This window comes from Sodalis praecaptivus, assembly GCF_000517425.1.
Lineage (GTDB): Bacteria > Pseudomonadota > Gammaproteobacteria > Enterobacterales > Enterobacteriaceae > Sodalis_A > Sodalis_A praecaptivus.
Genome location: NZ_CP006569.1, coordinates 3,164,622 through 3,222,292 on the forward strand (window position 1 = coordinate 3,164,622; position 57,671 = coordinate 3,222,292).

Here is a 57,671-nt window from a genome sequence, read left to right on the forward strand (position 1 = left end):
CCTTGCCGTTGAGATTACGCGCCGCGCGGCCGATGGTCTGGATGAGCGAACGTTCCGAGCGCAAAAAGCCCTCCTTGTCGGCGTCCAGAATCGCCACCAGCGACACCTCAGGCATATCCAGCCCTTCGCGCAGCAGGTTGATACCCACCAGAACGTCGAATTCGCCGAGACGCAAATCGCGGATGATCTCCACCCGCTCTACGGTTTCGATGTCTGAATGCAGATAGCGCACCCGTTCGCCGTGTTCTTCGAGATATTCGGTCAAATCCTCGGCCATCCGCTTGGTCAGCGTGGTCACCAGCACCCGCTCGTTTACCTGTACCCGCCGGCGGATTTCCGACAACAGATCGTCCACCTGGGTAGTGACCGGCCGCACCTCAATTTGCGGATCCAATAGACCGGTCGGCCGCACCAGTTGGTCTATTACCTCGTTGCCGCACATTTCCAGCTCATAAGGGCCGGGCGTGGCGGAAACATAAATGGTCTGTGGCGCCAGCGCGGCGAACTCTTCAAACTTCATCGGCCGGTTGTCCAGCGCCGAGGGCAGGCGGAAGCCGTATTCCACCAGGGTCTCTTTACGCGCCCGGTCGCCGCGGTACATCCCGCCGATTTGCGGAATGGTGACGTGGGACTCGTCCACCACCAGCAGGCCGTCGGCGGGCAGATAGTCGAACAGCGTCGGCGGCGGCTCACCCGGTCCGCGGCCCGATAGATAGCGGGAGTAGTTCTCGATCCCCGAGCAATAGCCCAGCTCGTTCATCATTTCCAGATCAAAGGCGGTACGCTGTGACAGGCGCTGCTCTTCCAGCAGTTTGCCGTTGGCCAGCAACATCTGGCGCCGTTCCGCCAGTTCCACTTTAATGTCTTCCATCGCCTGCACCAAACGCTCGCGCGGGGTGACGTAATGAGTTTTCGGGTAGATGGTGTAACGCGGTACTTCCTGGTCGACGTGGCCCGTGAGCGGGTCGAACAGCGACAGGCGCTCCACTTCATCGTCAAACAGCTCAACCCGCAGCGCCACTTCGTCGGACTCGGCGGGAAAAATATCGATGACCTCGCCGCGCACCCGGAAGGTACCGCGCTGGAAGGCCTGATCATTGCGGGTATATTGCAGCTCGGAAAGCCGGTTAACGATGCTGCGCTGGGAGACAATCATGCCGCGCGTCAGGTGCAGCATCATTTTCAGATAAGCGTCAGGATCCCCCAGACCATAGATAGCGGAAACCGAGGCTACCACGATGACATCGCGCCGCTCAAGCAGCGCCTTGGTGGCGGATAAGCGCATTTGCTCGATATGCTCGTTAACCGACGCATCCTTTTCGATGAAGGTATCGGAGCTGGGCACATAGGCTTCCGGCTGATAATAGTCATAGTAGGAAACGAAATACTCCACCGCATTGTCGGGGAAAAAGGCCTTCATTTCGCCATACAGCTGCGCCGCCAGCGTTTTATTGGGCGCCAGCACCATGGTGGGACGGTTCAGATCGGCTATCACATTCGCCACGGTAAAGGTTTTCCCTGAGCCGGTCACGCCCAGCAGGGTCTGATGGGCCAAACCATCTTCCAACCCCTCCTCCAGGCGACGTATGGCCTCAGGCTGGTCGCCGGACGGTTTAAACGATGAAACCAGTTTAAATGCTTTACTCATCTGCTATGGCTACCTGCTGGGAAAGTGGGTGGCGGGATACTCTATGAGTATGGGAACTGTCGCGCTATTTTACCAGTGGATAACTACTGGATACAATACCAGTAATCAGACATTATCGTGACCCGATAGTGCATTTACAGTGAAGGGAAAAAGTGTTGACTTTAGGCGGAAAAAGGTGATTAACCCACAGGGCCTGGGGCGGCGCGAGGCAGCCCCGGCGGCGAAATGCGAGCGCCGCCGAGCGCGTTTACAAATTTACTTGATTTTACATAAATAGTTGTAAACACGTAAATAATTAAAAGCGTGGAGAATACAGGCAAAATGCAGCCAAGCCGCGCCCGCTCTCGCCCCGGCGCGTTTTTCTAAACCTAATGCACACGGTTATCCACAGGAATGGTGGATAACTCCCACCGCCCCGCTTATAGCTTGCGTTCCACAAAATTGAATAACTTGAAAGAAAGATGACAAAAGGGTTTTTTTTTAGCTATTTTTTGTCTTTATTATGGGCTGTGTTATGCCAAAAATAACTAACCCTACGGCAAGCTGCCGTCGTCGCTCCGGCGGCGGGCGCGGCAGCGCCGCACTCTGATAGTGCTGTCCGGACACCTTGCACCACAAAAAACACGCTCGGCACCGACAAAGTGCATTATTCCGCACTTTGTCCGGCAAAAGCGCCGCGATAAACCCTTTTTATCCTGCCAATGGCGCGCCCGCTCAGTGCATCCTGTCGAGCATGCCGTCCGCGGCCACTGTTGGCCTGATAGTTGCTACACCCTTAAGCCTACATTCCGACGTCGCCCGCGCCGGTATACAGGGATCCGACGACGGCTATTTCACAAGGGGAGGCAGCTATCCTATGCTACGCATGCACGCGGTAAATCAATTTTACGGCCCCAGGCAAATTCTGCGGGATATTCATCTGGAGTTGCCCCACGGTCAGTGTACATGCCTCTTGGGGCGCAACGGGGTCGGTAAAACCACCTTGATCAATTGCATCATGGGCCATGTGCCGGTAAGCAGCGGCAGCGTCACGTGGCAATTGCGGGGGGAAGAGGCGCAGGATCTGTTGGCGCATCCCGCCGAGGCGCGCGCGTCGCTCGGCATTGGTTATGTCCCCCAGGGGAGGCAGGTCTTTTCCCAATTGAGCGTGGAGGAGAATCTCCACGTCGCTTTGCTGGCCGGCCGCAATCATACCCGGCAGGTGCCGGAAATGGTGCACGATTTGTTTCCCTTTCTCTACGCCATGCGACAGCAGCGCGCCGGCGAACTTACCGCCGGCCAGCAGCAACAGCTCGCCATCGCCCGGGCGCTGATGCCGAAACCCGAGTTATTGATTCTTGACGAGCCCACCGGCGGCCTGCTGCCGGCGGCGGCGCAGGCGTTCGGCGACATTTTGCGGCGCATGCAGCACGACTTCGGGCTGACCTTATTGCTGGTGGAGCAGCAATTACCCTTTGGCGTGCATACGGGCGATCGTTATTGCCTGCTGGAGGGCGGCCGCAATGTCGCCCAGGGTTCGCTCGACGAGCAGGACAATGCGCTGATTCAAAGTTATTTGGCGAGTTGACCAGGCCCCGAGGCGCGCCTTTACTGCCTTAACTGCCGTCTCCCACAGACGCTAGCCGACGGCCATGACGATGGCGAGCGGGGCCGGGTGTCACCGACCGCCCCTCCTTACCCTCCGCTAAAGTCAGAGCGAACGGGGTGCTTCCAGCAGCGACAGATCGAGATAATCCGCAAGCGCCGCAGTGCCCGCCGCGCTGAGCCAGGGAATTTCGCCCAATAGCGGGGCCGCCAGCCGCTCTTGCAGCGCCGTCAGGTAATCCTGCGGCCGATGGGTCGTTGGCGCGGGATGGTTGGCAATCCACCCCACCAGACGCAGCCCCGCCTGGCGCACCGCCAGCGCGGTCAGAAGCGCATGGTTGATGCAACCGAGCTTCATCCCGACCACCAGAATCACAGGCAGACCCTCAGCGGCCACCCAATCGGCGTAAGAGAGCGTTTCCCCCAGCGGAGTAAACCAGCCTCCCGCCCCTTCAATAACCAGCCAGTCCGCGGCGGTTTCCAGCGCGCGAAGCCCCGCCGATAGCTCGGCGGCAGCGATAGGCCGGCCCTCATCGCGGCTGGCAATATGGGGCGAGGTCGGCTCGATAAACGCCAGCGGGTTGACCTGATGATACGCCAGCGCCACGTTGCCGTTGGCCATCAGCGCCAGCGCATCGCCGTTGCGTGGCCCTGCGGGGGTCGGTTCACACCCCGAGGCCACCGGTTTGTACCCCGCGGCGCGGTAACCCGCACGGGCGGCGGCCTGCAATAGCGCGCAGGCGGCCAAAGTTTTACCGATATCGGTGTCGGTTCCGGTAATAAAAAAACGTTTAGTCACGATAAAGCACTCCATACACTACGCGATAACTGAGCGGCAGCCCCGCCGGATGGTGCGGCCAACTGGCTTCCAGCGCCCGCAGACGGCCGCGGCTGGTTAAGCCGGGGGCCCGTCCGCCGTGTAAATACCCGGCCCCCACCCCTTTTATCTCCCGCAGCAGCTCGCTTAGGCTCGGGTAATGCAGCTGTTGCGGCTCGGCCAGCAGGCGATGCCGGTAGGGAGCAAACGCTTCGGCGATCGCGGTCTCAGAAAGGAAACCATTGATGTGCACGCCGCCGTCCACCCGTCCCCACGCCTGTTCCAGCTCGGCCAATGACCCCGACGCCAGCGTGGATAAAGCCAATGTGCCGCCGGGCCGCAGCACGCGGTACAGCTCCGCCAGCGCCCGCGGCAGAGAGTCGCACCACTGCACCGCCAGGTTGCTGAAAACACCATCCATCGATCCCGTCGCCAGCGGCAGCCGTTCAATATCGCCCAATAGGTACGCGCCCGCGGACCGCTGCTGGCGGGCACAGGCAAGCATGGCGGCGGAGAGATCCAGGGCGATAACCCGATGGCCCTGCGCCTGCCAGCGTCGGCTAAACCAGCCGGTACCGCAGCCCGCATCCAGCAGCCGTTGCCCTTTGATCTGCCCGATCAGGTCGCAGAGGCGATCGCCGCAGGCGCGCTGAAACGCCGCATAGCGGTCGTAATGCGGGGCGGCGCGGCTGAAACTGCGGGCGATGCCCTGCTTGTGGTCGGCAGAGGGTTCAAGCGTTGTGTGGTGAATCGGATTGTGCATCGGATAACGCCTTCAGCAGTGCATCGATATCCTGGGCCTGATGGGCGGCGGTGAGCGTGATACGCAGCCGCGCGCCGCCGGGCGGGACGGTGGGGGGACGGATCGCCGTCAGCCACACGCCGCGCTCGCGCAAGCGCTCCGCCAGGCGCAGCGTGCGCAAATTATCCCCCACCACCAGCGGCTGAATCGCGGTATCCGACGGCGCCAGCGTAAACCCGAGCGACGCGGCGCCGCGGCGGAAACGGGCGATATTGTCCCCAAGCCGCTGGCGCAGTGCGTCCCCGCGGCGCACGATCGTCAACGCGGCATCGATAGCCGCTATCTGCGCGGGCGGCGGCGCGGTGCTATAAATCAAGTGGCGTGCGAATTGCAGCAGGTACTCCGCGACCGGCGCCGCGCAAAGCACCGCCGCACCGCTGACCCCCACCGCCTTGCCAAAGGTGACCACCAGCAACGCCGGCCGGTCTTCCAGCGCCCAGGCGCAGCCACGCCCTTCTTCGCCAACCACGCCGATACCGTGGGCGTCATCCACCATCAGCCAGCCGCCGGCCGCCCGCGTCGCCTGCGCCAACGCCGCCAGCGGCGCCCGATCGCCGTCCATACTGAAAACCCCTTCGGTGATCACCAGGCGATTACCGGCGCAGTCGCGCCGCATTAGACGTTGCAGAGCGAGGGGATCGTTGTGGGCAAAACGCCGTAATTCCGCCGGCGACTGCATGGCCGCCTCCAGCAGGGAGGCATGGCTCAGGCGATCCGCCAAAATATGATCCCCTGAGGCCGTTAACGCGCCCACCACCGCCTGATTGGCGGCAAACCCCGAGGTAAACAGCAGCGCGCGCGGGTAACCCAGCCAGTCGGCCAGCCGCTGCTCCAACCGCTGATGATGAAGGCTGTAACCGGTGACATGTCCCGATCCCCCCGACCCCACCCCCGCCTGCGCCGCGCCCCGCTGCCACGCCGCAATCACCTCGGGGTGTCGCGCCAGTCCGAGATAATCGTTACTGGAAAAATTCAGGTACGGTTTATCGCCGTCGTGAAGGAAGCGATCGTTGCCGCCGCTTACCGCCCGGCGTTCGCGGTAGGTTTGCTCCCGGCGCCGCTGCGCCAGCGCATCGTCGATGCGCGTCATCCATCCGTCGGCCATTAGCGCGCCGCGTTGTAGTATTGCGGCGTATCCGCCGCCAGCAGTTGCCCGGTCAGTTGCGCCTGCTGCTCCACGTCGCCCTCGGACGCGGCGCGGCGCTCGATATTAATACCCAATTTGCGAAACAGCGCCATGTCGCGATCTTCTTCCGGGTTAGGCGTGGTGAGTAATTTGCACCCGTAAAAGACGGAGTTGGCGCCGGCCATGAAACACAGCGCCTGGGTTTGTTCGTTCATCTGCTCCCGTCCCGCCGACAAACGTACGTGGGAACGCGGCATCATGATGCGCGCCACGGCAATGGTGCGGATGAAATCAAAGGCGTCCACGTCGTCGTTATCGGCCAGCGGCGTCCCTTTCACTTTCACCAGCATATTGATCGGCACGCTTTCCGGCGGCGTCGGCAAATTGGCCAGCTGCACCAGCAATCCGGCGCGATCGCGGATATCTTCACCGAGCCCGACAATGCCGCCAGAGCAGACTTTGATGCCCGCCTGACGAACTTTGCTCAAGGTATCGAGCCTGTCCTGATAACTGCGGGTCGTCACGATGCTGCCGTAGAATTCCGGCGAGGTATCCAGGTTATGGTTATAGAAATCCAGTCCCGCCTCCGCCAGCCGCTGTGCCTGCCGGTCGTTGAGCATGCCGAGCGTCATACAGGTCTCAAGCCCCATCGCTTTCACGCCCTGCACCATTTGCTCCAGCAGCGACATATCGCGGTCGTGCGGGTTTTTCCAGGCGGCCCCCATACAAAAGCGCGTGGAACCGGCGTCACGCGCTTTACGGGCGGCGTCAAGCACCTGCTGCACCTGCATCAGACGCTCGCTTTCAAGCCCGGTGTGATAACGCGCGCTCTGCGGACAATATTTGCAATCTTCGGGACAGGCGCCGGTTTTAATCGACAGCAGCGTGCTGACCTGTACTTCACCGGGCGTGAAGTGCTGGCGATGCACCTGCTGGGCCTCAAACAGTAGATCAAGAAACGGCTTATCAAACAGCGCCTTGGCCTGCGCCAGCGTCCAGCGTTGAGAAGTTGACATAACGGTTACCCACAGCATCGTGAAGGAAATAGATGGCGTCAGTGTAGAGTTTGCCGCTACACTGTCAACCATATATTTAAATTTTAGTTTACAGGATATTCCGATGCAGGCCGATGACCTCGCCTTCGACAGCCGCCATATCTGGCATCCTTACACCTCCATGACGCATCCGCTGCCCACCTATCCCGTTGTTTCTGCCGCCGGCTGCGAGCTGACCTTAAGCGACGGCCGCCGGCTGGTGGACGGCATGTCTTCCTGGTGGGCGGCCATCCACGGCTACAATCACCCGGTGATAAACCAGGCGATGAACGACCAAATCAGCCGCATGTCCCATGTGATGTTCGGCGGCATTACCCATCCGAGCGCGGTGGCATTGTGTCGGCGTCTGGTGGCGCTGACGCCGGAGGGCCTGGAGTGCGTCTTTCTGGCGGATTCCGGCTCAGTGGCCGTGGAAGTGGCGATAAAAATGGCGCTGCAATACTGGCAGGCGCGCGGCGAACCGCGCCGAGAGTTGCTGGCCCTGCGCCAGGGCTACCACGGCGATACCTTCGGCGCGATGTCGGTCTGCGATCCCGATAACTCGATGCACAGCCTGTACCAGGGCTACCTGCCGCCGCACCGGTTTGTCGACGCGCCCCAGCGCCGTTTTGGCGAGACCTGGCGCGAAGGCGACGACGCACCGCTGGCCGCGCTGTTTGCCGCCCACCACCGTACGCTGGCGGCGGTGATTCTGGAGCCCATTGTCCAGGGCGCAGGCGGAATGCGCTTTTATCACCCCGAATATCTGCGGCGAGCGCGGGCGCTGTGCGATCGCTATGGCGTACTGCTGATTGCCGATGAAATCGCGACCGGTTTTGGCCGCACCGGCGAATGGTTCGCCTGCAATCACGCCGGCATCACGCCGGATATTTTGTGCCTGGGGAAAGCCTTGACCGGCGGCGCCCTGACCCTTTCCGCCGCGCTAACCCGCCGCCACGTGGCGGAAACGATCAGCGACGGCGATGCCGGCTGTTTCATGCACGGCCCGACGTTTATGGGCAATCCCCTGGCCTGCGCCGCCGCCAACGCCAGCCTGTCGCTGCTCGAGGACGAAAGCTGGCGCCCGCGCGTGGCGGCGATCGCCGCCCAACTCAGCGCCGGACTGACGCCCCTGGCCGACCATCCACGGGTGCGCGATGTGCGGGTACTCGGCGCCATTGGCGTGGTGGAAACGACACAACCGGTGAATATGGCGGCGCTACAGCGCTGGTTCGTCGACCGCGGCGTATGGATCCGTCCTTTCGGTAAGCTGATTTACCTCATGCCGCCTTACATTATTTCACCGCCGGCGCTGGCGCGACTTATCGACGCCATCGCCGGCGCCCTGGACCGGCCGGCGCATTTCCTCACCTGACGCGCCGGCACGGGGTGCCATGCGCGCGTGGCCACATACGCTATGCTTAACCACTGAACGTAGCCGCCCCGAGCGGCGATAGCGGTAGCGGAGACGAATCCGACGCGCCGTATCCCGCGGGCCGCAATCGATGGAGAACGCTGATGAAAGTCGCCATGATCTTGACATCCCATGACCGGTTGGGCGATACCGGTAAGCAGACCGGTTTCTGGCTGGAAGAGCTGGTCGCACCGTATTATACCCTGCACGACGCCGGGGTAGAGATAACCTTGGCCTCGCCTCAAGGCGGTCAACCGCCGCTGGATCCGAAAAGCGACGAACCGGACGCCCAGACCCAGGACACCGAACGTTTTCGCACCGACCGTGCCGCGCAGCAGGCGCTGGCGGCGACCGTCAGAGTGGATACGCTGCGGGCCGAGGATTTTGATGCGGTGTTTTATCCCGGCGGCCATGGCCCGCTGTGGGACCTGGCGGAAGATCCCCACTCCATCGCGCTTATCGAGCAAACGTTCGCCGATGGCAAACCGGTGGCGGCCGTCTGCCATGCCCCCGGCGTATTGCGCCATGCGAAAAAGCCTGACGGCACACCGCTGGTGGCGGGTAAGCGTGTAACCGGTTTTACCAATAGCGAAGAACAGGGCGTTCAGTTGACCAAGGTGGTCCCGTTCCTGGTGGAAGATGAACTCCGGCGGCTGGGCGGACAATTTGAGCGCACCGACGATTGGCAATCCTACTCGGTAACGGATGGTCATTTGGTCACCGGTCAGAATCCCGCCTCATCGACGGCGACCGCACAGAATTTATTAAAAATCCTCAACCGCTAATGCCCGACAGGAGAATGCCCGCGTGTTTACCTTAATCAGCAACGATCTGCAGCCCGGCGCGACGTTACCCGAGCGCCATGTGTTCAACGGTATGGGATATCAGGGGGATAATATTTCGCCGCATCTGGCGTGGGACGATGTCCCTGATGGCAGCAAAAGCTTCGTGATCACCGTTTTTGACCCAGACGCGCCGACCGGCTCCGGCTGGTGGCACTGGCTGGTGGCCAATATTCCGGCGGACGTACGCATGCTGCCCCAGGGCGCGGGCTCCGGCCAGGACCATCTGCCGCCGGGTGCGGTTCAGGGACGCACCGATTTCGGCAGCGCGGGTTATGGCGGCGCGGCGCCGCCGCCGGGGGAAACGCACCGCTACCAGTTCACCGTCCATGCGCTGGATGTCGAGCATCTGGAGGTGGATGAAAACGCCAGCGGCGCGATGATTGGCTTTAACGTGCATTTTCACACGCTGGGCAGCGCGTCGCTGACCGTCACCTACCGCTGAGGGCGCTGACCACCCTGCGCCATAAAACGGCCCCTGTCGCCCGAGAACGAATAACGCGGGTGACGGGGCGCACGCACGCGGCGTTTTACCGCGCCAGTATAGACACCCACATCGGCCCCTGCCCCACCGCATAGCGCGCCAGCGGCGCCAGTTCGCCCGATTGCCCCTCAATGGCGTACACCGCGATATGGTGCGATTTCTGCCCGGCGGCCACCAAAAACCGCCCCTGGCTATCGATATTAAATCCGCGCGGCTGGGTTTCCGTTGCCTGATGCCCCAACAGACGCAATACACCGCCGTCTTCCGTCACCGCAAACCGGCTGATGACGCTGGCGGTACGATCGCAACAGTAAAGCCAGCGGCCGTCGGGGGTAATATGAATATCCGCCGCCCAGCGGGTGTCGCTGAAACCGGCCGGCATAATGTCCAGCGTCTGCACAATGCGCGGACCGGCGCCGGCGGCGTCAATGGCAATCACGTTGACCGTGCCGCTGAGTTCGTTGATGGCGTAGGCGTAATCCCCGCCGTGGTGGAACGCCATGTGGCGCGGCCCGGCCCTGGCCACGCTGTCCAGCGCCGCAGGGGTAAGGGGCGTTAACCGGCCGGCGGCGCCAATCCCATAGCGCCGGATGCGATCTTCTTGCAGGCAGGGCACCCACAGCACCTGATTGGTGGTATCGACATTGGCCGAATGGCAATGGGTCAACCCTTCTAACGTTTGCTGCGGCGCGCCGACGATACCCTGTTCGTCGATGGGGCTGACGCTCAGACAGCTGCCGCTATAGGAAACGCTGTACAGCGTCGTGCCCTGCAAATCGGTGGTCAGCTGCGTCGGGCCGCCCGGCAGCGGCGCCATTCCGGCCTCGGTCAGCAATCCTCGTTCATCGATGCGGTAGCTGACCACGCCGAAGGCCGGTCGGACGCCGATATAGAGATGGGTGTTCGCCGGGTGGATTGCCATCGGCTGCCCCTGCCCGGGGGTATCCACGACTTGCAGCAAGGTTAGCGCGCCCTGGTCGTCCATTTGCCAGACGTGTATTTGCTGACTTTCCGGGCTGGCAACGTAGACAATGTGCTTCATGTGTTCTCCTCATTTCGCTTCTGTGGCGGGCATGGCGTTTGTCGTTTGGCAAGGTTTCATCACCTTAACGGCACGCCTCGAATAAGCATGTCACCGTTAAGGCGCGTTAGCCACCGAGATTATCACGGTTTTCGCCGCCGCGCCGAGGGTGTAACATCGCACATGATTGAATACTGAATTAATAGGAAAACTATGGATTATCGCCTTATTGCCCTGGATCTGGACGGCACGCTGCTGACCCGACAAAAACGTATACTGCCGGAATCCCTTACCGCGCTGCGCCAGGCGCGCGACGCCGGCCTACAGGTGATGGTGGTCACCGGCCGGCATCATGTCGCCATCCACCCGTTCTATCAGGCACTGGAGATAGACACGCCGGCGATTTGCTGCAACGGCACCTATCTCTACGATTATCCGGCGCGGCGGGTGGTGACCGCCAATCCCCTCGATAAGGCGCAGACGCTAACGGTGCTGGATCTTTTGGACCATTACGCCATACACGCCCTGCTGTATGTGGATGACGCCATGTTGTATCAACACCCGAGCGATCATGTCCTGCGTTCCCTGGCCTGGTCGGAGACCCTACCGCCGGCGCAGCGGCCGACGCTTGTGCAGGTGGACAGCCTGGCGGCAGCGGCGCAAGAGGCGACGGCGATTTGGAAGTTCGCCACCTCCGACGCGGACATCGCCAAGCTGCAAACCTTCGCCGAAGCGGTAGAGCTGGAATTGGGGCTGGCCTGCGAATGGTCCTGGCACGACCAGGTGGATATCGCCCAAAGGGGCAACAGTAAGGGCCGCCAGTTGGCACACTGGGTCACCGCCCAAGGGCTCAGCATGCGTCAGGTGGTGGCTTTCGGCGATAATTACAATGATCTTAGTATGTTGGAGAGCGCCGGCCTCGGCGTGGCGATGGGGCAAAGCGACGATGCCATCAAAGCGCGCGCCGATGTGGTCATCGGCGATAACGAAGCGCCGTCCATCGCCGATTTTATCCGCCAGCGCCTGCTGGCCTGACGCCCTCGCCAGGGCGATGCGCCACGGCTGGCCGCACCGCCCTGCCGGAACCGAAGCCGTTCGCTGGCCTGGCGCCTTCATCCCGAAGCCCGCGGCAGCTCGGGCGCCCGTCCGGGGGACAAACGGGCCAGCATGCGGTTTGGGCGAGATTCGCCCAACAGCGCACAGGGCTCAGCGTTCGGTTTGGCCGCGGTTCGCCCAACAGCGAACAGGGCTCAGCGTTCGGTTTGGCTGAGGCCCGTCGCGCGGGCGCGCGCCAGCGCCAGCGTGATAAGACGTTCCACCAGCGCGGGATAATCCAAACCGCTGGCTTCCCACAGCTTGGGGTACATACTGATGGAGGTAAAGCCCGGCAGGGTATTGACCTCATTAAGCAGGATCTCGCCTTGCTCGGTCAAAAAGAAATCCACCCGCGCCATCACGCTACAGCCCAGCGCCAGATACGCCTGCCGAGCCGTCTGGCGGATAGCGTCGGCGACGGGCGCCGCCAGCGGCGCCGGAATAACCAGTCCCGCCTGGGCGCCCTTCAAATATTTAGTGTCATAGGCGTAAAATTCGTCGTTGGCGAGGATCTCGCCGCAGACGCTCACTTCCGGAGAGTCGTTGCCCAGGACGGCGGTTTCGATTTCCCGTCCGGTTATCGCCTGTTCAACCAGGACTTTAGCATCATAACGGAAAGCCAGCGCCAACGCCGCGTCGAAGGTGGCCCGGTCGGTCACTTTGCTGACCCCCACCGACGATCCCTGGCTGGCAGGTTTAATGAACAGCGGCAGGCCCAGTTGGCTGACGATGGCGTCGAAATCCGGCGCCGCGTCGTCCGTGCGCAGCAGCGTCACCGAGGGCGTAACCGGTACCCCGGCGTCGCGCAGCACGCGCTTGGTCATGTCCTTGTCCATACAGACCGCCGACCCCAGCACGTCCGGCCCGGCATAGGGAATATTAAGAACCCTAAGCAATCCCTGCACCGATCCGTCCTCACCGCTGGCGCCGTGCAACACCGAGAAAGCAACATCAATCGATGGCAACGGCTGGCCGTTGGCGGCATCAATCAGCTGTGCCCGCTGCTGACCGGGCACGACGGCCAGATAACGCCGCGCCGGCGCCAGGCGGATGGCGGCAGGATCGTCAGGATTAAGCAAATAGTCCTGCTCGTCGCACAACGTCCAACGCCCGTGTTTATCTACCCCGATGAGGGTCAAATCGTATCGTTGCCGGTCGATGGCGCGAATGACATTCAACGATGAGCGCAACGACACTTCATGCTCGGTTGACTGGCCGCCGAACAGCACCGCGACCCGTAGTTTGCCGCTTTCCCGTGGTTCCATTACATCCTCATTGATTACCGAAACACTTATTAAACGCCCACAGAGTATGCGCCGGGGCCGGGTGTGTAAAGCCCCGGCGACGGCGCATGTCCGAAGACGGTGATTATAGCGGCGAAACGGACGAAAAAGAGCAGGATCGGACAGGGGGAACGCGCTTCGGGTCATACGGCGCCGGATAAGGCGCGAAATAAGAGCACCGCCTGGCACAGCCGGCGCGGGCAGCCGTCCGGAGGAACGTTGCAACGCGGTGACAGACTTTATGACGTGGATACCGCCTGGGCACTGGACGGCGGCGACCCCACTAAAGGTTTAAAAACGGTGGCGCTTTTTTACGCACGGAGGCGTGCCGCGCGGCAGCCGCCCGCGGAGCACGCCCGACGGGCCGTTATTGACGGGAAGCCGGCTTTACGTCGTCGCTCGACTGGCGACGCTGTTTGGGCTGCCCAAACTTGGAGATGATATTGAACAATTCTCCCAGCAGGTAAATCAGTCCCAGGATAATCGCCATGACGACAGGCACCATTAAAATGACAATGGCCAGGCTCTCTAATAGTTCAAGCATCGTTACCTCATAGCTGCTAGTTGGCGCATAATGGTTATTTTCATTATCTTTATACCAGTTTCTGGCTGCGGCGATTAGGCCTTTTATGTTATCGCGACCGGCGTTATTTGCCGCTGGCCGTCGGATAAGCGACAATTTCCATTTTGAGCCACGAGGTTTGCGCATGCAGGCAGAAATTCTGTTAACCCTGAAACTCCGTCAGCAACTGTTCGCCGACCCGCGCCGCATTGCGCTACTCAAACAGATCCGCGCCACCGGATCCATCAGTCAGGGCGCGAAACTGGCGGGCGTCAGCTACAAAAGCGCCTGGGATGCCATCAACGCCATGAACGCGCTGGCGGAACAGGCGCTGGTGGCGCGCGCGACCGGCGGCAAAGGCGGCGGCGGCACCACGTTGACCCGCTACGCCGAGCGGTTGCTGCAGCTCTACGACCTGCTGGGCCAAATTCAGCAAAAGGCCTTCGATGTCCTGCAGGACGATAGCTTACCGTTAGACAGCCTGTTGGCGGCGATAGCGCGTTTCTCGCTGCAAACCAGCGCGCGCAATCAATTTTTCGGTACCATCGTCAATCGTCATCTCCAACCGGTGCAGCAGCAGGTGACGGTCGCGCTGGCCGATGGCAACACACAATTGAACGTTGCCCTGACCGAAAAGAGCGCCGAGCGGCTACAGTTGGAGCGAGGCAAAGAGGTGCTGGTGCTGATAAAGGCGCCCTGGATTTCCCTTGCCTTACCCGCCGCGGGCGCGCCGCAGGCGGACAATGTGTTGCACGGCACGCTGACTCATTTGGAACGCGGCGGGGAAAACGATGAAGCGCTTATCCTTCTGCCCGGCGGCCAGCAGCTGTGCGCCACGGTACCGACCGCGGTAACCGATAAGCTAAAGTTATCGCCGCCGCAGCCGATAGCAGCATATTTTAATGCCGACCAGGCCATCCTCGCCACGCTGTGCTAAAGGCGGCCCGCCGCCATTGACATCGCCGCGCAAATTTCCCATGCTGCTCCTTCCGTTGCGTTCAAAGGAACAATCGATGTCTTCATTGCAAATTTCGCAAGGTTCATTCCGCCTTAACGATACCCGCGTGCTTACCCTGAATGACGTCAGCATTGCTACCGGCCAGAGCTGGGCTTTCGTCGGTGCCAACGGCAGCGGCAAATCCGCCCTGGCGCGCGCGCTGGCCGGGGAACTCACCCTTTTGGCCGGCGAACGCCGCACCGACTATCGGCGCATTGCCCGTCTTTCGCTGGAACAAGTGCAGCGGCTGGTGGAGGAGGAGTGGCAGCGGGCCAATACCGACCTGCTGAGCCCCGGCGAAGATGACACCGGCAGCACCGCGGCGGAGATTATTCAGCAGCAGCACCACGACAATGCGCGCTGCCAAATATTGGCGGATCAATTCGGTATCAGCCAGTTGCTGACGCGCCGGTTCAAATACCTTTCCACCGGCGAGTCCCGTAAAGTGCTGCTGTGCCAGGCGCTGATGGCGCGGCCGGATTTGCTGATTCTCGATGAGCCGTTCGACGGTCTGGACGTAGCCTCACGTAAGCAATTAAGCGAACGCTTAGCCGGTCTGGCGGACAACGCCTGTACGCTGGTATTGATCCTCAACCGATTCGAGGATATTCCTGACTATATCGACCGGGTCGGTATCCTGGTGGATTGTGCGCTGACCTGCACCGGCTCGCGTCAAAGCCTGCTGGCGGAAGCGCTGGTGGCGCAGCTGGCCCATCTGGAATCTCTGCAGGATCTGGCCCTCCCGGAAACCGACTCGCCGCAGCAGCAGGCCGCGCTACCGGCGGACCAGCCGCTGATTACCTTGCGCGACGGCGTGGTGTCTTACCAGGACCGGCCGATTTTACACCATCTGGATTGGCAGGTGGCGCCGGGCCAGCACTGGCAGATTGTCGGCCCGAACGGCGCCGGTAAATCCACGCTGCTCAGTCTGGTAACCGGCGACCATCCGCAAGGATACAGTAACGATCTCACGTTGTTCGGCCGTCGGCGCGGCAGCGGCGAAACCATTTGGGATATCAAACGCCATATCGGCTACGTCAGCAGCAGCCTGCATTTGGATTATCGCGTCAGCGCCAGCCCGCGTAGCGTCATCTTGTCCGGTTTTTTTGATTCCATCGGCGTTTACCAGTCGCCCTCGGAACGGCAGCAGCAGTTGACGCGGCAGTGGCTGCGTTTACTCGGGCTGGAGAGTCAGGCCGACGCCGCGTTTCACGGACTCTCCTGGGGTCAGCAGCGTCTGACCTTGATTGCGCGCGCGTTGGTTAAACATCCGGCGCTGCTGATTCTCGACGAACCGCTGCAGGGGTTAGATCCGCTTAACCGCCAGCTGGTGCGCCGCTGGATAGACGTGTTGATTGGCCAAGGTAGCACCCAACTGCTGTTCGTTTCCCATCATGCCGAAGATGCGCCGGAGTGTATTACCCACCGGTTAACCTTCGTGCCTGACGGAGAACGCTATCGTTATCAGCTAGAAACGCTCGACGCCTGACGTGGCGCAATCCCGGCCGGCGCACGGGAACGTCATCAGTGGTTGCGCCGGCCCCTCCACGACACCACGCTGAAGGCTGCACGCTTTCCCCTGCGGCGCGCCCTCCCGCCCAACAACTACGCGCCTGTCCCCCTTGCCGTCACGGGTCATCCACTCCCCTACGTGTAAGATTTACTCCCTTCAGCATGTAATCGCTACCACACTTTATTGACGTTAACGCCCAGTGAGGCGGTGGTTGGATAAAGGAAGAGAGCGCGAGGCTGGCGCTGAGGGGTATCCTTGCGCTAGTATAAATGTAATCGATTTCATTAATCGCGGCAGGATCACCTTTTCCTTGAGCGGATCATGCTAGGGTATTCTCGTTAATACGAAGGGAGTTGAACTATGTCAGTCCTGGTTACAGGTGGAAGCGGTTACATCGGCAGCCACACCTGTTTGCAGCTTATCGCTGCCGGCATCACGCCCGTGATTGTCGACAACCTATGTAACAGCAAAAGTGCCGTCGTGGCGACCCTTGGCCGATTAAGCGGCCACACGCCGGCGTTTTATCAAGGCGACATACGCGACCGGCAACTACTGGCGAAGATTTTCGCCGAGCACGAGATTGAGGCGGTAATTCACTTCGCCGGTCTGAAGGCGGTAGGCGAATCGGTCAATCTTCCTATCGACTATTATGATAATAACGTTTACGGCACTCTTGCCCTGGTAGCAGCTATGCGGGAGGCCGGCGTTGTCAACCTGATTTTCAGCTCCTCGGCCACCGTTTACGGCGTTCAGCCCGTCACCCCTTACGACGAAAGCTTGCCCACCGGGCATCCCGCCAGCCCCTACGGCCGCAGCAAATTGATGGTCGAGCAGATACTTCAAGATCTGCAGCATGCCGATCCCCGCTGGAGCATCAGCCTATTGCGCTATTTCAATCCGGTCGGCGCCCATCCTTCGGGCGAGATGGGAGAAGATCCGCAGGGGATGCCGAACAATCTGATGCCCTTTATTGCCCAGGTCGCGGTGGGACGTCGCCCCTCTCTGGCGATTTACGGCAATGATTTTCCGACGCCGGACGGTACCGGCGTTCGTGACTATATTCATGTTTTAGATTTGGCCGACGGCCATCTTGCTGCGCTGACCACGCTGCGCGACCGGCCCGGCGTGCATATCTATAATCTGGGCTCGGGCAAAGGGCATAGCGTGCTGGAAGTGGTGGAAGCCTTCAGCCAGGCGTGCGGTAAGCCACTGCCTTACCATTTCGCCCCCCGACGCGACGGCGATCTGGCCGCCTACTGGGCAGCGCCGGAAAAGGCCGCGCGGGAATTGAACTGGCGTGTCACCCGAACGCTGGAAGATATGGTCCGCGACACCTGGCGTTGGCAGTCCCGGCACCCGAACGGCTACCCGGACTAAGGAGATCTTATGCAACCGTTTAATCCCGTCGATCATCCCCATCGACGTTATAATCCCTTGACCGGTCAATGGATCCTGGTTTCACCTCACCGGGCCAAGCGCCCCTGGCAAGGCCAGCAGGAAACGCCTTCAGCGCAAACCCTGCCGGCGCACGATCCGGACTGCTACCTTTGTCCGGGCAACACCCGCATTACCGGCGATCGTAATCCCGATTACCGCACCACGCACGTGTTTACCAACGATTTTGCCGCGCTTATGCCGGATACCCCCGACGCGCCGCCCAGCGATGATCCGCTGTTTCGTAGCCAAAGCGCCCGCGGTACCAGCCGGGTAATCTGCTTCTCTCCGGACCACAGTAAAACGCTTCCCGAGCTGTCGCTGCCGGCGCTTGAGGCGGTGATCGCCACCTGGCGCGAGCAAAGCGCGGAACTGGGTAACACCTATCCCTGGGTACAGGTGTTTGAGAACAAAGGCGCCGCCATGGGCTGCTCCAATCCCCATCCCCACGGGCAGATTTGGGCCAACAGTTTCCTGCCCAACGAAGCCGAACGCGAAGACCGTTTACAGCGAGAGTATTACCGGCAGCAGGGGTCCTCCCTGCTCTTGGACTATGCCGCCCGTGAGCTGGCCGACGGGGCGCGCACCGTAGTAGAGACGCGCCACTGGCTGGCGGTCGTGCCTTACTGGGCCGCGTGGCCGTTTGAAACGCTGCTGCTGCCCAAACGCCCTATTCAGCGCCTGCCCGATCTTGACGGCGAGTCAAGCGCCGACCTGGCGCTGGCCCTGAAAAAGCTCACCAGCCGCTACGACAACCTGTTCCAATGTTCTTTCCCTTACTCCATGGGCTGGCACGGCGCGCCCTTTACCGACGGCGACCATGCACATTGGCAATTACATGCGCATTTTTATCCGCCGCTGCTGCGCTCCGCCACGGTACGTAAATTTATGGTCGGCTATGAAATGCTGGCGGAAACCCAGCGCGATCTGACCGCGGAACAAGCCGCCGAACGCCTGCGCGCGGTCAGCGAAAATCATTTTCGGCAATCTGGAGCCTCAATATGAGTTTACAAAACACCACTGAAACCGTTTTTCGCGACGCCTTTGGCTATGATGCCACCCTGACGGTGAAAGCCCCCGGCCGGGTTAATCTCATCGGCGAGCATACCGATTATAACGACGGCTTCGTGCTCCCCTGCGCGATCGATTACGAGACGGTGATTAGCTGCGCCCGCCGTGACGATCGCAAAATTCGGGTTATTGCCGTGGACTATGACCGCCAGCACGATATTTTTTCTCTGGATGAGCCAATTTTATCCCATGCCGATCAGCAATGGTCCAATTATGTTCGCGGGGTGGTAAAACATTTACAGCGGCGGGATGGGCGTTTTGGCGGCGCCGACCTGGTGATAAGCGGCAATGTCCCCCAGGGCGCCGGCCTGAGTTCGTCGGCGGCGCTGGAGGTTGCCGTGGGCAAAGCGCTGCAATCGCTTTATCACCTATCGGTGGATAACGTGGCGCTGGCGCTTAACGGACAAGAAGCGGAAAATCAGTTCGTCGGCTGTAACTGCGGCATTATGGATCAGCTGATTTCTGCGCTGGGCAAAGACAACCACGCTTTGTTAATCGACTGCCGTACCCTGGGTACGCGCGCGGTGCCGATGCCGGACAATGTCGCGGTGGTGATCGTCAATTCCAACGTCAAACGCGGCCTGGTGGACAGTGAATACAACGCCCGCCGCGAGCAGTGTGAAACCGGCGCGCGCTTCTTCGCGGTGGAAAAACTGCGCGATGTCGCGCTGGAACAATTTGAGGCGGTGGCCCATGAACTCGATGACACGGTCGCCAAGCGGGTGCGCCACGTGTTAAGCGAAAATGCGCGCACGCTGGCCGCGGCCGATGCGCTGGCGGCAGGCGATCTTAGGCTGATGGGCCGTTTGATGGCTGAATCTCACGCCTCAATGCGCGACGATTTTGAAATTACCGTGCCGGCCATCGACACCCTGGTCACGATCATCAAAGGGGAGATTGGCGAGGCGGGCGGCGTACGTATGACCGGCGGCGGTTTCGGTGGTTGCGTCGTGGCGCTGGTGCCCGCCGACCGCGTAGAGGGCGTACGGGCGGCCGTGGCAAAACACTACCAGCCACAAACCGGTTTGCAAGCAACGTTTTATGTCTGTCACGCCAGTGAAGGAGCAGGGGTATGCTGAAAGAGTATGAATCGGGCCAGGCGCCCGACGGCCAGCCGTTTCGGCTGGTCACCCTCGGCAACGACCAGGGGTTTCAGGTCATCCTGATGGACTGGGGCGCGACCTGGCTCTCCTGCCAGGTGCCGCTACTGGCGGGGGGGACGCGCGAAGTTCTGCTGGGTTGTCCCACCCCGATGGACTATTTGCGCCAAAACGCCTACCTCGGCGCCACCGTCGGCCGTTATGCCAACCGCATTCGCGGGGCCACATTGAGCCACGACGGTAAGCGTTTTACGCTGGCCGCCAATCAGGGCGAACATCAGTTGCACGGCGGGCCGGAGGGGTTCCATAACCGCCGCTGGCAGCAGGTGGAGCAGGATCAGACCTCGGTGCTGTACCGGCTGCATTCCGCCGACGGCGATCAGGGCTATCCGGGCAATCTGGTAGCGGACGTACGCTATACCGTCACCGAGGATAACGCGTTACAAATCGATTACCACGCTACGGTGGATAAGCCCTGCCCGGTCAATCTCACCAATCACGGTTATTTCCACCTTGACGGCGCCAACAGCGATATTCGCCAGCAGCGCCTGCAAATCATGGCCAACCAATATCTGCCGGTGGATAGTGAGGGCATTCCCTGCGCCGATCCGACCGATGTTGACAACACCGGCATGGATTTCCGCCAGCCAAAAACGATCGCCGCCGACTTCCTGCGCGATCGCGATCAGCAGCGCATGAAGGGTTACGACCACGGTTATCTGCTGTATCCGGGCCTGAGCAGCGCCGAGGAACCCGCGGCCCGTCTTTGGTCGGCCGACGGCGAAGTCCAAATGGAGGTGTTTACCACAGCGCCGGCCCTTCAGCTCTATACCGGCAATTTTCTCGCCGGCACGCCGGCTCGCCAAGGCGGCGAATATCTCAACTACAGCGGCGTCGCGCTGGAAAGCGAATTTTTACCCGACAGTCCCCATCATCCAGAATGGCCGCAGCCCGCATGCTGGCTAAAGCCGACGGAAGCCTACGCTTCGCAAACCCGTTACCGGTTCCTGGCGCTGTAAACGGTTTGCTTGTGAGATTTATTCCTGCTGTCGGCCCCCTGGCGGTTGCCGCCTGATATAAGCAGGCCATATAATGCGTGGAGTTATCATGAAAATCTTAGGACTTTGAGGAGTCGCGTAATGGCTGTAACTAAACTGGTTCTGATACGTCACGGCGAAAGCCAGTGGAACAATGAAAACCGTTTCACCGGTTGGACCGATGTTGACCTGTCTGACAAGGGCCGCACCGAAGCGAAGCAAGCGGGCCAGGTACTGAAAGCGGAAGGCTATGTGTTTGATTTCGCCTATACCTCTGTACTGAAGCGCGCCATTCACACCCTGTGGGGCGTCCTGGACGAACTGGATCAGGCCTGGCTGCCGGTGGAAAAATCCTGGCGTCTAAACGAGCGCCATTACGGTGCGCTGCAGGGACTTAATAAAGCCGAAACCGCGGAAAAATACGGCGATGAACAGGTAAAACAGTGGCGTCGCGGTTTTGCGATCACCCCGCCGGAACTGACCCGCGAGGACGAGCGTTTCCCGGGACACGATGCGCGTTATGCCAACTTGACCGCCGCCGAACTGCCCACCACCGAAAGCCTGGCGTTAACCATCGATCGCGTGATTCCTTACTGGAACGAAACGATTCTGCCTCGTATGAAGAGCGGTGAACGGATCATTATCGCCGCCCACGGCAACTCCATTCGAGCCATGGTGAAATTCCTGGACAATCTGAGCGAAGAAGAGATTCTGGAACTGAACATTCCGACCGGCGTACCGCTGGTGTACGAATTCGACGACAATATGAAGCCGATTAAGCACTACTACCTCGGCAACGCTGACGAGATCGCCGCCAAGGCCGCCGCGGTCGCTAATCAGGGTAAAGCGAAATAACCGACGCGCCCCGCTGAGGGCGCCAAGACGACGCCGCGCCGGCGCCGCCCTTATCGGGGAGGTCCGGCGCGGTTTTTTTTTAGTTCTGCCGGCGCGCGCGCACCGCCTGCGCAAGCTGCTTCAGCATGTTTTCGGTATCGTCCCAACCGATGCAGGCGTCCGTCACGCTCTGGCCATACACCAGCGCACCCGGCTCGGCGCCCTGGTTCCCTTCCACCAGATGACTTTCCACCATCACCCCGATAATACCGGTTTCACCCGCAGCTAACTGTTCACAGACATCTTCCGCCACGGTCATTTGCTTTTTAAACTGTTTGCTGCTGTTGGCGTGACTGCAATCGATCATCACCAGCGCCGGCAGCCCGGCCTTGGTGAGCCCTTCCTTCACGGCCTGCACGTGATGGGTGCTGTAGTTGGGCTCGCGGCCGCCGCGCAAAATGATATGACAGTCGGCGTTGCCGCTGGTGTTGACGATAGCGGAATGCCCCCATTTGGTGACCGACAAAAAGCAGTGCGGCGCGCCGGCGGCGTTGATGGCGTCAATGGCAACTTTAATGGTGCCGTCGGTGCCGTTTTTGAAACCCACCGGGCAGGAAAGCCCGGAAGCCAGCTCACGGTGCACCTGAGATTCGGTGGTGCGGGCGCCGATGGCGCCCCAGCTCATCAAATCAGCCAGATATTGCGGGGTGATCATATCGAGGAACTCGCCCGCCGCGGGCAGGCCGCTGTCGTTAATCGCCAACAATAAACGGCGCGCGATACGCAGACCCTCGTTGATTTGGAAACTGCCGTCCATGTGGGGATCGTTGATTAGCCCTTTCCAGCCGACCGTGGTGCGCGGTTTCTCAAAGTACACCCGCATGACCACCTCCAGCTCGCCGCTCAGGCTTTCGCGCAGTTTAAGCAGGCGTCCGGCATATTCAAGAGCGGCTTGCGGATCGTGAATCGAACAGGGGCCAACCACTACCAGTAGACGATCATCATTACCTTTGAGGATCTTGTGAACAGCCGAACGCGCGGCGGAAACGGTGCTCGCAGCGCGGTCCGTCGCCGGATATTTTTCCAATAATGCTACCGGCGGCAGCAACTCGTTGATCTCGGTAATGCGTAAATCATCATTTTGGTAATTCATGTTAAATCTGCTTAGCTCCAGGCACGACGACAAGATTAAAAAAGGCGATCCAATCTATCCCTTGTGGTGCAGGCTGTAAATCCACAAAGCGTTATTAAAAGCCAATAAATTTGATATTGGCTAATTCTTTACTATGCTTAATTTATGATAAGCCAAAGATAACCGGCACTTAACTCCGGTCAGCGCCGGCTTTCATTTTTTTTCGCAGCGGGATGCTCTGTGTCTCGACATTCTCTCTCCAACAGGTTTTTACCTGCGGGGCTTTACCAAAACGGGTTAAGAGGAAAAACTATGCAGACGAACATCAGCAAAAAAATGGCAATGCTTTTTCTTACCACGGCTATGACGCTCGGGAGTGGCGCAGTACTGGCGGCACCCGGCACGGGATCTAACGCGGGCGGCAGCGACGGCGGCGTGCCTGAACTGCAAAATAACGCCCCCAATAGCGTTGATAATAAAGATATCAATAATAGCAGCACTAACACTAATACCACCGGCACCACCACCGGTACCGATGCTTCCGGCCTGAATAAAACCGAGCAGCATAAAAACACCATGTGTAAAGACGGCCGTTGCCCGGACGTCAATAAGAAAGTAGAAACCGGTACCACCGGTACCGGATCGCCCGACGGTACCAAAACTGACGGTACAACGCAGTAAGCCGCGACGGAAGCCGCGACGGGACTGTCAGCCGGCTTCGTTGCCCGCCCTCCGGTCGGTTCGTTGCACGCCCTCCGGTCGGGCAGATAAAATCAGGCGCTGCCTGATTTTTTTTTACTCGCGTGGCTTCGTCGCCAGCAGCTGGACAAGCCGGGCCAACGATTTTGCCAAGCGCGTTCTGGGATTGACTAGCCCTCTACGGGTCTCTCGCTCCCGCTCCGAGGCAAGCGGAGATGGCCCGCAGATGCCAGTACCCAGCCGATGCCTGTACTCAGTAGTCGCCTGTATCCAGCGGATGCCTTTAGCCAGCAGATGATTATGCCTGTACTCAGCAAATGCTTGTGCCTGTACTCAGCAGATGCTTGCGCTTGTGTCTGTACTCAGCAGTCGCCTGTGCCTGAACCCAGCAAATGATTGTGCCTGTACCCAGCAGATGCTTGTGCCTGTACCCATGGGGGAGCGGCGCACGCGCAGGCGTGAAACCTCTACGCGTATACCCGGAAGGCGGAGCCTTGGCCGCGATAGCGGGCGACAATGCGTAGGTGAAAACGCGAGGACTAAGCCTAAACTGATAGGGTAATGCGGCCAATAACCGATATACTCTGTAGGCTACCCGGGCCGAGAACGAACACAGGCGAAGCGGCCAGCGGCCGTTTAGCGCCAGACAGACAGGAAAATTTATGCCGGCAGATCCTCTCCATTCCCACGCACCTGTAGCCGCAACGCAGGCGCACCACGGCGGTCACCGCGGGCACCGACATGACCACCCGTCCCCTGATGCGCAAACGGGCGCGCATAAACGCCTGCTGGCGGCTTTTGTCGTTACGGCGCTGTTCATGCTTGTCGAGGCGGTCGGCGGCTGGCTATCGGGATCGCTGGCGTTGCTGGCGGACGCCGGGCATATGCTGACCGATACCGCCGCGCTGCTGATGGCATTGCTGGCGGTACGTTTTGCCGCCCGCCGACCCAATAGCCGCCACACCTTCGGTTATCTGCGTTTGACCACGCTGGCGGCGTTTCTCAATGCGCTGGCGCTGCTGTTTATCACGGTGATGATCGTCTGGGAAGCCGCGCATCGCTTTCTCGCCCCCCAACCCATCGCGGGCTGGACCATGATGTCCATCGCCGTCGCCGGGCTGGTGGCGAACATAGTCTCGTTCTGGCTGCTGCACGGCGGCAGCGGCGAAAAGAATATTAATCTGCGCGCGGCGGCGCTGCATGTTTTGGGGGATTTGCTTGGTTCGGTCGGCGCCATTATCGCCGCACTGGTGATCCTCTATACCGGTTGGCTACCCATCGACCCGCTGCTGTCGATTCTGGTTTCTTGTCTGGTGCTGCGCAGCGGCTGGCGGTTGCTGCGTGAAAGCCTGCACGAGCTGTTGGAAGGCACTCCACAGCAGTTTGATATTGAGAAACTCAAGCGCGAAATGACGCGCAATATCCCCGAAGTGCGCAATATTCATCATGTCCATCTCTGGCAGGTCGGCGAGCGGCCGTTAATGACGCTGCATGTGCAGGTCATTCCCCCCCGCGACCATGACGGGCTCTTGCACCGCATTCAGGATTATCTGCTGGAGCACTATCACATCGGGCACGCGACCATCCAAATGGAGTATCAGCGCTGCGAAGAGGATCATTGCGTTATCCATCAGAGCGCGGTGAACCTGCACGCCCATCACCCTCATTAACCTCGCTGGATCCTCGGCCGGGCCGTAACCCGGCCAAAGGGTTGACGTTGCCGCCGACTCTTTCCCTTTTGCTAGGCAACCGCTAATCGCGCGCCGAAGGGGGTGGCCCGCAGCCAAAACCGAGGGCTGTTCGCCGCTAGCCGGTAGCCCAGCTGAAAATTGTCTGCTGATTCTCGATAGCCGATAGCCAAAAACACCCGGTGTTGGCCGATTGTCGATTAGCGATAGCCGATAGCCAAAAACACCCGGTGTTGGCCGATTGTCGATTACCGATTGCCGATTGCCGATTGCCGATTGCCGATTGCCGATTGCCGATTGCCGATTGCCGATTGCCGAACAAGGTTAAACCGAACGTGGCGGCGGAATCAAACGACAATAAAGTGACTCGCCAGGGAGCCGTTTGCCAGGCGGTGGATCATCAGCGCGGGGGGATCGGCCACGGGGGGGATTGTCGCCGACCCCAACCACAACGGGTTGGCGGGGCAAATCGAGCCAGAGAGGTAGGCGGGTATGCCCGCCAGCGTCCCTGCCGCGGGGCGATGCGCATGGCCTGTCGCCAGCGCAAGCGGTCGACGCGGATGATCGCGCAGTAGCGTGCCCAACGCCGCCGATCCTCCGCACATGATGCGATCCATGGGCGCGATACCGCACTCAAACACGTGATGATGTAAAAACAGCAATGACGCCGCGGGCCCTTTTGCCGACAACGCATCGCGCAGCCACGGCAGATGTTCCGCCACCTGACCCGCCGCGGTTCCCTCCACGGTAGTATCCAGGCCGATAAGACGCAATTCTTTAAAATCCACCGCAAAATGTAGCGGCCCCTTTCCCCCGTCGGTCCAGTAGCGCGCGTTCAAGACGGTGCGCATAGCGGCCCTGTCATCGGAATTCCCCGGTAGTATAAAAGCGGGATAGGGTCGGGTAGCCAGTCGAGCCGCTATCGCCGAATAGCCCTCGATCTCGCCATTATCTATCAGGTCGCCGGTGAGGACGAGAACGTCCGGCGCGATCCTATCAAGCCATGCCAGGGCACGATCCAGCCGGGACAGGTTATCGTTATCGGCTGCCGCATGAATGTCTGAGATTTGAGCGATAAGCACGTCTGGCTCCTGTCATCGCGCCCGCTACGGCCACGTGGCGCCGGTTTGCGGCCTGCTAAGCCGAGCTCGCCCGCTCAGGCGCAACCCGCGCACCACTCTGCGCGGCTGTCAGCTCAGGCATCAATATTTACCAGGCAGCCTGTTTAGCTCAGCCAGGGCCCCCGTCTGCACGGCGGCCCGCCCCCCGCAATAATCTTAGCGGCGCTTAAGGTCGGCCGCGAAAGCCAGCATCCGATTCAACGGTACCAGCGCCCGCTGACGTACGGCTTCCTCGACACGTATCTCATGCTCCACGCCGCCCCGTTCAAGCCCCGCCGCGATAGCCTTGAGCCCGTTCATCGCCATCCACGGGCAATGCGCGCAGCTACGGCAGGTGGCACCCTCCCCGGCGGTCGGGGCCGCCAATAAGGTCTTCTCCGGGCACGCCTGCTGCATTTTGAAAAAAATGCCGCGATCGGTGGCCACAATCATCTGCTGCTGCGGCAATGTCTTGGCCGCCTGAATCAGCTGGCTGGTGGAACCGACCGCATCGGCCAAATCGACCACCGCCTGCGGTGATTCGGGATGGACCAGCACGGCCGCGTCGGGATAAAGTCGTTTCATACGGCGCAGCGCCTGGGTCTTAAACTCATCATGCACGATACAGGCGCTTTGCCAGCACAGCATATCCGCGCCGGTCTGTTTTTGCACATAGCGGCCAAGATGGCGGTCCGGCGCCCAGATAATCTTCTCTCCCAGGCTGTCGAGATGATCGATAAGCTCAACCGCGATACTGGACGTCACTACCCAGTCGGCGCGCGCTTTGACCGCGGCGGAGGTGTTGGCATACACCACCACCGTTCGATTCGGGTGAGCATCGCAAAACGCGCTGAACGCCGCCTCCGGGCAGCCGAGATCGAGCGAGCATTCCGCGTGCAGCGTCGGCATCAGCACGGTTTTTTCCGGGCTTAAGATCTTGGCGGTTTCACCCATGAAGCGCACGCCGGCCACCAGTAGCGTGGTGGCCGGGTGGCTGCTGCCAAAACGCGCCATCTCCAGCGAATCCGCCACGCAGCCGCCGGTTGCTTCCGCCAGCGCCTGGATTTCCGGATCGGTATAGTAGTGGGCCACGATAACCGCGTTGCGCGCCTTTAGCAGACGTGCAATGCGCTCCCGCAAGCCGGCCTTTTCCTCCTCCTTCAACGCCGCGGGTTTGGGCGGGAAAGGATAAAGGGTGGCAAAGTCGTCGATTAGTTCACTCATCGCTGCTCTCTGGCGCTATGCGGTCGCCGCACCGGGCCCTTTAAGAGACAAGTGACCGGCTGGCGAAGGTCTGGGTTTTGTATGCTAAACAAAATACGAGATTTATGGCCGGTTGTCGCGCCTATTTTGTGCGTTATGGCGAAAAATTGTTTAGTGGGTAACACAGACACGTCTTCAAATCGTGCGTCAGGGGCTCATTCGCGCGGACGGCGACGGCTAACATAGAGAGTGAGTGAGAAATAAGGTAATCAAAAGAGTGGTGGGTCGTGCAGGATTCGAACCTGCGACCAATTGATTAAAAGTCAACTGCTCTACCAACTGAGCTAACGACCCGCCGAGTAAGGCGTGTGCCGAGGCACAAGGGCTATAAGGGGTTCATCTCTGGCAACGCTCGGCGCGCCTGGAGGAAATATCGTGGTGGGTCGTGCAGGATTCGAACCTGCGACCAATTGATTAAAAGTCAACTGCTCTACCAACTGAGCTAACGACCCCGATACCCGATGACAACCGCGGCCAGAGGAAATCAGCTTTCCCCGGGCAACGGCGGCATATATTACTTATTATAAATTTTGACGCAACCATTAATTAGTTCAAGCGCGGCCAACTGTCTGATCTTCGAGCATTCTGAGCCGTTTTACGCCGCCCTGCCCCGTTTGAACCCGTCATGGTTACAGACCCGCCAGCCGTTTTTGCGCCTGTTTGGCCGCCTCGGCGCTGGGATACAGTTTTCCGACCTGCTGATAAACCGCCCGGGCTTTATCTTTCTGGCCTTTCTCCTGCATGATGACGCCCACCTTCAACAGTGCGTCGGGCGCTTTGGGGGATTTGGGGTAGGTCTTCGCCACCAGGGCGAAATAATAGAGCGCGTCGTCTTTTTTACCCTGATTATAATTGAGCTGCCCAAGCCAGTAATTGGCGTTGGGTTGATAGGTGGAATCAGGGTAACGTTTAACAAAGTTGCGGAACGCGCTTATGGCCTGGTCGTACTGTTTTTTCTCCAGCACCAGCGCCACCGCCTCATTGTAGTCGGTGTTGGCGTCGCCGCTGCCGGCGGTGGCCGTGCTGGCGGCCGGCGCCGCGCCTTGGCTGCCGTCGTCGGTGGACGTGGAGGCCTGGGGCTGACCGTCTTGCGAAGCGGCCGGCGCTTGGCTAGAGAGGCTGTCCATCTGCTGGTAGATCTGTTTTTGCCGCTCGACGACCTGCGACAGCTGGTATTGGTTTTCCTGAATCTGGCCGCGCAGCGAGTCGATATCGCGCTGATTATCGGCGAGCTGCTGCTGAAGTTGGGTTAGCAGTTGACTGTGCGCATTGGAAATACGCTCAAGTTGAGTGACCCGGTCATCTACCGAGCCGGAGCCGACATTACTGATTGGCGCTTGGGCGGTAGCGGCCCAGGGGACCGCTACGCCAACCAATAACGACAGACTCAACAGATAAGGTCTGAAGTTATTGCTCATGCAAGACTCTTAGTAAACCAGGACGGCACGACGGTTTTTGGCGTAAGCCGCTTCGTCGTGACCCAGTACGGCCGGTTTCTCTTTACCGTAAGATACGATAGCGATCTGATCGGCGGAAACGCCTTTACCCTGAAGATACATCTTCACGGCATTGGCGCGGCGTTCGCCCAGGGCGATGTTGTATTCCGGCGTACCGCGTTCGTCCGCGTGGCCTTCAACGGTCACTTTGTAGGACGGATTGCTGCGCAGGAAATTGGCGTGAGCGTCAAGCATCTGAGCGAATTCAGAGCGGATATCGTATTTATCCAAATCGAAGTAGACGATATTGTTGCGCTGAAGCTCTTGCATCTGCAGACGCGCCTGCTCGTCGGACGACGCGTTGTTGCCGTTCATGTCCATGCCAGTGCCAGCACCGGCGCCCATGGCAGATTCGTCGCCATTGTTGGCGCTTTTGTGAGAACTACATGCGGCAATCGCCAAGACCGGCACCGCCAACATCAGCCCTTTCAGCACTTTGTTCAGTTGCATCTCATATTCCTTTTATAGTTTGCCATACATATTTACACATGCATCACAGATACGGCGACCAGGCAGGAAATTTGACCTGTCCATCGGTTGCCGGAAGACGCGCTTTGAAACGCCCATCAGTCGAGACCAGCTGTAACACGGAACCCAGCCCTTGCGAAGCGCTGTAGATAACCATTGTGCCATTGGGAGCGACGCTAGGCGTCTCATCCAGGAACGTGTCCGTCAATACTTGTACGGCTCCCGTTGCCAGATCCAGTTTAGCGATATGCTGCGCGCCATTGTTGCTGCTGACCATAGCCAGGAACTTGCCGTCCGAGCTCACGTCGGCATCCTGATTCTGGGAGCCTTCCCAGGACAGGCGCTGCGGCGTACCGCCATTAATATTGATTTTATACACCTGCGGACGGCCGCCCTGGTCGGAGGTATACGCCAGCGTCTGGCTGTCCGGGAACCAGGTCGGCTCCGTATTGTTGCTGCGGCCGTCGGTCACCTGACGAATCTGACCCGATCCTAAATCCATCACATACAAATTCAGGCTGCCGGTCTTCGACAGCGCAAAAGCCAGCTTGCTGCCGTCCGGCGAGAAAGCCGGCGCGCCGTTATGCTGCGGAAAACTCGCCACCTGACGAACAGCGCCGCTATCCAGCGTCTGGATAACCAACGCCGAGCGGCCGCTTTCAAAGGTGACATAGGCCAGCTTGCTGCCGTCGGGGGACCAGGCCGGCGACATCAGCGGCTGCGGCGAACGGTGCACCGGCGTCTGGTTATAACCGTCGTAATCCGCTACCCGCAATTCATAGGGGAACTGGCCGCCGTTGGTTTGCACCACGTAGGCGATGCGCGTGCGGAACGCGCCCTTAATGCCGGTCAACTTTTCAAACGTTTCATCGCTAACGGTGTGCGCTGACCAACGCAGCCATTTGCGCGGCGCTTTAAATTGGTTTTGCGCTAAAATCGCGCCAGGATTACCCGAAGTATCCACCAATTGATAAGACACCATATAGCTGCCGTCCGCGCTCGGCTGCACCTGCCCCACCACCACGGCGTCGATACCCAACGCCGTCCAGGCCGCCGGGGTAACTTCCGCCGCGGTGGCCGGCTGCTGCGGCAGGCGGGAAGTGTCTAGCGGGTTGAATTTACCGCTGTTGCGCAGGTCGGCGGCGACAATGCCACCGATATCTTCGGGCGCCGCACCGGGCCCCGCCCACTTAAACGGCACCACCCCGATGGGTCTGGCGGAATCCACCCCTTGGGTGATCAAAATACGCACTTCCGCATGCAACACGGAAGCCCATAAAACCAACAAACCTAACGCTACTCGAAATGCCTGCTTCATTTCATCTCCCAAACCGACGCCAGGGCGGCGGTCGCAATTGCAGAATTGTAAACTTGTCGGGTTAAACAACACTACATCTTCCCGTTAGACAACATAGTATAAATCTTAAACCTAAACAGGACTATTTGATAACCTTCGCGCTCCGCCACAGGGTTTTAGTCAGGCTTAAACATAAACACCCCATCCTTAGCCGCTTCATAGACCTGTTTGCTGGGCGGCCGGGGAATATTGGCTAATTTCGCCGCGGAGATCGCCGCTTGGCATAGCGCCGGGTCGCCGCCGACGGCATTCACCGAAATCAGCAAGCCGTCCGGCGCCAGTTTGAAACGGATATCACAGGTTTTGCCGCTATAGTTGTTATAGTCATACAGTTTATTTTTGATAGCCGCCTGTATTTGAGCTAGGTAGGCATCTACTTCCGCCCCGCTAGCGCCACTTTGTTTAGCCTTACCGGCCCCCGCCGGCGCGCCGCCGGCTTTAGGCGCGTTTTTGGCGTCGGTCAGGCCGCCCAGCAACGCATCCACATCGCTGGACTGCTTGGCGGCCTGTGCGGCGGCCTTCTTCGCGGCGGCGGCTTTATCTTTCGCCGCCTGATCGGCTTTAGCTTTGGCATCGGCAGCGGCGGCTTTTTTCGCTTCCGCCTCCGCCTGCTTCTTGGCTTCGGCCGCGGCCTGCTTCGCTTGTGCCTCCGCCTGTTTCTTGGCTTCAGCCGCGGCCTGCTTCGCTTGAGCCTCCGCCTGTTTCTTGGCTTCAGCCGCGGCCTGCTTCGCTTGTGCCTCCGCCTGTTTCTTGGCTTCAGCCGCGGCCTGCTTCGCTTGAGCCTCCGCCTGTTTCTTGGCTTCAGCCGCGGCCTGCGTGGCTTGTGCCTCCGCCTGCTGTTTCGCCGCGGCCGCGGCTTTAGCCTGTGCCGCCGCTTCCGCTTTGGCCTGCGCCGCGGCGGCCTCGGCCTGCTTCTGCTGCGCCTGGGCCTGTTTCGCCGCCTCTTCCGCCTGTTTTTGTTGTTCAGCCTGCTCGCGCTGTTGCGCTTCGGCCGCTTCCTGCGCGGCCAGACGCTGTTTTTCCAGCGCTTTTAAGCGCTGCTGCTCCGCCGCCTGCTGTTGCTGAAGCTCTTCTGCCTGCTGCTGAGCCTGCTTGTCGCGCTGCTGCTGTGCCCGCTGCGCATCGGTTTGCTGCTGCTGCTGACGGTTATATTGCTGCACCACGGCGCCGGGATCGACCATCACGGCGTCAATAGACGACCCGCCGCCGCCCGCGCTGGATTCTTGCGGCTGATGGATCGAGCTCCAGATCAATACGGCGATCAGGACGCAATGCAGCGCAATCGACAGAATAATGGCACGTTTGAGCTTGTCGTTCTGTTCGGTAGCCTTCAACACAATCTATTCCCAAAAAGGGGTTGGCCGGTAATAACGCACGTCACCAGCCGACCGTCAGATAGGCTGCGTCATCAGACCGACCGACTTCACGCCGGCCTGATGCAGTAAGTTCAGCGCCTTAATGATCTCATCATAAGGCACGTCCTTGGCGCCGCCTATCAGAAACACCGTCTTGGGATTGGCGGTGATACGGGCGCGCGCCTCGGAAACCACCTGTTCGGAGGGCAGTTGCTCCTGGCGCTGGTGATCGACCACCAGACTGTATTGGCCGATACCCGCCACTTCGACGATCACCGGCGGATTATCATCGTTGCCGACGGTTTTGGAGTCGGTCGCATCGGGCAAATCCACCTCAACGCTCTGGGTTATAATCGGCGCCGTCGCCATAAAAATTAACACCAGCACCAGTAGCACATCGAGCAAGGGGACGATGTTAATCTCGGACTTGATTTCTCTGCGCGAGCGTCTTCTGGCCATCCTCTACCCTCCTGCTTACTTAGCGCTATCGCTGGCGAAAGCCTGCCGATGCAGGATGGCGATGAACTCTTCGGTAAAGTTGTCGTAGTTCTGCTCAAGCTTGTTGACGCGCAGGCTCAGGCGGTTGAACGCCATGACCGCGGGAATGGCGGCGAAAAGACCGATGGCGGTGGCGATGAGCGCTTCGGCTATCCCCGGCGCGACCATCTGTAGCGTGGCCTGTTTGACCGCGCCAAGCCCGATGAAAGCATGCATGATGCCCCATACCGTGCCGAACAGACCGATATACGGACTGATGGAGCCGACGGTGCCGAGAAACGGAATATGGGTTTCCAGCGCTTCCAGCTCGCGGTTCATCGAAATACGCATGGCGCGCGAGGCGCCCTCCACCACCGCCTCGGGGGCGTGGCTGTTGGCGCGATGCAGGCGCGCGAACTCTTTGAAGCCGGCATAGAAAATCTGCTCGGAGCCGCTCAGGCTGTCGCGCCGCGTCAGGCTTTCCTGATACAGGCGGGACAATTCGATACCGGACCAGAATTTGTCCTCAAAGGCTTCCGCTTCACGTGCGGCGGAGGTCAAAATACGGGAACGCTGAATAATGATCGCCCAGGAGGCGATGGAAAAGCATATCAAAATCAGCATGATCAGTTTTACCAGAAAGCCCGCTTTCAGGAACAGATCAAAGATGTTCATGTCAGTCACTGCTTGAACTCCGCGACAAAAGACGTAGGAAGCGCAATCGGCTTCAATTGCTGTAGATCGACACATGCGATCACGACATCCGCCTGGCTGAGCAATTGCCCGTCGGCATTCAGGATGCGTTGTGCAAAGGTCAGAGAGGCGCGCTTGAGGGAGACGATTTCGCTTTCCACTTGCAATAAATCGTCCAGGCGCGCAGGGGCAAAATACTCCACCGCCATGCGCCGCACCACGAACGCCACGTTCGCGCGCATGAGCGCGTGCTGATGGAAATTATGCTCGCGTAGCATTTCGGTGCGCGCGCGTTCATAGAAGGCGACATAACGTGCATGGTAGACCACGCCGCCAGCGTCGGTATCCTCGTAATAGACGCGAACCGGCCATTGGAAATACGAAATACTCACTCCACCGTCCAACAACGCAAAAACAACGGTGCTTACTATACGCAAGACGGATCACATTGGGAATGGGTAAGCCGGGGGGAAAGAAAATATTTTAGATCCCTTACATTGCGGGCTTAAAGGACCGTAAAGTTATTATGAGAAACTGTAAATCAGGGCGCCGATCATGACCAACATCGCCGGCAGCGGCAGAAAAACCAGACGCCAGCGCAGCCGGCGCGGTCGAAAGCCGGTACCGTGCACGACACCGGCACAAACCGCCCAAACGATGACCATTCCCTGCCACCAGGACAGCGGACTGGTCTGCGCGGCGAAACGCGAAGGCGTCCAGAAAACACAGCCCGCAAGGGTGAGCGCCATGACCAGGGAAAGCGCCCGCAGAGGGCGCTTATCCGTCAGATCATACAGGGCCGCAAGGGTCTGCCCTGTCATTTCAATGCATCTTTGCCGCGGGTATCTTCCAGATGCTCAAGCGCCAGCGCGGTAATGATGCCGAAGGCGCAGGCCAACAGCGTTCCTAAAATCCAGGCGAAATACCACATGGTTAAGCTCCTTAACTCAATACAGCGAATGCGTGTTTTGTTCAATATGTTCTTTAGTGATGCGACCGAACATCTTGTAGTAGCACCAGATGGTATAGAGCAGCACAATCGGCACGAAAATGATCGCCACCACCGTCATGACTTTCAACGTCCTCAGACTCGACGTCGCGTCCCACAGGGTCAGGCTGGCGTTGGGCATCGTGCTCGACGGCATGATGAACGGAAACAGCGTGATCCCCGCGGTCAGGATGATGCAGGCCACGGTCAACGAAGAGAAGATAAACGCCCAGGCGCTGCGCCCCGCGCGGCTAAAGACGATGGTCAGCAACGGCAGCAGCACGCCCAGCGCCGGCACGATCCATAATCCCGGATAGGCGTGGTAATTCGCCATCCATGCGCCGGCCTGATGCGCCACTTCTTTATGCAGCGGGTTGGACTGCGCGGCCCTGTCGATAACCGAGGTCACGGTATAACCGTCAATGCCGTTGACGACCCAAATACCGGCCAATAGGAACGTCAGCAGGGTGACCAGCGCGGTAAGCTGGGTGATGCCGCGCATCCGCACCTGCAAATCGCCGCCGGTACGCATTTGCAGATAGGTGCCGCCCTGGGTCAGGAACATCGCCAGGCTGACGATGCCCGCCAGCAGGCCGAACGGGTTAAGCAGCTGGAAGAAGTTACCGGTGTAATACAAACGCAAATACTCGTCGACGTGGAACGGCACACCCTGGAGCAGATTGCCGAACGCCACCCCGATCACCACCGGCGAAATGAAGCTGCCGATGAAGATGCCCCAGTCCCACATATTGCGCCAGCGGGCGTCATCGATTTTCGAGCGGTAGTCGAAACCGACCGGGCGGAAGAACAGCGAGGCCAGCACCAGGATCATGGCGATGTAAAAGCCGGAGAACGCCGCGGCATAGACCATCGGCCAGGCGGCGAACAGGGCGCCGCCGGCGGTGATGAGCCACACCTGGTTACCGTCCCAATGCGGGGCGATGGTATTGATCATGACCCGACGCTCCACGTCGTTGCGGCCAAACAGGCGCATTAACATGCCGACGCCCATATCAAACCCGTCGGTGACGGCGAAGCCGATGAGCAGCACGCCAATCAGCACCCACCAGACAACACGTAATACTTCGTAATCAAACATGGTCATTCGCTCCTGTATTACCGTGCGCTCACCGAGGAAACGGACGATTGTTCAAAATGGTAGTTGCCGGTTTTCAAGCTGCTCGGCCCCAGACGCGCGAATTTGAACATCAGATACATTTCGGCCACCAAAAACAGCGTGTACAGCCCGCAAATCAGCCCCATTGAGAACAGGATATCGCCGGCGGTCAGCGTCGAGTTGGCGACCGCGGTCGGCAGGATTTCACCGATAGCCCAGGGTTGACGGCCATATTCGGCGATAAACCAGCCGGACTCGATGGCAATCCACGGCAGCGGGATACCATAAAGCATGGCGCGGTGCAGCCAGCGGGGTTGGCCGATGCGGTTGCGCAGCACGGTCCAGAAACAGGCGGCGATCAGCAGCAGCATCAGCACGCCGCAGCCCACCATGATACGGAAAGAAAAATACAGCGGCGCAACGCGCGGGATAGAATCGCTGGTAGCCTGGCGAATCTGCTGCTCGCTGGCCTGGGTGATGTCATCGGTGTAGCGTTTAAGCAACAGCCCGTAACCCAGATCCTGTTTAGCGCTGTTGAACGCAGCACGCACCGCAGGATCGGTGCTGCCTTCGCGCAGCTGTTGCAGCAGGCTGTAGGCCTTCATGCCGTTACGGATGCGCACCTCATGCTGGGTCATTAGATCTTTCAGTCCGGTGACCTGGCGGTCGGTGGAACGGGTGGCGATAATGCCCAGCGCGTAAGGGATCCGTACCGCGAAATGGTTGGTCTGGTCTTCCTGGTTCGGCAGGCCGAACAGGGTAAAGGAGGCCGGCGCCGGCTCGGTGTTCCATTCCGCCTCGATAGCGGCCAGCTTGGTTTTTTGCACGTCGCCCATTTCATAGCCGGACTCATCTCCCAGCACGATGACCGACAGCACCGCCGCCATGCCGAAAGAGGCAGCGATGGCGAACGAGCGTTTGGCGAAGGCGATATCGCGCCCCTTCAGCAGATAGTAAGAGCTGATGCCAAGGACGAACATTGCCCCGGTGCAGTAACCCGCGGCCACGGTATGGACGAATTTCACCTGCGCCACCGGATTAAGCACCAGGTCGGCGAAGCTGACCATCTCCATCCGCATGGTTTCGTAGTTGAAATCCGCCGCGATGGGATTTTGCATCCAGCCGTTGGCGACCAGGATCCACAGCGCGGACAGGTTGGAGCCGAGGGCCACCAGCCAGGTCACGGCCATATGTTGCACTTTACCGAGGCGATCCCAACCGAAAAAGAACAACCCGACGAAGGTGGATTCCAGGAAGAAGGCCATCAACCCTTCAATGGCCAGCGGTGCGCCGAAGATGTCGCCGACATAATGGGAGAAGTATGACCAGTTGGTACCGAACTGGAACTCCATGGTAAGACCGGTAGCGACGCCGAGGGCGAAGTTGATAGCGAACAACTTGCCCCAGAACTTGGTCATATCTTTATAGATCTGTTTGCCGGACAGCACATACACCGTTTCCATGATGGCCAGCAAAAACGCCATACCGAGCGTTAGCGGCACAAACAGGAAATGGTACATCGCCGTTAAAGCAAACTGTAATCGTGATAGTTCGACGACATCAAACATGATGACTCCTTGCTCCTCGCAGGAAGGATCCCACATGCGCCGCTGCGGCCGTACCCATGAGCAGGACAGCCGGAAAGGCGCGGTGAATAATAAAGGCTTTATAGTTATCATTAACCGCCTGCCGCCTCGGACTCTTGAGGGGAAGAAGGTCAGCGGCGCCACAGACGGATTAAAGAAATACCAACATAACCGGTTGGGAATGCCCGTATAGTACCCCTCAATTTCCTCAGGATAAATATATTTTTTAGTGATGGAGGTATTAAAACCGCATAATGATCAAACCCGGCGCGATACGGCGCCCCGATTGAAATTGCGCTGGCGCAACATTGCGGCCGTCACAGTATATGATGCGCGGATAAATATTGATTTAACGCAATGTTTGGTTCTTTTTGTTAAATATTGGTAGCCAAAAAAAGGCAATATCACCGAAATGTTGCTAAAGTGTGATTAATAAAATACGCTGATGACATAAAGTGAAAATAATAAGCGTTCCTCCTTGTCCCTAACGTGCCTGCGCAATTAAATAGTCTCATCGCGCGATAGCGCGCGTTTATTAAAATAGCGGAAAAATCTGTCATTACTTCGTCATTATTGCGGCATGAGGTTATTTCCGCGCCGCCGGAAAACGCTTTTGCATCGCCTGCCCTGCCTCTCGCGGCGAATAGCCGGCTCACGCTTAAGCTTAGACGACGAGGCCGTGTAGCAATGCGCGGAACAACGGCCCTAGACGTGGCCGTTAGGGTAAAAAAAAGCCGCCCGTGGGCAGCTTGGTGCGTTGCCGCCGGCGCAGCGGGCGGCAGGTATTTCCGCCGGCTTCCGGCGCTGCCGTATCAGTCCGGCAAAATGCGCTTTAACGCTTCGCCAATATCGGCCAGGCTGCGCACGGTTTTGACGCCCGCCGCCTCCAGCGCGGCGAATTTCTCATCGGCCGTGCCTTTACCGCCGGCGATAATTGCGCCGGCATGGCCCATACGTTTGCCCTTCGGCGCCGTGACGCCGGCGATATAGCCAACCACCGGTTTGGTGACGTGATCCTTGATATAAGCGGCGGCCTCTTCCTCCGCGCTGCCGCCGATTTCGCCTATCATCACGATGGCTTCCGTCTGCGGATCCTCTTCAAACAGCTTCAGGATGTCAATAAAGTTCGAGCCGGGGATCGGATCGCCGCCGATGCCCACGCAGCTGGACTGCCCGAGGCCGGTGTCGGTAGTTTGCTTTACCGCTTCGTAGGTCAGAGTGCCGGAACGGGAAACGATACCCACCCGGCCAGGCTGATGGATATGCCCCGGCATGATACCGATTTTGCATTCTCCCGGGGTGATAACGCCCGGGCAGTTCGGCCCGATCATGCGCGCCTTGCTTTGCTCAAGCTTGGCTTTCACCGTCAGCATATCCAGCGTCGGGATGCCCTCGGTAATGCAGATAATCAGCTCGATGCCGGCATCGATCGCCTCAAGGATCGAGTCCTTGCAGAACGGCGCCGGCACATAGATAACCGATGCCGTGGCGCCGGTTTTGTCAACCGCTTCGCGCACGGTATTGAACACCGGCAGACCGAGATGCTCGGTACCGCCTTTGCCGGGCGTGACGCCGCCGACCATTTTGGTGCCGTAGGCCAGCGCCTGCTCGGAGTGAAAGGTCCCCTGACTGCCGGTAAAGCCCTGGCAAATCACTTTGGTGTTTTTATCAATCAAAATAGACATTACTTACCCTCCACCGCGGCGACAACCTGTTGAGCCGCGTCGGTCAGACTTGTGGCGGCGATAATGTTCAGCCCGCTGTCGGCCAATCGCTTGGCGCCCAGTTCGGCATTGTTTCCTTCCAGACGCACCACCACGGGGACGCTGACGCCCACCTCGGATACCGCGCCGATGATGCCGTCGGCAATCAAATCGCAGCGAACGATACCGCCGAAAATATTGACCAGCACCGCTTTCACCTTCTCATCCGACAGGATTATCTTGAACGCTTCGGTCACGCGCTCCTTGGTGGCGCCGCCGCCCACGTCAAGGAAGTTGGCCGGTTCGCCGCCGTGCAGTTTGACGATATCCATCGTCCCCATCGCCAGGCCGGCCCCGTTCACCATACAGCCGATATTGCCGTCCAGCGCCACATAGTTCAGCTCCCATTGGGTGGCGTGCGCTTCACGTTCGTCTTCTTGACTGTGATCGCGCATTTCGCGCAGTTCCGGCTGGCGGAACAGTGCGTTACCGTCGGCGCTCAGTTTACCGTCAAGGCAGATAAGATCGCCGGCGCCGGTAATCACCAGCGGGTTGATTTCCACCAGCGCCAGATCGCGCTCTAAAAACAGCGTCGCCAGACCCATGAAAATTTTACTGAACTGGGTGACCTGCTTGCCGCTCAGGCCCAATTTAAACGCCAGTTCGCGCCCCTGATAAGGCTGCGGGCCGGTAAGCGGATCCAGCGCCACTTTGTGAATCAGGTGCGGCGTCTCTTCCGCCACTTTTTCAATTTCCACGCCACCCTCGGTGGACGCCATAAACACTACGCGGCGCGTGCCGCGGTCTACCACCGCCCCCAGATACAGCTCCTTGGCGATGTCGGTGGCCGCTTCCACCAGAATCTGATTGACCGGTTGACCCAGCGCGTCCGTCTGGTACGTCACCAGACGCTTGCCGAGCCACTGTTCCGCGAAGGCGCGGATCTCTTCTTTCGATTTCACCACTTTGACGCCGCCGGATTTACCGCGGCCGCCCGCATGTACCTGGCATTTCACCACCCAGGGACCGGCGCCGATTTTCGAGGCGGACTCTTCCGCTTCGCGCGGCGTATTGCAGGCGTATCCCGTCGGGGCCGGCAGACCATACCGAGCAAACAGCTGTTTTGCCTGATATTCATGTAAATTCATGATGTTATTTCCATCTTCGTCTGGAGAGTGTCAGCGGCGCGGCGTCGCGTCGCCCTAATTCGGCACCAAAGCCGTGGACCTCGGGCGGCGGCTTTGGGCCGCCGCGCTCATGCGCTAAACGTCCAACAGCAGGCGAGTGGGGTCTTCCAGCATCTCTTTCACCGTAACCAGGAAGCTTACGGATTCTTTTCCGTCGATAAGCCTGTGGTCGTAGGAAAGCGCCAGATACATCATCGGCAGAATGACCACCTGCCCCCCCACCGCCATCGGCCGATCCTTGATGGCATGCATGCCCAGGATCGCGCTTTGCGGCGGGTTGATGATGGGCGTCGACATCAGCGAGCCAAATACGCCGCCGTTGGTAATGGTGAAGTTACCGCCGGTCAGCTCCTCGACTTTCAGTTTGCCGTCGCGGCCCTTAATGGCTAATTCCTTGATTTTCTTCTCGATATCGGCCATGCCCAGCGCGTCGATATCCTTTAACACCGGCGTCACCAGACCGCGCGGGGTAGACACCGCGATGCTGACGTCAAAATAGTTGTGGTAAACCACATCTTCGCCGTCAATGGAGGCATTCACTTCCGGGAACCGTTTCAACGCCTCCAATACCGCCTTGATGTAGAAGGACATGAAGCCCAGACGGATACCGTGACGTTTCTCGAACGCGTCGCCGTATTGCTTGCGCAGATCCATCACCGGCTGCATGTTCACCTCATTAAAGGTGGTCAGCATAGCGGTGCTGTTTTTTGCTTCCAGCAAGCGTTCGGCCACGCGCTTACGCAGGCGGGTCATCGGTACGCGTTTTTCGCTGCGGTTGCCGAGCGCCGGCGCCTCGGTTTCAGCCTGAGCGGCGGCCGGGGCCGGCGCAGCGCTCTGCCGCCCGGCGATATGTTTTTCAACATCTTCACGGGTAAGACGTCCGCCTACGCCGCTGCCTTTGATCGCCTCGGGATTAACATCGTGCTCGGCGATGAGACGGCGAATGGCCGGGCTCAGCGCGTCGTTGCTCCCCTCTTCCAGACCTGCCGTGTGGCGCTGAGCCGGGGTGGCCTCCTGGCTCTGGGATTTTTCGGTCGTCGCCTGGCCGGTGCTATCGCCCGGGCGCAGACGCCCCAGCACCTGACGGGCGGTAACGGTAGCGCCTTCGTCTTCCAACAATGTTTCCAGAACGCCGGCTTCGGGCGCCGGAACTTCCAGCACCACTTTGTCGGTTTCAATCTCGACCAGCACTTCATCACGCTGAACACTGTCACCGGGCTTTTTATGCCAGGTGGCGACGGTGGCATCCGCGACCGATTCAGGCAGGTCAGGCACCAGAATATCTACGCTACTCATTCTCTATCCTTATTGTTAATTAACGTTCAGCGCGTCGTTGACCAGATTTTTTTGCTGGGTCTGGTGCACGGACAAATACCCTACCGCCGGCGAGGCGGAAGCGGGACGACCGGCATAATTCAGCGCGGCGCCCTTGGATATCACTTCGCGGAAATGGTGCTGGCTGCAATACCAGGCGCCCTGATTTTGCGGCTCCTCCTGGCACCAGACGAAATCCTGAACGTGCGCATAGGGGGCCAGCGCCTCCCGAACCGCCTGCAGCGGGAACGGATAGAGCTGTTCAATGCGTACGATGGCCACGTCCTGCTGCCCGTTTTTGCGCCGTTGATCCAACAAATCATAATAGACTTTGCCGGAGCACATCACGACGCGCTTGACGCCCTGCGGGTCAAGATCGTCGACTTCGCCGATGGCGGGCTGGAACGTGCCGTTAGCCAGTTCATCCAGGGAGGAGATGGCCAGCGGATGACGCAGCAGCGACTTGGGCGACATGACAATCAGCGGCCGGCGCATATTGCGCAACGCCTGACGCCGCAGCATATGATAGACCTGCGCCGGGGTCGACGGGACGCAGACTTGCATATTTTGTTCCGCGCACAGCTGGAGGTAGCGCTCCAGGCGGGCGGAGGAGTGCTCCGGCCCCTGCCCTTCATAGCCGTGCGGCAGCAGCATCACCAGACCGCACATCCGTCCCCATTTCTGTTCGCCGGAACTGATAAATTGATCGATAACCACCTGCGCACCGTTGGCGAAGTCGCCGAATTGCGCTTCCCAAATCACCAAAGTACGCGGCTCGGCGGTGGCGTAACCGTATTCAAACGCCAGCACCGCCTCCTCGGAGAGTACCGAGTCCCAAACGCGGAAACTGCCCTGACTGTTGTGGACATGGGCCAGCGGAGTATAGCTCGACCCGTTTTTCTGGTTATGCACCACCGCATGGCGGTGGAAGAAAGTACCGCGGGCGGTGTCCTCCCCCGACAAACGAATGGGGATCCCCTCGTCCACCAGCGTGGCATAGGCCAGCGTTTCGGCGCCGCCCCAATCGAAAGGCTTTTCACCGCGCGCCATCGCGGCGCGGTCGTGATAAATCTTGGCAACCCGCGGCTGCATTTCGACGCCGGCCGGCACCTCGCTGATACGATGCGCCAGCGCCTGCAAACGCTTACCCTCCACCTGGCTGGGGTACTCTTCGTCCCAGTCATGATTGAGATAGCGCTGCCAGGCGAAGGAGTGCATATTCATCTGCCGCCACTCTTTCACCACGCACTCGCCCTGGTCCAGCGCGTCGCGGAACACATTCACCATTTCGGTGGCGTCGGCAAGGGTGATAATGCCGTCGCGCTCCAGACGGTCGGCGTAGATTTTGCGCGGCGTGGGGTGTTTTTTGATCTTCTGGTACATCAGCGGCTGAGTGGCGCTCGGCTCATCGGCCTCGTTGTGGCCGTGGCGGCGATAACACACGAGGTCAATCATGACGTCGCGCTTGAAGGTATTGCGGAAATCCAGCGCCACGCGGGTAACGAACGCCACCGCTTCGGGGTCATCGGCGTTGACGTGGAAAATCGGCGCCTGCACCATTTTGGCGATATCGGTGCAATATTGCGTGGAGCGGGCGTCGTGCGGATTGGAGGTGGTGAAACCGACCTGGTTGTTAATCACGACCCGCACCGTCCCGCCGACGTCGTAGCCGCGCGCCTTGGACATATTCAGGGTTTCCTGCACCACGCCCTGGCCGCTGATGGCCGCATCGCCGTGCAGCGTGATGGGCAGTACCATACTGCTGCTTTGTTCATCCAGCCGGTCGATACGCGCCCGTACCGATCCCATCACCACCGGGCTGACGATTTCCAGATGCGAGGGGTTGAACGCCAGCGCCAGATGCACCAGCCCGCCCTCGGTTTCAACGTCGGAGGAGAAGCCCTGATGGTACTTCACGTCACCGGTGCCCAAGTGCTCTTTGTGCTTGCCGGCGAACTCGTCGAACAGATCCTGCGGTTTTTTGCCCAGCACATTGACCAGCACGTTCAGGCGGCCGCGATGCGCCATCCCCAGTACCACTTCCCGCGTGCCATTGCTGCCGGCATAGCGCACCATCTCTTTAAGCATGGGGATCAGCGCGTCGCCGCCTTCCAGCGAGAAACGCTTGGCGCCGGGGAATTTGGCCCCCAAGTAACGTTCTATCCCTTCCGCCGCGGTCAGCTCGGCGAGAAAACGCTTTTTCTCTTCGCGGCTGAAGCTCGGCTGTCCCACCACCGACTCGATGTGCTGCTGGATCCAGCGTTTCTCTTCGGTATTGGTGATATGCATATATTCGGCGCCGATAGCGCCGCAGTAGGTCTTTTTCAGCGCCTCGTACAAATCCGCCAGTTTCATGGTGTCGCGGCCGATGGCGAACGAACCGACGTTAAACGTTTCCTGGAAGTCGACGTCGGTGAGGTGATGGAAAGCGGGGTCCAGATCAGGAACCGTTTCCTGTTTCCATAACTCCAGAGGATCGAGATTGGCGTGCTGATGACCGCGGAAGCGGAAAGCGTTGATAAGCTGTAGGACTTTCACCTGCTTGGAGTCGATATCCGGATCGTTGACCGAGGCAGTATAGCGTGTTGCATCCTTGGCCAGGCGGCGGAAGTATTCCCGCGTTTTGGAATGGAGTTGATCGGGACTGACGCCCGCGGTCGGTAGCTGTTTAAAAATTGCACGCCAGCTCGCATCGACAGAGTCAGGATCCGTCAAAAAATCTTCATAGAGCTGCTCTATGTAGGACTGGTTTGCGCCCGCCAGATAGGAGGAATCCAGCCAGGCCTTCATTGCGCCGTTCTGCATCATGATCCCTTAAGCTTGTTAAGCTTCAGTTTTCGCCGTGGTTAACCCGTAATCGGATAACATATAAGCGGTTCAGCCGGCGGATCACCCCTGCGAGGTCATCATATCCGAAGGAACCTTTGAAAAGCGGCTGGCCGCGAGGCCGCTAACCGGTTTTCAAAGGCTTCCTGCGCTGCCCCCGCCGCAGCGGACGGGGAGCAGGCCGCGCCCGTTAGGCGCTGTAGTTCACCAACATACTCTTGATATGACCAATAGCCTTGGTGGGGTTAAGTCCCTTGGGGCATACGCTGACACAATTCATAATGCTGTGACAGCGAAAAACGCTGAAAGCGTCGTTCAGATCATCCAACCGCGCCTGCTGGTGGGTATCGCGGTTGTCGATGAGGAAACGATAAGAGGCCAAAAGCCCCGCCGGCCCGATGAATTTATCGGGGTTCCACCAGAAAGAGGGGCAGGAGGTGGAGCAGCAGGCGCAGAGAATGCACTCATACAACCCGTCCAGCTTGGCGCGCTGTTCTGGCGATTGCAGATGTTCACGCGCCGGCGGATTGCGGCCGTCGTTAATCAAGAAGGGCTTGATCTTCTCGTACTGGGCATAGAACTGCCCCATGTCCACCACCAGATCGCGGACAACGGGCAGGCCGGGCAGCGGGCGGATGACGATTTTATGATCGCCCTTACGCAGCATCGACAGCGGCGTAATGCACGCCAGACCGTTTTTACCGTTCATATTAACGCCGTCGGAGCCGCAAACCCCTTCACGGCAGGATCGGCGAAACGACAGGCTCGGATCCTGCTCTTTCAGCTGGATTAATGCATCCAGCAGCATCATATCGCGCCCCTCCTCCACGGTGAGGGTATAGTCCTGCATGCGCGGCTTATCGTCGACATCGGGATTGTAGCGATAGATGGAAAATTCAACCTTCATGATTCATCCTCCACCTTAGTAGGTACGCACTTTCGGCGGGAACGCCGGGCGTAATGTCGGTTGCATGTTGACCTTACGACGCGTCATGCTGTCGCTTTCAGGAAGATACAGCGAGTGGCACAGCCAGTTTTCATCGTCGCGGTCCGGGAAGTCGAAACGGCTGTGGGCGCCGCGGCTTTCGGTGCGGAAATTTGCCGAGAGCGCGGTGGAGTAAGCGGTTTCCATCAGGTTATCCAGCTCCAGGCACTCTACGCGCTGGGTGTTGAATTCCGTCGAGGTATCGTCCAAACGGGCATGATGCAAACGCTCGCGGATCTCTTTCAGCTCCGCCAGCCCCTTGGCCATCGCGTCGCCTTCGCGGAATACCGAGAAGTTGTTTTGCATACAGGCCTGTAACGCTTTACGGATCTCAACCGGATTTTCGCCGCTGCGATTGTTGTTCCAGCGGTGATAGCGGCTGAGCGACGCGTCGATGTCGTCGCCGCTGGCATCGCGGGACGGCCCCTGCTCTTGCAGCGACTCCTGCAAATGCATCCCCGCCGCGCGGCCAAACACCACCAAATCCAGCAGGGAATTACCGCCCAACCGGTTGGCGCCGTGTACCGAAACGCAGGCGATTTCGCCCACCGCGAACAGGCCGGGGATCACCACATCCTCGCCCTGGGCGTTGACGGTAATCGCCTGGCCGCTGACCTTGGTCGGAATGCCGCCCATCATATAATGGCAGGTGGGGATGACCGGAATCGGTTCTTTGACCGGGTCCACATGGGCGAAGGTACGCGACAGCTCCAGAATGCCGGGCAGACGCGATTCCAAAACGTCTTTCCCCAAATGATCCAGCTTTAATTTCGCGTGCGGCCCCCAGGGACCTTCGCAGCCGCGGCCTTCGCGGATTTCAATCATAATCGAACGCGCCACTACGTCGCGGCCCGCCAAATCTTTGGCGTTGGGCGCGTAACGCTCCATGAAACGCTCGCCGTGTTTATTCAGCAGGTAACCGCCTTCACCGCGGCAACCCTCGGTTACCAGCACCCCCGCGCCGGCGATGCCGGTAGGATGAAACTGCCACATTTCCATATCCTGGACCGGCACGCCGGCGCGAAGCGCCATGCCGACGCCATCGCCGGTATTGATATGGGCATTGGTGGTGGATTGGTAGATGCGCCCGGCGCCGCCGGTGGCGAGAATGGTCGCGCGCGCTTTGAAATACACCACTTCGCCGCTTTCAATACACAGCGCGGTGCAGCCCACGATCACCCCATCCTGGTTTTTCACCAGATCAAGGGAATACCATTCGGAAAAAATGGTCGTGTGGTTTTTCAGGTTCTGCTGATAAAGGGTATGCAGCAGCGCATGTCCGGTACGGTCGGCGGCGGCGGCGGTGCGCGCGGCCTGTTCGCCGCCGTAATTCAGCGACTGGCCGCCGAACGGGCGCTGATAGATGCGCCCATTGTCAAGACGGGAAAACGGCAGCCCCATATGTTCTAGCTCCAGCACCGCTTCCGGGCCGGTTTTGCACATGTATTCGATAGCGTCCTGGTCGCCGATATAGTCGGACCCTTTTACCGTATCGTACATGTGCCACTGCCAGTCGTCTTCATGGCTGTTGCCGAGCGCGACGGTGATGCCGCCCTGCGCCGATACCGTATGGGAACGCGTTGGAAATACTTTGGAAATTAAGGCGCACGACAGCCCCATTTGGGAGATCTGTAGCGCGGCGCGCATGCCCGCGCCTCCCGCGCCGATAACCACGGCGTCAAACTCTCTTACCGGCAATGTCATCGACTACGCCCCCCACACCACAACTGTTCCATAAAGTAAATACACCATGAGCACGATAACGATGGCCAATTGCAGCAGCAGCCGCAGCGCCAGGGGCTTGATGTAATCCGTTAATACCTGCCACATACCTATCCAGGTGTGCACCAGGATGGAAAATAGGGTTAGCAGGGTAAAGACTTTCGTCATGGGAGTGGCGAAAAAACCGCGCCAGACGTCATAGGTGAGAGTATCTGCAATCAGGATAAAACCGAGCAGATAAATAATGTAAAGGCAAATTACGATGGCGGATGCACGAACCAATAACCACTCATGTACTCCGTTACGTCCTAATGCCGAAGCATTGCTTACCATACGAGGACTCCAGCCAAAATAGATAGCACGACAGTTAGCAAAAATGTAACATTTGCGGTGGTTTTACCCATCGCCAACGTTTCTTCCAGATAGCCGAAATCCATCAGCATGTGACGAATTCCGCCGAGGGTGTGGTAGGCCAGCGCGGTCAATATGCCCCAAAAAATAAATTTAACGATGAAGCTATCCATCATGGCGGCCGCCTGGATGAAGCCTTCGGGGGAAGAGAGAGATAATCCGAGAACCCAAAGCAGAATGCCGATAGCCACAAACATGATGACGCCGGACACGCGATGAAGAATGGATGCTATTGCAGTTACGGGGAACCGGATCGTTTGCAGATCCAAGTTGACAGGCCTTTGTTTTTTCACGGTTTTGCCCACACAGCTATTATTATATTCCTTCCTCCGGTCCTGGCTGGATCAGACAGCGTTAACGGGATAAACCATGCGACGTCATGTGCTAAAACCACAATTCCTTGTGCGTAAATGACGCGTTAAATAACGCTGGGTGCTCCTACTACAGGGAGTTCCGGAGACCTTGTTGAAGTATATGGCTTTCACATTATGATTACAATTACCATACAAATAGTTTGTTAACATTTGGACGAATTAGTGAGCACCGTCACGATTCTCACATTTCCTATAAGGGTATACATCTACATTGACAATAAAGCAACATTTTGATTACAAATGATCCCGCTTATATGCTATAACTCGCTTATCGAGTGGCGGTACACTTCCTCCGTGATTCAGTTTATGCAACAGTGTAAAAAGCGCCTTGACCCGCAGGTTAAGATGCCCATTAATAGCAAATAATATTTTCAATTAATCTTCACCCACCAAGGCAAACCGTTCGTTCACCCTTTCGGGTAAAGCGTCAGACTGCGCTCTGCGCCCGGCCTGCGTCACGCCAGGCGGACGAAAAATAAACGCGCGGCCTTATGAGCCGCCTGCGGTGAAAGATTGAGTTTATACGCGCTAAGGAGAATATAATGGCTGAAAGTAAAGCGACTTTTACCCCTGAGGGGCACGACCCCATCGCCATGGATTTGCTAACGGGCACCATGGGCGAAAAAGAGATCGACATCCGCAGCCTGGGAAGCCAAGGGTATTTCACCTTCGATCCCGGCTTCACCTCCACCGCCTCCTGTGAATCGAAAATCACCTATATCGACGGCGACAAAGGCGTCTTGCTGCACCGCGGCTTCCCGATCGACCAGCTGGCGCTGGAGTCGAACTATCTTGAAGTCTGCTATATCCTGCTGAACGGCGAAGCGCCGACCCGTGAGCAATTCGATGAGTTCCGCACTATCGTCACCCGCCATACCATGATTCATGAACAGATTACCCGGCTGTTCCACGGTTTTCGGCGCGATTCCCATCCGATGGCGGTGATGTGCGGGGTCACCGGTGCGCTGGCGGCGTTCTATCACGACTCGCTGGATGTCAACGTCGAACGCCACCGCGAAATCGCCGCGTTCCGCCTGCTGTCGAAAATGCCTACCGTGGCCGCTATGTGCTACAAGTATTCCCTCGGCCAGCCGTTTATCTATCCGCGCAATGATTTGTCCTATGCCGGCAACTTTCTGCATATGATGTTCGCCACGCCGTGCGAAACGTATGAGGTCAACCCGGTGCTGGAACGCGCCATGGATCGTATTCTCATTTTGCATGCCGATCATGAACAGAACGCCTCTACTTCGACGGTGCGCACCGCCGGCTCCTCCGGCGCCAATCCGTTCGCCTGTATCGCGGCGGGCATCGCCTCGCTGTGGGGGCCAGCCCACGGTGGCGCCAACGAGGCCTGCCTGCGGATGCTCGAAGAGATCAACAAAGTGGAACATATCCCTGAGTTCATCAAACGCGCCAAGGATAAAAACGATTCGTTCCGCCTGATGGGGTTCGGCCATCGCGTGTATAAAAATTACGATCCGCGCGCGACCGTGATGCGGGAAACCTGCCATGAAGTCTTAAAAGAGCTCAAGCTTTCGGATGATTTACTGGCGGTGGCCATGGAGCTTGAACATATCGCGCTACATGACCCGTACTTCAAAGAGCGCAAGCTGTATCCCAACGTCGATTTCTACTCGGGCATCATTTTGAAGGCCATGGGGATCCCCTCGACCATGTTCACGGTCATTTTCGCTATGGCGCGTACCGTTGGCTGGATAGCCCACTGGAAAGAGATGCACGATGATGGTCTGAAGATCGCCCGTCCGCGCCAGCTCTACACCGGCTATGCCCAGCGGGACTTTCACAGCCAGAGCAAATAACCCCGCCTTCCGCCCCGGCGGGGTTTGCGCCCCGCCCCCTCACTGCTGAGTCTTGCGCCTTGCTGAGTCGATCTGCGCCTTGCTGAGCCTTGCGCCTTGCTGAGTCGATCTGCCCCTTGCTGAGCCTTGCGCCTTGCTGAGTTAGTCGTCCTGAGTCAGCCGCCAGGCCAACTGCTCCAGATAGCGGCTTTGCTGTTGCCAGGCTAGATGTGCTTCATCCAGCGAGCATTGCACAAAATGGATCGGCTCGCCCAGGCGAATCTGCGCCAGATGGTACAAATCGGCCTCAATAACACAGGCGATGCGCGGATAACCGCCGGTGGTCTGGGCATCAGCCATCAGGACGATGGGCTGGCCGCCGGGGGGCACCTGCACCACCCCGGGCAATACGCCGTGCGAAAACAGTTCCCGGTCGGCGGTGCGCACAAGCGCGCTGCCCTGCAACCGATAACCCATGCGGTTACTCTGCGGACTGAGCTGCCAGGCCACGCGCCAGAATGCTTCGCGCGCCTCGGCGCTAAATTCCTGGTACTCCGGCCCCGGCAGCGCCCGCACCCGGTTGCCGAACAGCAGTTGCTTAATGCCCATTTGCCGCGTCGGCAGCCGCCCCGGCTCACCGACCGGCAGCCGATCGCCGTCGCGCACCCATCGCCCCTCCAGACCGCCTATCGCCGCTTTGATATCGGTGCTGCGCGATTGCAGCACCGGCGGGACGTCAAAACCGCCCGATACCGCCAGATAACTGCGCATACCGTGTTTCGGCAGCGCCAGTTTCACCTGCTGACCCGGCCGCACCGCAAAGCGCCAGCCGGTCCAAAGCGGTTTATCATCCAGCCGGGCGTGACAATCGGCGCCGGTCAGCGCCAGCCAGCCCGGACGGGTTATCTCGGCGCAAAACTGGCCCAGGGTAATTTCCAGCACCGCCGCGTCCTGCGCATTGCCCACCAACAAATTGGCCATCTTCATCGCCGGCGCGTCCAGCACCCCGCCCTGATTGATACCCAGGTTGCGATAGCCGTCGCGGCCGGCGTCCTGTACCGCGGTCATCATACCGGCACGAATCACCTTCAGCATATCCCCTCCTTTTGCGGCACAAAGCGCAGGTTATCGCCGGGACGCAACAGCGTCGGCGATGCCGCCTGGGGGGTGAATAGCGCCACGGCGGTATGGCCAATCAATTGCCAGCCGCCGGGGCTTGCCAGCGGATAGATGCCGGTCTGACCGCCGCCGATGCCAACCGATCCGGCGGGCACCTGCAGACGCGGCTCAGCGCGCCGCGGCGTGGCAAGCGCCTCCGGCAATCCGCCGAGGTAGGGAAACCCCGGCTGGAAGCCGAGGAAATAGACAACGTAGTTCGCGCCGGCGTGGCACTCCACCACCTGGCGCGGCGTCATGCCGGTATGCTCCGCCACCCGCGCCAGATCGGGACCTGCGGCGCCGCCATAGATGACCGGAATCGTGATTTGTCGCGCTTCGGGCAGCGCCGATTCGCTCTCTTCCCACCAGCGCTGCAGGCGCTCTATCGCATCCAGCGCCGTGTGCTGCGGTTGGGTCAGCAGCACCGTCAAGTTGTTCATGCCGGGAATGGCTTCGCGGACGTCCGGGTGAGGCGCGATACGCTGCGCCAACCCCCAAATGCGGCGCTGACTTTCCAGGCTAATCGGCGGCTCCAACTCTAGCACCACCGCCCGTTCTCCCAACAAATAACATCGCGCCCGTTGCAACCCCGCCTCCTGGAAACCGGCCATGCCGAATTCATAACCTTGCTCATTAATAGTTAATGAGCATGCGCATCCCGGGCAGCGCTGTCAATGAGAGAATGGGCGGGTTACGCCGTTACACAGGGTTGGGAATGTCGATAAAAGTGACATCAAAATCATATTGTTGGGCCAGCCACTCCCCAAGCGCGCGGATCCCGCCGCGTTCGGTGGCGTGATGGCCGGCGGCGTAAAAATGCAGCCCCTCTTCACGAGCGATATGGATGGTCTGCTCGGATACCTCGCCGGTAATGAACGCGTCCATTCCCGCCTGCGCCGCCATCTCGATAAATCCCTGACCGCCGCCGCTACACCAGGCCAACCGCTTTATCTGCGCCGGCCCGCCGTCGCCGCAGTGCAGGACGCTGCGTCCTAGCGTCTGTTCAAGGCGCAGACGCAGCGCTTCACCGCTAAGGGGCGTCGCGAACTCTCCATACGGCAGCAGCGGTTCCAGACTGCCGGTCACCCGAATGTCCAGCGCCGCCGCCAACTGCGCGTTATTGCCCAATTCAGCGTGGGCATCCAGCGGCAAATGCCAGGCGTACAAATTGATATCGTTAGCCAGTAAGGTTTTCAGCCGCCGGCGTTTCATACCGCTAATCACCGGTGACTCGTTTTTCCAGAAATAGCCGTGGTGGACCATAACCGCGTCGGCGCCGTGCGCCAGAGCGCTATCCAGCAGCGCCTGACAGGCGGTGACGCCGGTGACGATGCGTTTTACTTCCTGGCGGCCCTCCACCTGTAGGCCGTTAGGGGCATAATCCTCCAGCGCGCTGCTGTTAAGTTTTTGATTAATCAGTTGTTCAAGTTCGGTATTGCGCATCTATTCGCCTCTCGTATCGTGGTTCGTCCCGCGCCCCGCCCCGGGCTTTAGCCGCTTCATAAGCCTCCAGGGCGCGTACGCGTGCTTTGCCATGATCGACGATCGGCGGCGGATAATCCAGTCCGGCGCGCTGCGCGTCGGGCCAACGATGCGGCTGGTGCAGATAATCATCCGGCACCGGTTTGAGCGCCGGCAGCCAGCGGCGGATAAAGGCGCCGTCGGCGTCGAAACGCTCGCCCTGCGTGGTGGGGTTGAAAATGCGAAAATAAGGCGCGGCGTCGGTGCCGGTGGAGGCTGCCCATTGCCAGCCGCCGTTATTGGCCGCCAGATCGCCATCGATAAGCTGCGACATAAAATAGCGCTCGCCCCGGCGCCAGTCGATAAGCAGGTCCTTGACCAGAAAACTGGCGCTGATCATTCGCAACCGATTGTGCATCCAACCGGTCTGCGCCAGTTGCCGCATGGCGGCATCGACAATGGGATAGCCGGTGCGGCCCGCACACCAGGCGTCGAACAGGTCATCATCCTGCCGCCAGGCGACATGGCGCGTCCAGGGAATGAACGGCTGATGGCGGGACAGCGCCGGCCAGGCCACCAGCAGATGGCGGTAAAAATCGCGCCATATCAATTCATTGAGCCAGGTGAAGGCGCCGCTCTTCCCCGGCGTTAGCGCTTGGGGAGACGCCTGGCGCAGCCGCTGATAACACTGGCGCGGCGATAGCACGCCGATCGTCAGCCAGGCGGACAGCCGGCTGGTGGCGTCCAACGCCGGAATATCGCGGCCGCGGTGATAATCCTGCAAATGTTGATGACAAAAGGAGCGCAGACGGGAGAGCGCAGCCGCTTCACCGGCGGGATAATCTTGCCCGGGGGGCGTGGTGGGGTAATCAAACGGCGCGATCTCGCCCGTGTTGCCGCAGGGCGCCCCCGCTCGCGGCGCCGGCGCCGGCAGACAGGCCGGATCGTGCTCCTCAAGCCGGCGCAGAAAGGCGCTACGAAACGGCGTATAGACCTTGTACATCTGCTGGTTGCCGGTGTGGACGCTGCCCGGCGGCAACAGCACGCCATCGTCGAAACCCTGACACAGCGTGTCGTCGCCGATCCGCCGCTCCAGTTGCCGGTCACGCTCCCGCTCGTTGAATTCATATTGATAGTTATAAAACAGCCGATCCACCCGTTCGCGCTGGCAAAACGCCGCCAGCCACTCCACCTGGGCGGCGAAATCCGCGCATTGCTGATAGTGCAACGCGATGCCGCGCGTCGCCAGGTCGTCGGCCAGATGACACAGATGTTGGCGGATAAATTCCGCCTGGCGCGGGCTCATATCGTGATCCCGCCACTGCTGCGGCGTGGCGATAAACACCGCCAGCACCCGCGCGTGGGGATCCTGACAAGCCGCATAAAGCGCAGAGTTATCGTGCATGCGCAGGTCGTTGCGCAGCCAGACCAGATGGGTTGTCATAACGCTTCCGTAGGGTTAATGTCCGTAACGCAGCCGCAGCGCTTCGGGATAGGGTTCAAAATAGCGCTGCTGCGCGAGCCAGGCATTAGGATATTCGGCCATATAATGTTTCAGCAGCGTGATGGGCGCCAGCAACGGCTGCAACCCCTGGCGATAGCTGTCAATCAAGCCGGTGAGTTCACTGCGCTGCGCGCGGGTGAGGTAACGGTAAAAATAGCCCTGCGCATGCATCAGCACATTCGTATGGTTGCTGCGGGTGGCCGGATGGCGCAGCAGCGCCATCAGCCGGTCGCGGTACGCCAGGGCGAACGCGTCAAGCGACGACCAGCGGTCCATGCTGGCGACAAAGGGGCCAATATGCCGATACGCCGGCTGGGAATGCGCCAGCAATAACAACTTATAACGGCGGTGAAACGCCATCAGCGCACCGCGGGTCAGGGGCTGGCGCAGCAACTGGTTGAATTCCCACAGGGTGAATAGGCGCGCCACGAAGTTCTCACGCAATTGTGCATCCTGTAATCGGCCGTCCTCTTCTACCGGCAGCCAGGGCATTTGCTCCTGCAGTATCCGGGTGTATAGGCCCACGCCGGTTTTCTGCACCCCCTGTGCTTCATATACCCGCACCCGCGCCATACCGCAGCTCGGCGATTTGGCGCAGACGATGTAGCCGCAGAGATCGGCGAGCTGGCGCACCCGTTGGCGCGCGAATGCCTCCATACTGGCGGTGTAATCCACAGGACTCGTCTCTTTGCTGGTGCGCAACGTGATGTGGTCGTTGGGATGTTTTACCAGCCTGAGCGCCGGACGCGGCGCCGGCAGGCCGATAGCCATTTCGGGGCAGATGGCGGTGAAGGCGACAAACGGGGCCAGGTCATCCATGGCAAACGCCAGGCGTTTATGGCCGCCGTCAAAGCGGACCTTTTCACCCATCAGACAGGCGCTGATACCGACGGGGATCTTACTGCTCATGCTCGGCTCCTGCGGAGGGTTTTGGGTAGGCAAAGCGTAGCCGAATTTCACCGTTTCCGCTGGCGGGCAATAACATATTGCCGGCGCCGCCCCCCGCCGGGTCGGGTTAACCGCAGCCAAAAAAAACGGCCATCGGAGGATGGCCGGGTGGCGAGTGCCTTATCGAGCTCGCGAAGCGTGCCCGCTTGGTTGGCTGCACGCCCGAGCGGGCAATATTAACGCCGGCCGCGTTCGCGAACCGCGTTCGCTTTGCGCGATCATCGCCGTTGGGTTCGCGGTACGCCCTATTAGCCAAGACCCGCCGCCGCGGGGGGTTATTTCGCCCCTGCCAGCACCTCGCTCACAATATCTACCGCCTCTTTCTCGATCTGCTGGCGGTGCTCTGCGCCGAGGAAACTTTCACAATAGATCTTGTAGGCTTCTTCCGTGCCGGAAGGACGGGCCGCGAACCAGCCGTTTTGCGTCATTACCTTCAGCCCGCCAATGGACGCGCCATTGCCCGGCGCCGCCGTCAAGCGTGCGGTGATCGCATCGCCCGCCAGCGTGCTGGCGCTGACCTGCTCGGGTGAGAGCTTGGACAAAATCGCTTTCTGCGCGTGGGTGGCCGGCGCCTGAATGCGGTTGTAGCTGGGCGCGCCAAAGCGCTTCGCCAGTTCATCATAATGCTGCTGGGGATTTTTGCCGGTCACGGCGGTAATTTCCGCCGCCAGCAGGCACATGATGATGCCGTCTTTGTCGGTGGACCAGGGCTGACGGTCAAAGCACAAAAATGACGCCCCGGCGCTCTCTTCGCCGCCGAAACCCAGGCTGCCGTCAAACAGGCCATCCACAAACCACTTGAAGCCTACCGGCACTTCCACCAGCCGGCGGCCGAGACTGTCAACCACCCGGTCAATCATGGCGCTGGACACCAACGTCTTACCCACGCCCACCTCATCGCCCCATTGAGGGCGGTGCTGAAACAGGTAGTTGATCGCCGCCGCCAGATAATGGTTCGGATTCATCAAGCCCGCCGGGGTGACAATACCGTGCCGGTCATAGTCCGGATCGTTGGCGAAGGCCAAATCGAATTTATCGCGTAGCGCCAACAGCCCCGCCATCGCCGATTCCGACGAACAGTCCATGCGAATGATGCCGTCATGATCGAGATGCATAAAGCGGAACGTCTGGTCAGTCTCTTCATTGACCAACGTCAAATCCAGCCGGTAGTGCTCGGCAATGCGCTGCCAATAGGCGATGCCGGAGCCGCCCAGCGGATCGACGCCCAACTTCAGCCCGGCGCGTTGAATGGCCGGCATGTCCACCACGCTGGCCAATCCCTCCACATAGGGCTGCACCAGATCCTTGGCGTGGATATAACCACTTTGCCAGGCTTTGTCGAGCGTCAGGCGTTTGACATCGCGTAGATTATCCGCCAAAAGCGCATTGGCGCGCTCTTCTATCACCCGGGTGACGTTAGTGTCGGCCGGCCCGCCGTTGGGCGGATTGTATTTGATACCGCCATCCTCTGGCGGATTATGGGAAGGCGTGATAACAATGCCGTCGGCCTGCGCGCCGCCGCCGCGATTGTGGCTCAGGATGGCATTGGAAATCGCCGGCGTCGGCGTGTAGCCATTATCCGCCTGCACAATCACGTCCACGCCGTTGGCGGTCAGGACTTCCAGCACCGAGATAAACGCCGGTTCGGATAGCGCATGGGTATCCTTACCCACGTAGCAAGGCCCCTTGATACCCTGCTTGGCGCGCTCCTCGGCGATAGCCTGACTAATGGCCAGAATGTGGGCTTCGTTGAAGCTATGGCGCCCGGCGCTGCCGCGGTGTCCCGAGGTGCCAAACTTTACCGCCTGGGCGCTGTTGCCCGGCTCAGGCCGCAATACATAATATTGCGACGTTAATTGTGCCACATTGATTAAATCACTCTGGCGGGCGGGCTGCCCGGCGCGGGGGTGATTGGCCATCGGCGCTTCTCCGTTGCTAGTCAATTAAATTTAAGAGTGCCGCAAACTTTTTCTATCAGCTCCGTTGGGAACTGCATCGCCAGCATAATATGTTCAATCATGCTCCGTTTGCGGTCGCTATTGGTATTGGTAATGACCCAATAAGGCGTACCGGGCACCTGTTTGGGTTTGGTCTGGTGGCCGCTTTGCAGCAGCGTTTGCCTGTCGCCGGCAAAATACGTGCGGGTACGGCCGTGCAGTGTTTCGGTAGACGCGGCGAAGGCCTGCGGCGACAAGGTGTACAGGGTGGTCAGCACCAGCATGAAACGATCCACTACCTTGCGTTGCAAAGCATAGTCGTCTGAGAGCAATAATTCACGCATTGCGCGAACCCTCTCGGGCAGTGGACGAACAGATTCCGATTTTTCTGAGGCTTTTGCCGCAGAAGTCACCGCCGGTGCGGGGGTTGACGCTTGCTCAACGCCGGGGGTGAACTTCAACATACGGCGCAGAATATCAGAGGCACTTTCGCCAATGTGCTGCGTATGGCCGGCAATATAGCGATAAAGATCTTCATCGACTTCAATAGTTTTCATTGTAATCCGTTAATTTCCACATAAATCAATCGCCCCGATTATACAAGTTAAACCCGGGCAACGAACAGCACCAACCGCCGTTGCGGTGAAAAAGTCAGAATCTGCCCGGGCAATCGGCCCGCCCGCGCACCCACCCTTTTTTCCCCATTGCGGCGTTGGCGGCGCCAAACTCATGCTAGGCTACAGCTTTTATCCGCAGCAAAAGGAGCGCTATGAAATTGAACTATCGGCTGCAGGCGGCGCGCCAGCCGGAACAGGGTCTGCCGGTGGTGCTGATCCACGGTTTGTTCGGCAGTCTGGATAATTTGGGCGTACTGGCCCGTCCCCTGGGTGAAAATCATCGCACGCTGCAAATTGATTTGCGCAACCACGGCCTGTCCCCCCACGCCCCCACCATGGGTTACGACGAAATGGCGCGGGATGTGCTGGCGTTACTGGACGCGCTGCTTATTGAGCGCTGTATCGTCATCGGTCATTCGATGGGCGGCAAGGTGGCAATGACGCTTTGCGCGCTGGCGCCGGCGCGCATTGCGCAGGCGGTGGTGATCGATATGGCGCCGGTGGCCTATCAGGTCCGCCGCCATGACGCCATTTTCGCCGCCCTGGCGCGCGTCAGCGAGTCTGGGATAACGCAGCGCAGCGACGCCGCACGGCTGATGGAACAG

54 protein-coding genes and 2 tRNA genes (2 of these 56 cut by a window edge) are annotated in these 57,671 nt (G+C 59.4%); 16 read left to right on the forward strand and 40 right to left on the reverse strand.

The window, feature by feature from the left end; translation table 11 throughout:
• Positions 1–1,648, reverse strand: the 5' portion of a protein-coding gene (gene uvrB / locus SANT_RS13945) for an excinuclease ABC subunit UvrB (RefSeq protein ID WP_025422903.1). 362 nt of this gene lie to the left of the window's left edge; the window shows 1,648 of its 2,010 coding nt (coding positions 1–1,648); it begins with the start codon at positions 1,646–1,648; the stop codon falls past the left edge of the window.
• A gap of 856 nt (positions 1,649–2,504) precedes the next feature.
• Here uvrB and SANT_RS13950 point away from each other — a divergent pair.
• Positions 2,505–3,215 carry an ABC transporter ATP-binding protein gene (locus SANT_RS13950; RefSeq protein ID WP_025422904.1) on the forward strand — a complete coding sequence of 237 codons (711 nt, stop codon included), beginning with the start codon at positions 2,505–2,507 and terminating at the stop codon, positions 3,213–3,215.
• Positions 3,216–3,338: 123 nt separating this feature from the next.
• On the opposite strand, the gene bioD is transcribed toward SANT_RS13950, so the two are convergent.
• From bioD to bioB, 4 genes are read right to left on the reverse strand one after another with little or no spacing between them, the layout of a single operon-like run.
• The gene (gene bioD / locus SANT_RS13955; RefSeq protein WP_025422905.1) at positions 3,339–4,031 is read right to left on the reverse strand and encodes a dethiobiotin synthase; all 693 of its coding nucleotides are present in this window, start codon (positions 4,029–4,031) and stop codon (positions 3,339–3,341) included.
• Positions 4,024–4,812: a malonyl-ACP O-methyltransferase BioC gene (bioC, locus tag SANT_RS13960; RefSeq protein ID WP_025422906.1), complete on the reverse strand. Its 789-nt coding sequence runs from the start codon at positions 4,810–4,812 to the stop codon at positions 4,024–4,026. The genes bioD and bioC overlap by 8 nt, the downstream gene beginning before the upstream one ends.
• Positions 4,781–5,956, reverse strand: coding sequence for an 8-amino-7-oxononanoate synthase (gene bioF, locus SANT_RS13965; RefSeq protein ID WP_025422907.1), 1,176 nt, complete (start codon positions 5,954–5,956; stop codon positions 4,781–4,783). Before bioF ends, bioC begins: the two co-directional genes overlap by 32 nt.
• Positions 5,956–6,993: a biotin synthase BioB gene (gene bioB / locus SANT_RS13970; RefSeq protein WP_025422908.1), complete on the reverse strand. Its 1,038-nt coding sequence runs from the start codon at positions 6,991–6,993 to the stop codon at positions 5,956–5,958. Before bioB ends, bioF begins: the two co-directional genes overlap by 1 nt.
• A 103-nt stretch (positions 6,994–7,096) precedes the next feature.
• On the opposite strand from bioB, the gene bioA reads away from it, so the two are divergent.
• The 3 genes from bioA (at position 7,097) to SANT_RS13985 (ending at position 9,712) form a co-directional block, all read left to right on the forward strand.
• Entirely contained in the window at positions 7,097–8,386 is a 1,290-nt protein-coding gene (gene bioA / locus SANT_RS13975) for an adenosylmethionine--8-amino-7-oxononanoate transaminase (protein WP_025422909.1), read from the forward strand.
• A 143-nt stretch (positions 8,387–8,529) separates the two neighbouring features.
• The gene (locus SANT_RS13980; protein ID WP_025422910.1) at positions 8,530–9,210 is read left to right on the forward strand and encodes a type 1 glutamine amidotransferase domain-containing protein; all 681 of its coding nucleotides are present in this window, start codon (positions 8,530–8,532) and stop codon (positions 9,208–9,210) included.
• Positions 9,211–9,232: 22 nt separating this feature from the next.
• On the forward strand, positions 9,233–9,712 hold the full coding sequence (locus SANT_RS13985; protein ID WP_025422911.1) for a kinase inhibitor: 480 nt from the start codon (positions 9,233–9,235) through the stop codon (positions 9,710–9,712).
• A gap of 85 nt (positions 9,713–9,797) precedes the next feature.
• On the opposite strand, the gene pgl is transcribed toward SANT_RS13985, so the two are convergent.
• Positions 9,798–10,793 carry a 6-phosphogluconolactonase gene (gene pgl / locus SANT_RS13990; RefSeq protein WP_025422912.1) on the reverse strand — a complete coding sequence of 332 codons (996 nt, stop codon included), beginning with the start codon at positions 10,791–10,793 and terminating at the stop codon, positions 9,798–9,800.
• Positions 10,794–10,985: 192 nt separating this feature from the next.
• Between pgl and SANT_RS13995 the strand changes: the two genes are divergently transcribed.
• Positions 10,986–11,807, forward strand: a complete 822-nt coding sequence (locus SANT_RS13995; protein WP_025422913.1) for a pyridoxal phosphatase — start codon at positions 10,986–10,988, stop codon at positions 11,805–11,807.
• Between the two features lie 215 nt (positions 11,808–12,022).
• On the opposite strand, the gene ddlA is transcribed toward SANT_RS13995, so the two are convergent.
• Together ddlA and SANT_RS23420 are read right to left on the reverse strand one after the other, a co-directional pair.
• Positions 12,023–13,132 carry a D-alanine--D-alanine ligase gene (gene ddlA / locus SANT_RS14000; protein WP_025422914.1) on the reverse strand — a complete coding sequence of 370 codons (1,110 nt, stop codon included), beginning with the start codon at positions 13,130–13,132 and terminating at the stop codon, positions 12,023–12,025.
• A gap of 385 nt (positions 13,133–13,517) precedes the next feature.
• Positions 13,518–13,694, reverse strand: a complete 177-nt coding sequence (locus SANT_RS23420) for an AcrZ family multidrug efflux pump-associated protein (protein ID WP_025244187.1) — start codon at positions 13,692–13,694, stop codon at positions 13,518–13,520.
• 163 nt (positions 13,695–13,857) lie between these two features.
• On the opposite strand from SANT_RS23420, the gene modE reads away from it, so the two are divergent.
• From modE to gpmA, 7 genes are all read left to right on the forward strand, one after another.
• Complete coding sequence (gene modE, locus SANT_RS14010) at positions 13,858–14,649, forward strand: molybdenum-dependent transcriptional regulator (protein ID WP_025422915.1); 792 nt, start codon at positions 13,858–13,860, stop codon at positions 14,647–14,649.
• Between the two features lie 76 nt (positions 14,650–14,725).
• Positions 14,726–16,198, forward strand: coding sequence for a molybdate ABC transporter ATP-binding protein ModF (gene modF / locus SANT_RS14015; RefSeq protein WP_025422916.1), 1,473 nt, complete (start codon positions 14,726–14,728; stop codon positions 16,196–16,198).
• A gap of 384 nt (positions 16,199–16,582) precedes the next feature.
• The gene (gene galE, locus SANT_RS14020) at positions 16,583–17,599 is read left to right on the forward strand and encodes a UDP-glucose 4-epimerase GalE (protein WP_025422917.1); all 1,017 of its coding nucleotides are present in this window, start codon (positions 16,583–16,585) and stop codon (positions 17,597–17,599) included.
• A gap of 9 nt (positions 17,600–17,608) precedes the next feature.
• Positions 17,609–18,661: a galactose-1-phosphate uridylyltransferase gene (galT, locus tag SANT_RS14025; RefSeq protein ID WP_025422918.1), complete on the forward strand. Its 1,053-nt coding sequence runs from the start codon at positions 17,609–17,611 to the stop codon at positions 18,659–18,661.
• A complete protein-coding gene (gene galK, locus SANT_RS14030; protein ID WP_025422919.1) occupies positions 18,658–19,806 on the forward strand; it encodes a galactokinase in 1,149 nt (382 codons plus the stop codon). The genes galT and galK overlap by 4 nt, the downstream gene beginning before the upstream one ends.
• Positions 19,800–20,846: a galactose-1-epimerase gene (galM, locus tag SANT_RS14035; RefSeq protein ID WP_025422920.1), complete on the forward strand. Its 1,047-nt coding sequence runs from the start codon at positions 19,800–19,802 to the stop codon at positions 20,844–20,846. Before galK ends, galM begins: the two co-directional genes overlap by 7 nt.
• 120 nt (positions 20,847–20,966) lie before the next feature.
• Positions 20,967–21,719: a 2,3-diphosphoglycerate-dependent phosphoglycerate mutase gene (gene gpmA, locus SANT_RS14040; RefSeq protein ID WP_025422921.1), complete on the forward strand. Its 753-nt coding sequence runs from the start codon at positions 20,967–20,969 to the stop codon at positions 21,717–21,719.
• Positions 21,720–21,798: 79 nt separating this feature from the next.
• Here the strand turns inward: gpmA and aroG are convergent, their stop codons facing one another.
• Positions 21,799–22,851, reverse strand: coding sequence for a 3-deoxy-7-phosphoheptulonate synthase AroG (gene aroG, locus SANT_RS14045; RefSeq protein ID WP_025422922.1), 1,053 nt, complete (start codon positions 22,849–22,851; stop codon positions 21,799–21,801).
• Between the two features lie 291 nt (positions 22,852–23,142).
• Here aroG and SANT_RS14050 point away from each other — a divergent pair, with 291 nt between their 5' ends.
• Both SANT_RS14050 and zitB read left to right on the forward strand, forming a co-directional pair.
• On the forward strand, positions 23,143–23,511 hold the full coding sequence (locus SANT_RS14050) for a YbgS-like family protein (RefSeq protein ID WP_038668596.1): 369 nt from the start codon (positions 23,143–23,145) through the stop codon (positions 23,509–23,511).
• A gap of 680 nt (positions 23,512–24,191) precedes the next feature.
• Entirely contained in the window at positions 24,192–25,199 is a 1,008-nt protein-coding gene (gene zitB, locus SANT_RS14055) for a CDF family zinc transporter ZitB (RefSeq protein WP_025422924.1), read from the forward strand.
• Positions 25,200–25,335: 136 nt separating this feature from the next.
• Here zitB and SANT_RS24560 read toward each other — a convergent pair whose 3' ends face one another.
• From SANT_RS24560 to sdhC, 24 genes are all read right to left on the reverse strand, one after another.
• The gene (locus tag SANT_RS24560; RefSeq protein WP_025422925.1) at positions 25,336–25,575 is read right to left on the reverse strand and encodes a hypothetical protein; all 240 of its coding nucleotides are present in this window, start codon (positions 25,573–25,575) and stop codon (positions 25,336–25,338) included.
• Entirely contained in the window at positions 25,565–26,299 is a 735-nt protein-coding gene (locus tag SANT_RS14065) for a metallophosphoesterase (protein ID WP_025422926.1), read from the reverse strand. Before SANT_RS14065 ends, SANT_RS24560 begins: the two co-directional genes overlap by 11 nt.
• 195 nt (positions 26,300–26,494) lie before the next feature.
• Positions 26,495–27,541, reverse strand: a complete 1,047-nt coding sequence (gene nadA / locus SANT_RS14070; RefSeq protein WP_025422927.1) for a quinolinate synthase NadA — start codon at positions 27,539–27,541, stop codon at positions 26,495–26,497.
• A 257-nt stretch (positions 27,542–27,798) separates the two neighbouring features.
• Positions 27,799–27,874 (reverse strand) — tRNA-Lys (locus tag SANT_RS14075).
• Between the two features lie 82 nt (positions 27,875–27,956).
• A tRNA-Lys gene (locus SANT_RS14080) sits at positions 27,957–28,032 on the reverse strand.
• A gap of 177 nt (positions 28,033–28,209) precedes the next feature.
• The gene (gene cpoB / locus SANT_RS14085) at positions 28,210–28,998 is read right to left on the reverse strand and encodes a cell division protein CpoB (protein WP_025422928.1); all 789 of its coding nucleotides are present in this window, start codon (positions 28,996–28,998) and stop codon (positions 28,210–28,212) included.
• Between the two features lie 9 nt (positions 28,999–29,007).
• A complete protein-coding gene (pal, locus tag SANT_RS14090) occupies positions 29,008–29,526 on the reverse strand; it encodes a peptidoglycan-associated lipoprotein Pal (RefSeq protein ID WP_025244345.1) in 519 nt (172 codons plus the stop codon).
• A 43-nt stretch (positions 29,527–29,569) separates the two neighbouring features.
• A complete protein-coding gene (gene tolB, locus SANT_RS14095) occupies positions 29,570–30,862 on the reverse strand; it encodes a Tol-Pal system beta propeller repeat protein TolB (protein WP_025422929.1) in 1,293 nt (430 codons plus the stop codon).
• Between the two features lie 155 nt (positions 30,863–31,017).
• Positions 31,018–32,238: a cell envelope integrity protein TolA gene (gene tolA, locus SANT_RS14100; RefSeq protein WP_025422930.1), complete on the reverse strand. Its 1,221-nt coding sequence runs from the start codon at positions 32,236–32,238 to the stop codon at positions 31,018–31,020.
• A gap of 54 nt (positions 32,239–32,292) precedes the next feature.
• Positions 32,293–32,715: a colicin uptake protein TolR gene (gene tolR / locus SANT_RS14105; RefSeq protein ID WP_025422931.1), complete on the reverse strand. Its 423-nt coding sequence runs from the start codon at positions 32,713–32,715 to the stop codon at positions 32,293–32,295.
• 15 nt (positions 32,716–32,730) lie between these two features.
• Positions 32,731–33,417: a Tol-Pal system protein TolQ gene (tolQ, locus tag SANT_RS14110; protein WP_025244341.1), complete on the reverse strand. Its 687-nt coding sequence runs from the start codon at positions 33,415–33,417 to the stop codon at positions 32,731–32,733.
• Positions 33,414–33,818 (reverse strand): tol-pal system-associated acyl-CoA thioesterase, encoded by a 405-nt coding sequence (gene ybgC, locus SANT_RS14115; RefSeq protein ID WP_025422932.1) that lies wholly within the window; start codon positions 33,816–33,818, stop codon positions 33,414–33,416. The genes tolQ and ybgC overlap by 4 nt, the downstream gene beginning before the upstream one ends.
• A gap of 132 nt (positions 33,819–33,950) precedes the next feature.
• Positions 33,951–34,247, reverse strand: coding sequence for a cyd operon protein YbgE (gene ybgE, locus SANT_RS14120; RefSeq protein WP_025422933.1), 297 nt, complete (start codon positions 34,245–34,247; stop codon positions 33,951–33,953).
• Positions 34,244–34,357 (reverse strand): cytochrome bd-I oxidase subunit CydX, encoded by a 114-nt coding sequence (gene cydX, locus SANT_RS23430; RefSeq protein WP_071882029.1) that lies wholly within the window; start codon positions 34,355–34,357, stop codon positions 34,244–34,246. Before cydX ends, ybgE begins: the two co-directional genes overlap by 4 nt.
• A gap of 16 nt (positions 34,358–34,373) precedes the next feature.
• Positions 34,374–35,513 (reverse strand): cytochrome d ubiquinol oxidase subunit II, encoded by a 1,140-nt coding sequence (cydB, locus tag SANT_RS14125; RefSeq protein WP_025422934.1) that lies wholly within the window; start codon positions 35,511–35,513, stop codon positions 34,374–34,376.
• Positions 35,514–35,530: 17 nt separating this feature from the next.
• Positions 35,531–37,099 carry a cytochrome ubiquinol oxidase subunit I gene (cydA, locus tag SANT_RS14130; RefSeq protein WP_025422935.1) on the reverse strand — a complete coding sequence of 523 codons (1,569 nt, stop codon included), beginning with the start codon at positions 37,097–37,099 and terminating at the stop codon, positions 35,531–35,533.
• An 830-nt stretch (positions 37,100–37,929) separates the two neighbouring features.
• Complete coding sequence (gene sucD, locus SANT_RS14135; protein WP_025422936.1) at positions 37,930–38,802, reverse strand: succinate--CoA ligase subunit alpha; 873 nt, start codon at positions 38,800–38,802, stop codon at positions 37,930–37,932.
• The gene (gene sucC / locus SANT_RS14140) at positions 38,802–39,968 is read right to left on the reverse strand and encodes an ADP-forming succinate--CoA ligase subunit beta (RefSeq protein WP_025422937.1); all 1,167 of its coding nucleotides are present in this window, start codon (positions 39,966–39,968) and stop codon (positions 38,802–38,804) included. Before sucC ends, sucD begins: the two co-directional genes overlap by 1 nt.
• Before the next feature lie 114 nt (positions 39,969–40,082).
• Positions 40,083–41,303 carry a 2-oxoglutarate dehydrogenase complex dihydrolipoyllysine-residue succinyltransferase gene (gene odhB / locus SANT_RS14145; RefSeq protein WP_025422938.1) on the reverse strand — a complete coding sequence of 407 codons (1,221 nt, stop codon included), beginning with the start codon at positions 41,301–41,303 and terminating at the stop codon, positions 40,083–40,085.
• 15 nt (positions 41,304–41,318) lie between these two features.
• Positions 41,319–44,126, reverse strand: a complete 2,808-nt coding sequence (gene sucA, locus SANT_RS14150; RefSeq protein WP_025422939.1) for a 2-oxoglutarate dehydrogenase E1 component — start codon at positions 44,124–44,126, stop codon at positions 41,319–41,321.
• 211 nt (positions 44,127–44,337) lie between these two features.
• The gene (locus tag SANT_RS14155; protein WP_025422940.1) at positions 44,338–45,054 is read right to left on the reverse strand and encodes a succinate dehydrogenase iron-sulfur subunit; all 717 of its coding nucleotides are present in this window, start codon (positions 45,052–45,054) and stop codon (positions 44,338–44,340) included.
• Positions 45,055–45,069: 15 nt separating this feature from the next.
• Positions 45,070–46,836, reverse strand: coding sequence for a succinate dehydrogenase flavoprotein subunit (sdhA, locus tag SANT_RS14160; RefSeq protein ID WP_025422941.1), 1,767 nt, complete (start codon positions 46,834–46,836; stop codon positions 45,070–45,072).
• A gap of 3 nt (positions 46,837–46,839) precedes the next feature.
• Positions 46,840–47,187, reverse strand: coding sequence for a succinate dehydrogenase membrane anchor subunit (gene sdhD, locus SANT_RS14165; protein WP_025422942.1), 348 nt, complete (start codon positions 47,185–47,187; stop codon positions 46,840–46,842).
• A complete protein-coding gene (gene sdhC, locus SANT_RS14170; protein ID WP_025422943.1) occupies positions 47,181–47,570 on the reverse strand; it encodes a succinate dehydrogenase cytochrome b556 subunit in 390 nt (129 codons plus the stop codon). Before sdhC ends, sdhD begins: the two co-directional genes overlap by 7 nt.
• A 611-nt stretch (positions 47,571–48,181) precedes the next feature.
• On the opposite strand from sdhC, the gene SANT_RS14175 reads away from it, so the two are divergent.
• Complete coding sequence (locus SANT_RS14175) at positions 48,182–49,462, forward strand: citrate synthase (protein ID WP_025422944.1); 1,281 nt, start codon at positions 48,182–48,184, stop codon at positions 49,460–49,462.
• Positions 49,463–49,603: 141 nt separating this feature from the next.
• On the opposite strand, the gene pxpC is transcribed toward SANT_RS14175, so the two are convergent.
• The 7 genes from pxpC to seqA all read right to left on the reverse strand — a co-directional run bounded on the left by pxpC (position 49,604) and on the right by seqA (position 57,006).
• Positions 49,604–50,536: a 5-oxoprolinase subunit PxpC gene (gene pxpC / locus SANT_RS14180; protein ID WP_025422945.1), complete on the reverse strand. Its 933-nt coding sequence runs from the start codon at positions 50,534–50,536 to the stop codon at positions 49,604–49,606.
• A complete protein-coding gene (gene pxpB, locus SANT_RS14185) occupies positions 50,530–51,186 on the reverse strand; it encodes a 5-oxoprolinase subunit PxpB (protein WP_025422946.1) in 657 nt (218 codons plus the stop codon). Before pxpB ends, pxpC begins: the two co-directional genes overlap by 7 nt.
• 112 nt (positions 51,187–51,298) lie before the next feature.
• Positions 51,299–52,042, reverse strand: a complete 744-nt coding sequence (locus SANT_RS14190) for a type 2 GTP cyclohydrolase I (RefSeq protein WP_025422947.1) — start codon at positions 52,040–52,042, stop codon at positions 51,299–51,301.
• Positions 52,023–53,504: a deoxyribodipyrimidine photo-lyase gene (gene phrB, locus SANT_RS14195; protein ID WP_025422948.1), complete on the reverse strand. Its 1,482-nt coding sequence runs from the start codon at positions 53,502–53,504 to the stop codon at positions 52,023–52,025. The genes SANT_RS14190 and phrB overlap by 20 nt, the downstream gene beginning before the upstream one ends.
• Positions 53,505–53,519: 15 nt before the next feature.
• Positions 53,520–54,473, reverse strand: coding sequence for a YbgA family protein (locus SANT_RS14200; protein ID WP_025422949.1), 954 nt, complete (start codon positions 54,471–54,473; stop codon positions 53,520–53,522).
• Positions 54,474–54,787: 314 nt separating this feature from the next.
• Positions 54,788–56,431, reverse strand: coding sequence for a phosphoglucomutase (alpha-D-glucose-1,6-bisphosphate-dependent) (gene pgm / locus SANT_RS14205; RefSeq protein WP_025422950.1), 1,644 nt, complete (start codon positions 56,429–56,431; stop codon positions 54,788–54,790).
• 20 nt (positions 56,432–56,451) lie between these two features.
• Positions 56,452–57,006, reverse strand: a complete 555-nt coding sequence (gene seqA / locus SANT_RS14210) for a replication initiation negative regulator SeqA (protein ID WP_025422951.1) — start codon at positions 57,004–57,006, stop codon at positions 56,452–56,454.
• 212 nt (positions 57,007–57,218) lie between these two features.
• On the opposite strand from seqA, the gene ybfF reads away from it, so the two are divergent.
• A protein-coding gene (ybfF, locus tag SANT_RS14215; protein WP_025422952.1) for an esterase crosses the window boundary here: on the forward strand, positions 57,219–57,671 show its 5' portion. Its footprint extends 333 nt past the window's final position; 453 of the gene's 786 nt are visible here — the first part of the coding sequence; it begins with the start codon at positions 57,219–57,221; its stop codon lies beyond the right edge, outside the window.

Bases quoted from the DNA above. Each gene is read 5' to 3' on its own strand.
- bioB (WP_025422908.1), bottom strand. From the start codon at position 6,993: ATGTCAACTTCTCAACGCTGGACGCTGGCGCAGGCCAAGGCGCTGTTT.
- pgm (WP_025422950.1), bottom strand. From the start codon at position 56,431: ATGGCCAATCACCCCCGCGCCGGGCAGCCCGCCCGCCAGAGTGATTTA.
- sucD (WP_025422936.1), bottom strand. From the start codon at position 38,802: ATGTCTATTTTGATTGATAAAAACACCAAAGTGATTTGCCAGGGCTTT.
- SANT_RS13995 (WP_025422913.1), top strand. From the start codon at position 10,986: ATGGATTATCGCCTTATTGCCCTGGATCTGGACGGCACGCTGCTGACC.
- zitB (WP_025422924.1), top strand. From the start codon at position 24,192: ATGCCGGCAGATCCTCTCCATTCCCACGCACCTGTAGCCGCAACGCAG.
- ybgE (WP_025422933.1), bottom strand. From the start codon at position 34,247: ATGACAGGGCAGACCCTTGCGGCCCTGTATGATCTGACGGATAAGCGC.
- SANT_RS13980 (WP_025422910.1), top strand. From the start codon at position 8,530: ATGAAAGTCGCCATGATCTTGACATCCCATGACCGGTTGGGCGATACC.
- sucA (WP_025422939.1), bottom strand. From the start codon at position 44,126: ATGCAGAACGGCGCAATGAAGGCCTGGCTGGATTCCTCCTATCTGGCG.
- bioF (WP_025422907.1), bottom strand. From the start codon at position 5,956: ATGGCCGACGGATGGATGACGCGCATCGACGATGCGCTGGCGCAGCGG.
- pxpC (WP_025422945.1), bottom strand. From the start codon at position 50,536: ATGCTGAAGGTGATTCGTGCCGGTATGATGACCGCGGTACAGGACGCC.
- tolB (WP_025422929.1), bottom strand. From the start codon at position 30,862: ATGAAGCAGGCATTTCGAGTAGCGTTAGGTTTGTTGGTTTTATGGGCT.
- cpoB (WP_025422928.1), bottom strand. From the start codon at position 28,998: ATGAGCAATAACTTCAGACCTTATCTGTTGAGTCTGTCGTTATTGGTT.
- sdhD (WP_025422942.1), bottom strand. From the start codon at position 47,187: ATGGTAAGCAATGCTTCGGCATTAGGACGTAACGGAGTACATGAGTGG.
- seqA (WP_025422951.1), bottom strand. From the start codon at position 57,006: ATGAAAACTATTGAAGTCGATGAAGATCTTTATCGCTATATTGCCGGC.
- cydA (WP_025422935.1), bottom strand. From the start codon at position 37,099: ATGTTTGATGTCGTCGAACTATCACGATTACAGTTTGCTTTAACGGCG.
- galT (WP_025422918.1), top strand. From the start codon at position 17,609: ATGCAACCGTTTAATCCCGTCGATCATCCCCATCGACGTTATAATCCC.
- cydX (WP_071882029.1), bottom strand. From the start codon at position 34,357: ATGTGGTATTTCGCCTGGATTTTAGGAACGCTGTTGGCCTGCGCCTTC.
- galM (WP_025422920.1), top strand. From the start codon at position 19,800: ATGCTGAAAGAGTATGAATCGGGCCAGGCGCCCGACGGCCAGCCGTTT.
- galK (WP_025422919.1), top strand. From the start codon at position 18,658: ATGAGTTTACAAAACACCACTGAAACCGTTTTTCGCGACGCCTTTGGC.
- SANT_RS14050 (WP_038668596.1), top strand. From the start codon at position 23,143: ATGCAGACGAACATCAGCAAAAAAATGGCAATGCTTTTTCTTACCACG.
- nadA (WP_025422927.1), bottom strand. From the start codon at position 27,541: ATGAGTGAACTAATCGACGACTTTGCCACCCTTTATCCTTTCCCGCCC.
- SANT_RS14155 (WP_025422940.1), bottom strand. From the start codon at position 45,054: ATGAAGGTTGAATTTTCCATCTATCGCTACAATCCCGATGTCGACGAT.
- phrB (WP_025422948.1), bottom strand. From the start codon at position 53,504: ATGACAACCCATCTGGTCTGGCTGCGCAACGACCTGCGCATGCACGAT.
- odhB (WP_025422938.1), bottom strand. From the start codon at position 41,303: ATGAGTAGCGTAGATATTCTGGTGCCTGACCTGCCTGAATCGGTCGCG.
- aroG (WP_025422922.1), bottom strand. From the start codon at position 22,851: ATGAATTACCAAAATGATGATTTACGCATTACCGAGATCAACGAGTTG.
- SANT_RS14190 (WP_025422947.1), bottom strand. From the start codon at position 52,042: ATGCGCAATACCGAACTTGAACAACTGATTAATCAAAAACTTAACAGC.
- modF (WP_025422916.1), top strand. From the start codon at position 14,726: ATGTCTTCATTGCAAATTTCGCAAGGTTCATTCCGCCTTAACGATACC.
- cydB (WP_025422934.1), bottom strand. From the start codon at position 35,513: ATGTTTGATTACGAAGTATTACGTGTTGTCTGGTGGGTGCTGATTGGC.
- ddlA (WP_025422914.1), bottom strand. From the start codon at position 13,132: ATGGAACCACGGGAAAGCGGCAAACTACGGGTCGCGGTGCTGTTCGGC.
- sdhA (WP_025422941.1), bottom strand. From the start codon at position 46,836: ATGACATTGCCGGTAAGAGAGTTTGACGCCGTGGTTATCGGCGCGGGA.
- SANT_RS14200 (WP_025422949.1), bottom strand. From the start codon at position 54,473: ATGAGCAGTAAGATCCCCGTCGGTATCAGCGCCTGTCTGATGGGTGAA.
- bioC (WP_025422906.1), bottom strand. From the start codon at position 4,812: ATGCACAATCCGATTCACCACACAACGCTTGAACCCTCTGCCGACCAC.
- pgl (WP_025422912.1), bottom strand. From the start codon at position 10,793: ATGAAGCACATTGTCTACGTTGCCAGCCCGGAAAGTCAGCAAATACAC.
- bioA (WP_025422909.1), top strand. From the start codon at position 7,097: ATGCAGGCCGATGACCTCGCCTTCGACAGCCGCCATATCTGGCATCCT.
- SANT_RS23420 (WP_025244187.1), bottom strand. From the start codon at position 13,694: ATGCTTGAACTATTAGAGAGCCTGGCCATTGTCATTTTAATGGTGCCT.
- galE (WP_025422917.1), top strand. From the start codon at position 16,583: ATGTCAGTCCTGGTTACAGGTGGAAGCGGTTACATCGGCAGCCACACC.
- tolR (WP_025422931.1), bottom strand. From the start codon at position 32,715: ATGGCCAGAAGACGCTCGCGCAGAGAAATCAAGTCCGAGATTAACATC.
- gpmA (WP_025422921.1), top strand. From the start codon at position 20,967: ATGGCTGTAACTAAACTGGTTCTGATACGTCACGGCGAAAGCCAGTGG.
- SANT_RS14175 (WP_025422944.1), top strand. From the start codon at position 48,182: ATGGCTGAAAGTAAAGCGACTTTTACCCCTGAGGGGCACGACCCCATC.
- sucC (WP_025422937.1), bottom strand. From the start codon at position 39,968: ATGAATTTACATGAATATCAGGCAAAACAGCTGTTTGCTCGGTATGGT.
- SANT_RS13950 (WP_025422904.1), top strand. From the start codon at position 2,505: ATGCTACGCATGCACGCGGTAAATCAATTTTACGGCCCCAGGCAAATT.
- pal (WP_025244345.1), bottom strand. From the start codon at position 29,526: ATGCAACTGAACAAAGTGCTGAAAGGGCTGATGTTGGCGGTGCCGGTC.
- modE (WP_025422915.1), top strand. From the start codon at position 13,858: ATGCAGGCAGAAATTCTGTTAACCCTGAAACTCCGTCAGCAACTGTTC.